Origin of the sequence: Micromonospora sp. NPDC005324 (genome assembly GCF_040607155.1) — a bacterium.
In the GTDB taxonomy this organism is placed as follows: domain Bacteria; phylum Actinomycetota; class Actinomycetes; order Mycobacteriales; family Micromonosporaceae; genus Micromonospora; species Micromonospora trifolii.
Map to the genome: position 1 here is coordinate 1 of NZ_JBEXGE010000050.1, position 41,342 is coordinate 41,342.

The window sequence follows — 41,342 nt, forward strand, 5'->3', positions numbered from 1 at the left end:
ACCGGTAAAGCCGAACGCGCCCGCGCCCTCGCGGCCAGCGCCACCGGTGACGAGCGCACCGTCCTCACGAACACGGCCGCACGCTACGAGGCGGTTGCCATGCGCCGGCGTGAGTTCCTCCGCGCCTCGCTGCGTGAGGCCCTGGGCGGAACCGTCATCGCCGAGCCGGACACCGAGCAGCCCGCCGCACTGTGGCGGCGGCGCTACGTCGAGGTCCGCGCCCGTACCGGCGACGGCTCCCGCGTCCGCGTGCGCTGCACCCCGACGCAAGCCGTCGCCCTCGGCACCGCCCTCATCGGCCTCGCGGCCCTGACCGACCAACTCGGCGGCGGCGTCCTCGGCGACACCATCGCCACCTTCCCACCCACCTCCCACTCCACCCCGGAGCCCGAGGCGGGCGACGAGAACGGGAAGCCGGCATGACGACCTCGATCGACCCCTCCGAGAACACCGACGGCATCGGCGACGGGCAACGCACGGTCAGCGCTGAGCAGATCGCCGGGGCGCTCGCTCTGCTCGGCGCGGTCGACCCGGTCTGCGTCGAGGTGCTGACCCGGCTCAACCTGCGGGTCTACCCGGGCGAGCCCGGCGACCGGACCGCCTAAGTCGTCCTCGACGTGCACGGCGTCTCCATCGGCGTCAAACGCCGCGCCGACGGCCTGTACCTGCACGCCGACACCACCGAGACCGACGACCGTCTCATCGCCTTCGAGGTCAACGGCTACGGCGAGACCGACCACACCACCAATCCCTTCCACCCCGGCCTCTGAACGGAGCACCGATGTACCGCTCCATGGAATACGGCGACACCGCCCGCGTCATCACCCCCTCCGATGCCACCGAGCACCGCCTCGGCACCGTCACCGACGTCTCCTACTCCACCCCGCACACCACCTACGCGCGCCGCTACACGCTGCGCTTTCCCGGTGGCATCGAGCGCACCTTCCCGGCCGATGACGTCGAGAGGTGCACCCGCGCCGACGATCACGCCGCCCTGGAGGTCGCCTTCACCGCCGCGTGCGTGGCCCTGCGCGACGCCTGCCGCATCGCCCACGATTACGACCCCGACCTGAGCGTCGGAACCGCGAGCCTGATCCGGCGATTGGCCGACCTCAGCCGGCTACGCCTCGGGCTAACCCTCAACCCGTCCGGCACCACTGGCGTGGCCAACACCGGCTCGCCGAACACCCGCAACCAGCACGGGAGTAACCAGTGATGCCGCACCGTCCGCAGACCAACCGGTCCGGGGAGCCAATTGAGCGAGCTGCGCTCGGCTCCACCTCGGCGCCGCTGCTGGAGTCGCCGTACTGCCGAAGCTGCCGACGCGGCGTCAGCATCCACATCAACGGCCTCGGCATGGTGACGTACCAGCACGCCAACAAGCGAAGCGACAACGGTGACCACGACCCCGAGCCAGTAGCCGTCACCGAGATCCCGGACCCGATCATCGAGTGCGACTTCTGCTCCGCGCCCGACGCGGCCTGGATCTACCGGTGCGCCAACCAATTTAGCGAGCACCGACAAGTCACCGCGCGAGTCGTCAGCGTCAGCGACTACCGGTCTCGGCACGCAGCGGCCCGGGTGCGCCGCACCGACACCGAGCACGCAGTCACCCAGGCGTGGGGGGAACGGTGGCCAACTTGCCGCGACTGCGCCGACCTCATCGAGGCCCGCGACCTTTACGGGCTGATCCGCCGCGTGGTCGACGCGCTACCCGCCAAGCTCACCCGAGGCAAACACCTCGCACGCGTTCGCGGGGAGCTGCACGCCACCTACTCCGAGGTATTCGACACCCTCACGCCCGGACGAGGCCGCATCATTCCCGGCCACCCCCTCGGCCTCTGGCCAGACGCGGAGACGACCTCATGACCGACACCTCACAGCACCAGCGGCCGGCGTTCACCCACGCGAAGGCCCGACGCCGCCTCGGCGCGGTGTGCGCAGCCGACGACGGACCGCTGACCCGCATCACCGACGACCCGCACCTCGTCACCTGCCCGGACTGCGAAGGACTGGTCGAGTTCGACGCGCTACCCGACGACGCCACCGCAGGCGATCCCCGTGTGATCGAGGTGCTGCGCGAAGTAACACGCGGCAACTGCCGCAAGATCGACGGGGTGTTGGTGGACATGACCACCGCCGCCGCGATCCTGACCGTCTACGACGCGCTGAAACCCGCCACGCGGGTGAAACTGGCCGCGCTGCGCATCGACCGGATGGCACAGGTGGCGTGGCGGCTACTGCGCCCGCACGTGTAGGCAGGGCGGGTCGGTGGCCGGCGGGCACACCCGAGGGTGTGTGCAGTTCCCGACCGGCCACCTCGCCCACCCGGGCCACCTGCGACCACACGACCGCCTTTACCTGGGCCGAGCGTGTCGCCGATCCTACGGCGAAGAGCGAACTCGCCTCGACCGCGCGGCGCCGCAGCGAGTTACTCCGGGGAGGATGGACGGCGTGGCACGACGCATGATCAGCGGACGAAGCGCCCTCGACCGGGCCGGCGTCGCCGCGCACATCGGGGCGGCGTACTCCACGGTCAACCACTGGCACCGCCACCGCGCCCGGTTCGGCTTCCCCGAAGGCTTCCAGCACGACGGGCGGGAGTGGTTCTGGCTCGACGACATCGAGGCATTCCGCGCGGCGCACCAGGTCGCGAAGCGCGCCGAGCTGACGAGGGTTGACCGCCGCGGCGACTCCGAAGACCTCATCGGCTCGGGCACGGCGGCGAGGGTCCTCGGCTACGGCTCGTACCGCAACCTGCCCCACACCCTGCTCGACCACCCCGACCGCGTCGAGGTGTTACCAGACGGGCGACTGCGCCGCCTGTGGTTCCGGCGCACCGTGTGGGCCGTGGCCGACGCGCGTACGGGCCGGCAGTCCACCGGCCGCACCCCCGGCACCACCGGTGCCCGCAAACCGCACCCGTACGCCGACGACCCCCGGCTTCCCGCCGCTATCGCGCTCCTGGCCGAGGCGGACCGCGCCGGGCGTGACCGGCGCGGCCTCGGTGTCGCGCTGGCACAGCAGCTCGGCATCACTGAGCGCACGGCGCAGCGGCTGCTTGCAGCCGCATACGCGGCAAGCGGTACCTCTTCGAGGCAAACGACCTGAGTACGACAGGTGCCGCCGAGGCCGGGCTGACCCGACTCGGCGGCACCTGTCGTACGAGCTGCTCAGTCTTCGCCGTCGTCCTCGGCAGCAGTCCGAGGCGTCGGCACCGCGATCAGGTAGCGCAGCGCGCCGTTGATGTCGGTGTCTCGGCTGACGGCGGTGCGCTCCAGCACGTCGAACACATCGACATCAACCTCTAGGGTGCGAGGCGCGAGTGGCCGGTCGGTCATGGTCAGTTCCTCCTGACAGGGCGTGGCAGGGTGCCCCGGTTAGGCATCCGGATCCATCCACGTCGACCTCGGTCGAGGGATCAAGCCTGCCGGTGGTCGCGACCTGGGGCCGGGACCGGCGGCTCTGCGTGAAGTCATCGCCAATGGTGGATGCGGTGGTGCACGTCATCGCCGGGTGTCGTTGCGGGTCGCGGCGTCAGCCGCGTGGGCGGCGCGCAGGAGAGCGGCGGCGAGGCTGCGCGCGTGATCTGGGCTGAGGCTGAGCTGGAGATCACCCCTCAGTGGGAACGCTGATCTCGACGTAGGGGCGTTCCAGGTCGGCCGGATCAGTGCCGATCCAGTCCCGGGGCCATGTCCGAGCGACCCGTACCTGTGCCTCGACCAGGAGGCACGCCTCGTCGTACAGGCGAATGATGTCGGCTCGACCCCGGTACATGCGGGCGCGCAGCGAGCCACGCAGTCGCGGCACGCGATGCACCAGGGCGGGCAGCGCTGCGAGGGCGCGGCGCTGGCCTGTCGGCGGGACTCGTTCACGTGCGGCCTCCTCGCGGGTGTGGTCGTGCGTGGTGAGCCGATGTCGGCGCGCTAGACCGCCCTAGTGGGTCGGGAGCCGTTGAGCGGACGCTCTTCCCGGCGCAGCGCGGCGAGCAGGGCGGACACACCGCTGTTGCGGATGGAGTGGCCGTTGCGGCGCAATCGCCGGGCGAGGGCGTCGCGGCTGACGGTCTGGCCTTCGCGGGTCAGCTCGGCGCGGGCTTCGCGGGCAGCGGGCAGCAGCGGCACCAAATCTGGTGCGAGGTCTCGGTCAGCGTCGTCGGGGTCATCCTCATCGTGCGGATCGCTGTCGGGGTCATGGTCGCCCTCGCTGACGTCGGACCGGAAGTCGTCCGCCGGATGCGCGGCTGCGTCGGGAACCTCGTCAGGGTGCGACGTGCCGGAGTCGATCTCGAAGGGCGGGCGCGCGCTCAGAGGACTGGGAACGGCCGGCACGGTATCGCTGGTGCTCGGCATGGGCTCCGCCGGTGCCGGTGCCGGTGCCGGTGCTGGGTGGGCGGTCGGCTGTGGCATGGGCGATGCCTCGGCCGGTGCTGGGTGTGGTGGGCGTTCGAGTTCGCGGCGGCGGGCGGCCAGTTCCACGAGCGAGACCGATGCGACGATGATCAGCCCGTCCACCGACACCGGCAGCAGGTACGGCACCGTGCCGGTCTCCCCATATCGAGCCACGACTCCGACCATATGGTGATAGCTGATCCAAGCGGCGATAGCGGCGATGGCCGAGGCAGCGAAGACCCGGATAACGCCGAGTGCGCGCCGGTGTACGGGTACGCGGGTGACCAGCTCGACGGTGATCAGCAGGGCCAGGGGCGGCCATGCTGCGATGGCCTGGGAGATCGGATTCGTTTGCGCGTGCAGGATGTTGGCGGTGACCGAGGCGGCCACGCCCAGGGTTAGCGTCGCCCGTACGGCCCATTGCATCCGCTGGAGCCGCGTCTCGGTCATCGTGACCCTCCGATGGCCGATGCGGTGGGGGTGAGTTGCCGTTCGGCGACGCGGCGGGTTGCCTGCGACGGTTCCGCGCCGGCGAGGTCGGCGAGGTGTTTCTCCAGCCTGCGGAGGGTTCGCCGGACGGCGTCGGGTCGTTGCTGCCGGCCGTGGATCCGCATAATCCGCTGGTAAAGCTCCTCGTTGATCGGGTCGAGGTTGGCGGCGCGTTCTAGAGCGGCAACCGCCTCGTTGGGGTGGTTGGTTTCGAGAATCTCGGCGATGCGCGCGTAGGCGGTGAGGATCTGGTGGCGGTAGCTGGTGGCGTAGTCGGTGACCCAGTGGTGGTCGTGGCCATCGGCAAAGTCACCTGCATACAGGTCGGTCGCGTGACGCAGCGCGGCCAGCCTCTCGGTGTCGTCGTCGGTGATGGTCGTGGCCTGGCGGATTGCGGTGAGCATCTGCCAGAGATCCACCGCGACCGTCTGAGGGTCCAGCAGGTATCGGCTGGTGGCAGAGTCGAAGATGATGAACATCGGTTCGTCGTGGCCGGTCGCGGTGCGTAAGACCCGCCGGGCGGAGGTGATGTCGGTGCGGACGCGTTTGATGGCGGTGGTCGGGTCGATGTCGGGGTGTAAGTCGGCGGTGAGCTGGTCGAGGGTGCGGCCGGTGGGGTGTGCGGCGAGCGCGGCGAGCACCGTGTAGGAGCCTGTGCGCATTCCGGTGGTCACCGGGCCGGTGTCGGTGGTGACGCTGACGGGGCCGAGCACTCTGAGGCGAACGAGGGTCGCTGTGTCGTCGGTCTGGGTAGGTACGGGCTCGGTTGCCTTGGTGGTTGCCACGGCCGGCGGGGTCTCGGTTGGTGGGTCGTCGATGTCGGTGCCGGGTTCGGGGCGTGCTTGGACGGTGGTGAGCATGGCGAGTACGGCGGCGAGGTGGTCCGCGCTGAGGGTGGACAGCCGCGCCAGCTGGCACGCCGTGTCGCTGGTGACGAAGCCTTCGATAGTGACTTCGACGGTGGGGATGCCGTCTTGGTGGCCCAGGACGACTGGGTGCAGGTCCAGGGCTGCGCGGTGGGTAGCGACGGCCTGGAGGCGGGCGGCGTGCCGGCGGGTGGACTCGATGAGCAGCACGTACGGCGGTTGCGCCTCGGCGTGGTCGGTGCGGGCGTTGAGAGCTGCGATGGTGGTGGTGGTGAAGGTGTCCAGTAGCCGCCGCCGGCCGATCATCTCTTCCTCGGCGTGAGTGATGGCTGCGGCGGCGTCGGCGAGGACGATGAGTTGGTCGCCGTCGTAGGCGGTGCCGTCGGGGTCCAGCCCTATCAGCGGGGCACCCGGGGGGAGAAGTCGGGCGAGTAGGTCTGCTGTGGTGACGACTACCGGGCGGGCGGTGGCGCTGTCGGTGACGTCGGTGGTCAGGACAGCGGCGAGAACGGCGCGGGCTGCCGGGATGGCCTCGTCTCCCTCCACGGCAAGGCCAGGACCGGGCAGGTGGAACAGGCTCACCTCGTTGCCTTTCAGGTCGACGCCGACCGGAGCCGGTACGGCTGGGCTGGCACGGCGGTGGTCACCGACGGCGGTGCTGAGGTCGCGGCTGCCGATGGTCTCGACGTCAGTGAGCCACGGCGGTGCCGGGGTGGGTCGCGGCCCAACGCTGACCGGCGCCGGGAAGATCAGCCGGGCGTGGCGGCGTCGGTGGAGACGGAGCAGGACGGCCACGGCGGCGATGGCGGCGGCCAAGCCGAGGCTGATCCAGCCCTGTGTCGGCAGTGCGATCCCAGCCTCTGCGCCTGGCTGATCGGTGGGCGATTCGGAGGCGGACACCGCGCCGTCGGCAGGGACGCTCGGCGTGGTCGGTGCGGGGGTGCGCGGCCTCGGCGTACTCGCTGTCGGGGTGTCGGGGGCCGGTATGGCGCTGGCTGGTGCCGGCGGTGCGGTGGGCGCGGTGTCGGTGGCCCCGGGTGTCGCGACGTCAGGGCTGCCAGTGGTGGGAGCGGTGGGATCAGGTAAGGCAGGTGCTGGCGTGATTTCACGGGCGGGGAGCGCGAGTGTCCATCCGACGTGGATCTCGTCGGGGTCGGTGAGGGCATAGCCGTTGGCCTGCTTGTGCCCCCGGTTGAGTGTGTAGATCTCCCGCCAGCGTTTCGGGTCACCGAGATGCTTCGCGGCGAGATCCCACAAGGTGTCTGCGGCGATGACTCGGCACGTCCCACCCGGGGCGGAACGAACCACGTTGGCGCCGGCTTCCTGGCGAAGGTCCGGCGGCGGGGCGGACCGGACGGAGAAGGCCAGGGCCGGCGGCGTTTCCAGGGTTTCCCCGCGTGGCACTCGTGATGCGGGTGCCGGCGGGGCATCCAGGGTGTCGAGGGTTAGTCGCCTCTCGCCTACCGGCGCTGGGGCGTCTGGTGGCGGCTCGGCGTCCATCGCGGTGGTGTTGTCGGCGGCAGCGGGCAAAGCGGCAACCGTGGTCACGACAGTGGTGCCGAGCAACACCGCCGCGAGCGTTTGCAGTGGCCGGGGTAAGTGCAGCACGACGTGCCAGCGCAGGCGATCGGTGAGGTATTGGTGGGTGTGTTCCGCGATAGCAACGGCAAGGAGCAGCCACAGCAGCCAGGCTCCGATTTGCCCCAGCAAGGCGAGGAAATCGGCGCTCAGTGGCTGGCTCAGCCACACGCGCAACTGGTCTGCCGACACCACCCCGGGGCTGATCCAGCCGGTCCGGTAGAGCAGCACCGGCGGTGCCAGCGCGAGCAAGCAGGTACCGGCGCGTACGAGCACCGCTGAGGATCGTCTCGCCATAGCGTGTCTCCCTCCCGAGGTGCGCAAGGGGCGGTGAGACAGACCGTAGGAGCTGGATGGGCTGCTGATACCGATGCCGGTGCTAACAACACCTCACACGGCCTTACACGGCCTTACACCCGCAGGTCACGGCCTTGCCGTACCTCCGTGCCTCGCGACGTGGGGAAGTGAGGCGACGATGCGGATTCGTTGCTGTTTCCTCCTCTCTTCACAAACACGCTCTTCGATGGACATGATCGCTGTAGACGATTGCCGTCTACCCGATGTCGAGGAGGCCGCTATGCGGATACGACTCTCTGCCCGCTTCCCCCGCGCTGTGCATGCCGTCGCGGTTGCCACCACCGCCGTAGTCATCGCGAGCGCTGGCCTCTTGGGCGTCAGCGCGCAGCCGGCGTCCGCCACGCCCCCGGGCATCCCATCGAAGGCGACGGCGCAAGCGCAGCTCAACGCGTTGACCGTGGCCACAGAAGGCTCGACCAGCGGCTACTCCCGGGACCTGTTCCCGCACTGGATCACCATTAGCGGCAGCTGCAACACCCGGGAGCAGGTCCTCAAGCGCGATGGCACCTCGGTCGTCGTCGACAGCTCCTGCGCTGCCACCTCAGGTCGTTGGTACAGCCCGTACGACGGAGCGACCTGGTCGGCTGCCTCCGACGTTGACATCGACCACGTCGTGCCCCTGGCGGAGGCGTGGCGCTCCGGCGCCAACTCCTGGACGACCAGCCGCCGGCAGAGCTTCGCCAACGATCTGAGCCGCCCGCAGCTGATCGCGGTCACGGACAACGTCAACCAGTCCAAGGGCGACCAGGACCCGTCCACGTGGCAGCCGTCCCTGTCGTCGTACCGATGCACGTACAGCAAGATGTGGATCACCGTGAAGTACAACTGGGGCCTGAGACTGCAGTCGTCGGAGAAGTCCGCGCTACAGACCATGCTCAACACCTGCAGCTCCTGACCACAACTCCGGCCGGCGGCGCTATCCACAGGATGCCGCCGCTGGCCGGGTAAGTCGTCAGGCTCGTCTCCGACTTTCCGGCCGTGCTGCTCTCGAAGTTTTCTGACCTGTTGATCCGCGTAGCGAGCATGTCCGCGATGTGCTCGGTTCGGGGTTGGCTCGCTTACCCCGGAAGCGACCAGAGTGTCTTATAGGCGCGAATCTTGTGGGATCGGGGCTAGGTTGCTTGGTGATCACTGACCGCCGCCGCACGGCACCAATGTCGAGTCCAGGAGCTCAAAGTGATCCCGCACGGTCCAGGCATGGCATGGGACGCTTGCGCGATGGAGCAGTCCGAGGGTGGCGACGCCGACCGGCTCGGCAACGTGGACGCAGCAGTCCGCCCCCAGATCTTGCTGGCCGAGTACGCGGCGCTCCGGACCGAAATCGAGCGGCGCGCGACCACGCAATGGAGCGTTTTCGCCCTCCAGTTGGCGTCTGCAGGCGCGATTGCCAGCGTCGCGATCTCAGCAACGTCGAACCTTGCGCTGTTGTTGCTCGTACCGCTGTCGTCCTACCTCCTGGGCAGCCGGTACATCCTGCACGACTTCCATATCAAGCTGATCCGTCGCTATCTGCGGGAATCGCTGGCGGACCGGCTGGCAGGCCACATCCAGTGGGAGTCCTGGCGAACCGCGGCGCTCGCCGCTCCCACCACGCGCGGCTGGTTCAGCGTCACCGGCTGGAACGTCGTGCACTCCACCCGGCTGGCGTTCGAGGGTGTCGGATTCCTCGCACTCGCCGCCGCCGGGCTGTCAGCGAGCTATCACTGGTGGCAGACGCCGCCGCCGTGGCCGCTGACCGCCGGTTTCGCCGCGAGCTGGCTGCTCGGCGCGGCCATCACGGTCCTACTGCATCGCGCCTTCCAACGCGCGTCGGACCTGTGACTACTCGAACAGAGCCAGTGGTAGCCGGACAGCTTCGTCGAGCAGGGCAAGCCGAATTGATCAACAACACCAACGGCGCGCGCGACAACCTTGAACAACGGCCACCCCGAACCGCCGAAGCCGCGAAGTAGGTCCGAACAACCCACCGCCCTGCCCCCGACCACTTGTGCGGACGTCGAGATCACGCGAGCCAGGTTACCGTCGGCGGGCACCGGTCGCGGTGCTGGTGTTGTTCGAGCGACGATCGGGGGCATCGCCGTCGAGCCCAGCGTGCAACAGGAGACGCAGGTAGCGGTCGTGCAGTTCCGTGGCCGCCTCGTGGTCACCGCGGGCGGTGAGGGCGCTGCGGGCGCGGGCGTGTAGGTCTGCGTTGTACGGGTCGATGCGGAGGCCCGCCTGCAAAACGGCAAGGCCGCGCTGCGGGTCAGGTTCGGCGTCGGCGAGGGCGGCGCAGGCGTCGATGACATGCCGGCGGGTCGTTTCGCGGATGGGGTCGAGCCATGGCCAGGTGCGTCCGGCGGCGAGGTCAGCGGGACAGGCGTCAACGACGGCCTGCCAGGCAGCGGTGGTGTTGGTGACGGCGCTGGCCGCGTGGTGAATGGCGGCTTGCAGCTGCCACAGGTCGACGTCCACGTGTGCCGGGTTGAGGCGATAGCGGTCGTCGGTGTGTTCGATGACGTGCATCCCGCTGGCATCCCGGATGACAGTGCGGAGTTCGCTGAGGGTGGTGTAGAGCCGTCCGGTGAGGGACCGGCGGGGGACACCCGGCCAAATGGCATCGGCTAGCTGTGAGGTGTTAGCGCCGGTGGGGTGGTTGGTGGCTAGGAAGACGAGGATCTGGAGGGCGGCGCTGCGGCGGATGGTGAGGGGTTCGCCATCGACGAGGAGGGTGGGCTCGCCCAAGACGCGTAGGCGAAGCTGCCGAGTGGAAGCATCGGGCCGGCTGCGGGGCTCGGCTCGGGTCGCTTGCCGCGGCAGCCGGGTCTTCGGTGGCACCACGTGCGGAAGGGGAGGAGGGCCCGGGGTCGCTGGGGCTGGCGGCGCCGGGTCGGGGTGGACGATGACGGCGAGCAGGTCAGTTGCTGCCACCTGGTCCAGGACACACAGTCGAGGTCCATGTTCTTCGGGGCGCAAGGGGTCGTGCACATGGCCTGTCGGGGCGGCCTGCCAGGTTGGGCCCGCTGGCCATCCGCCCAGCACAACGACTCGGCCACCGGCCGTGGCCGCCATATCAGCGAGGTGTCTCACGTCGTAGCCGTCGCACTCCTCCTCCAACAGGAGGACGATCCTCGGTGAGGGGGCGGACTCGACGAGCCGCGTTGCGTCGTGGATGGTCTCCACGGCATTGAGCTGTGGTAAACGCCGGTCGAACGCCTCCGCGTCGCCGCCCAGGAGGCTGGTCAGCGTTGCCCAGGTGGTGACCAGCGTTGGGTTGCGGAGGTGGTGCCCGGCCAGCAGGGCGGTGATCAGCAGTCCTCGGCCGATCGATAGCGTGCCGGGTCCGCTGATGCCCAAACCACTGACCGGGAAGACACCGACCAGGGCGGCGAAGCTGCCCGACGGCTCCGACGCAACCGACGAGGCAGGAGCGTCGGCGAGGGCTGCCTGTACGGCCGCGACGGTCGGAGGCAGTCCTACGGCGTCGAGTTCCTCGCGGCGGTGTAGGTCGGGTGGGCGGGGCTGGTAGTCGCGGCGGCGGCGCAGCCAGACGAGGGCTGCGGCAGCAGCGACCTGCCCGGCGACCTCATCAGGAAGCCACCCGCCGGCCAGGTGAGTCCCGCCATCGCTCGCCGCCGTGTCCTTATGAATGGGGCTGACCCCGTCGGAATCCTCGGGCATCCCTGCTGCGAGCGGAGGCGATGGTTGCGGCGGGGCGATGGTGACCGTGTTGGTGGCGACGCCGAAGACTGCGGCTCCCACCATTCCGCTGGCCGTCGCCTGCAGCGGCGTCGGCAGCGGGAGCCGGCGCAGCCATCCCACCGTGGTACGCAGACGGGTTAAGGCCCGTACGGCGACGGTGTAGGCGAGCAGCAGCCACAGCAGCCATGCACCGATCGTTAACGCGGCGGTGAGTGTCTGCTCGGTCAAGGGCTGCTGCACCCACGCCCGTACCTGCTCGGTGCTCGGCCACCCGCGTATGGGTGGGCCGATCAGGAGTAGCAGCACCATCGGTGGGCCGGCCAGGAGTGCGAGGACGACCAGCAGCGACATCAGCTGGCGCGGCCACCGCACCTCACCCACCCCCACCCGGCGGGCCGGCAACCGCTGATCGCTGTGCGCCGACGGGGCTTGTGGTGGCGGGGCGGATGATGCGGGTCCATAGCCGGGCCGCCCACCACATCGCTACGGCCACGGCGTAGCTGACGCCGAGGATGCCGGCGGCCTGCTTGCTGACGATCGCGGCGCTGATCACCGCGACGGGGGCACTGAGGATGAGGCGGAACATCAGCGGCGCCACCAGCGCCATGACCAGCCCGACGCCGAGGAGAAGCCCACCGACGCGCCCGGAGATGTCGATGAACAACAGCCGATCGGGCCACCTGTCGGCCGTCAGCGAGTACTGGATCAACCCCATACCGAGCGCTGCGGTGAGGATCGAGCCGGTCGGTGCGGCCAGCAGCGCCGACCAGCCGCCGTGCGGGGCACGCCGCTGCCGGGCGGCGACCACCGCCATCGCCACGGCCATCACCACGATCGGCGTGATCGGCCACAACGCCCATTTCAGGAACGGGCCCACGGGTTCGCCGAAGTACTGGCTGGTGACGACCGCGTAGAGGCCGGCGATCGCCGCGCCGAGGCTGACGGCGGCGAGGATGCCGATACTGACCTTCCCGCCCTCGGTGCGGGTACTCGGCGTGGGGCTGCGCGCGGCGATCAGGGAACCGAGGACGGTCCCTGCAGCGAGGCAGGCCAGCAGGGCGAACACGGCGGCCATCGTGAACTCGCCCCAGTTCAAACTCACCGAGCGGTAGACGTTCATCAGATTGTGCTGTTCGGCGGTCAGGAGGACCTGCCAGATCAGCGCTAGGGACGCGAAGCCCGGTACCGCGATGGCCACGGCCCGTCGCACCGGCGGTATCGGCACCTCCACCGCGACCGCCGTCCCCGGGTTCGAGGCGCCGGCGTCCGCGGCACCCCGGGCGGCCACGAGCTGAGGCTCGGGAACAACCGTGGTGGTGATGCCTGTGTGCTCGGCGACGACTGTGTCCAGGTGCGGCAGGTGGGCGCTGCCGCCGACGCAATAGATCCCCACCAGGTCGCTGGGGGAGAGTTCGGCGGCGGCGATGGTCTGCCCGACCAGCTCCGCCACGCGTCGAATAACTGGCAGGGCGGCTTCGACGAGCATGGTGGTGTTCGCGATGACCGGTGCCTGCCCGGCGAGCGGCACCGTGACGGCAGGGTGCGCGCCCAACGTCTCCTTCGCAGCGCGGATGCTCTGCGCTGTCGCCCAATCGCCCATGCCGTCGCCGGGCGCGTCCCGGCCGCCTGTCAGAGCGGCAGTCATGGCCAGGTCGACGGCGGTGCCACCGGCGGCAGGGTCAGCGAGGGTCGAGAGGACCTCGAACCCAGCCGGGCCGCGGCGAAGCACCGTCACCTCCGCACCCGCGCCGACGTCGCACACGACGATGAATGCTCCGACCGGTAATTGCAGACCGGTCGCCAGCAGGTACTCGGCGACGGCTGCTGGGGCCTCGACGAGTCGCGGCTGCGCCAGACCGGCCCGATGCGCGGCCTGCCTCATCCAGGTCCGCCGTCGCGGTCCCCAACCTGCCGGTATCACCAGTCGCACATCTCGCACCGGCCCGCCGGCAACCCGCTCGGCTTCGGCCGCGACCGTGCGCAGCGGCGCCGCCGCCAGCACGAGTGCCTCCACCGGCGTGTTGTCGACCATGACGTTGTCATCGACGGCGCGGCGAGGGCTCGGTATGAAACTGCTCGGTTGCTCTGCGGCGGCCTGCCACGCCCGCTGTCCTGTCCGTACCTCCCCGTCGGGGCCTACGTGCACAGCGCTGGGCAGATACGGTAACCCGTCAAACGAGAGCGCAGACGCGCTGCCGTCAGCCCAGGCAAGAACAGCCACGGTGCTGGCGTCACCACAATCGATCGACAGCCGCGCTTCCCCCGCCTGCATGCACACAGTCAAACATGAAGATCTCATTCACGTCATCTGTTGATCACACAGAGGTAGCTCGGTGCCGCCCAGGCTGTCCGGTGATGCCGCTACCAGGCGAGTGGTCGTCGCTGGAAGTAGAGTCCCCCGGTCGGGCCATCTGACGGCAGTGTGGCAAGCCATACGAAGGTGTCCGCCGCTTCGTCGGGCGTGGAGTTCGCCTTCCCGTAGGCAAGGCGGGTGTCGACCTTGCCCGGGGACGCCGCGTTCACCAAGATGCCGTCGTCCATGAGTTCAGCTGCGAGGATGCAGGTTAGGGCGTTCACCCCAGCTTTCGACACGCGGTAGGAGACGCTGCCGGTTCCCATTTCGCCGAATGTTCCCATGTGGCTGGTGACGTTGACGACCCTGCCGTACCCGTTCTTTCTCATCTCGGGGATGGCTGCGGTGCAGCAGCGCCAGGTCCCCACGATGTTGGTGTCCAGGGTGGCTCGCACCTTCTCGATGTCGGCGCTGGCCGCTTCCTGGCCTCGGTCGATGGCGATGCCGGCGTTGTTGACGAGGATGTCGAGCCGCCCGTACTGGTATCCCACGTCCGCCATGGCGCGAGCGACGCTGGCCGGATCGGCGATGTCTAGCTGCTGGCCGGATGCAGCAAGTCCATCCGCGAGTAGCTCGTCGGCGGCCCGATTGGCGGCCTCCTCGGTGCGGGCTGTGACGACCACGTGAGCGCCGGTCTCGGCTAAGCCGCGGGCGATGGCTTTGCCGAGGCCGCGGTTGGAGCCGGTGACAACTGCGACCCTATTGGCCTCACTCATGTCAGCAGACTACGCACGCACTCGTCCAACTCTCCTGCGGCGGGGTGTCGATGCGCCACGAGGCGACCATGGATGTCGAGCAAGCGGCGGTGGTTGCGCACGGATCGGGTGGCGACGACATCTGGGGCAGCCTGGGCGACGAGGCTGCACGCCTGCTCGACATCTCCAAGATTGAGTACGGAGTCAGCGCGCCAGATCAGATAGGTTGCGCGGTCGCGGCTGCGCTCGGCCGGTTGGAGTGCGAGGGTCTGCTGAAGCCAATAGTCGCTGGCTTGGTGGCGCTGCAGGAGCAGGTAGCAGGCCGCAACTTGGGCGGAGTACTCCGCCTGATCAAAGTAGCTGGCCCAGGCCGGGCTTGCTTCATCGTCGGCGCGTGACATCTCGGTGTCGGCCTCTGCGAGTCGGCGCTCGCACGCTACCGATTCACCAAGCACTGCATGTGTGCGAGCCAAACGCGTAGTGAGCATCGCTCGTACGCGGGCGGGCGCATCCTTCGCCCCAGCCCGCGCAGCGTCGGCCAGACGGAGGGCCTCGGTGGGACGTTCAGTGTCGACCCGCTGAAGGCTCATGCACTTCAGGATGTTCGCGCCTGCCGCGCGGTCGGCTGCGGAGTGGGCAGCGTGGAGGGCGGCGAACCAGTAACGCTCGGCTGCCGCGTGGAATCCTGCATCGAAACTGGCCCAGCCAGCGATTCGCCCCAACTCGGCGGCGACAACCAGCAGGCGATTGCCGGCAAGCTCCGAGTAGCTGCTGTGGCGCAGGAGATCCGTTACCAGCCGAAGCTCGGCGTCAACCAGCGACCGCACGCTCCCGCCGCCGAGGCTGGCGTCCATGCGGCGCAGGGCGGGCAGCCGCTGTTCAAAGCAATCTAGGAGATCTGCATCGACGCGGCCTCCCTCAAGCGCTGCGTTGATCTTCGGCGGCTCGGTGGCGAGCCACCGTTCGGCTATCGCGGCAGCTAACCCGGCCTGCATGATCAGAAACCCTCGGCGATCTAGCACTGCTGGTCCTGCAGTGTCGTCAAGCAAGGCCACTGCTCCCTTGACGGTCCAAGGTGCTGACGCGCTGATCGCGGGACCGGTAGGGAGCCAGTAAGGCCACCCGAGCGCCTTAACTGTTTGCTTATCAACGCCGAGTTCGTCGGCCAATGCGACCTGTGAATCCTCATCCGGCACCACGCCCCATCGCTCCCAGCGCCAAGCCTTCTCGCGCCGGGCGGCAGTGTTTAGACGGCGCGCGATGACATCGACGAGATCTTGCTGCGTCCAGCTTCGCTGTTCTCGAACGTAGCTCAACGGATGCACCAAGAGCTGACTCCGTGGCGATGGTGTCCGCGTCATCCTGCCTCCCCGATCGTCGCCGTCACTCTAGTCCGATTCGGGCAAAGAAACGTGCTCTCAGCTGCGGAAACTGTTCGGATCCGTCATGAGACAACAGCGAGACAACAAGCCAAGCGTCGATTTGCTCTGGTCGTTCGGCTTTCCTGAATGGGCCAATCCGTTTCGGTGTCGACCGGTCGCTGTCGGTGATTGGACCGCGCAGAACGCAGGTCGCCCGGCTCGGCGGTGAGCAGGGGTGGTCCGCCCTAGAGGCACTGGCGAGCCTCCTGCACGGAGTTGCGAAGTCGGGGCCGAGAGAAGGGGTGGCATAGAGATGCGCCGGAGGAAGTGGTTTGTTCCGGCCGACGATCGGTCGTTCGACCCCGTCGGTAGCAACGTGACGCGGCAGGTGCGGGTAGAGACGTGCGCCGAGGTTTCGAAGCCCAGTCGGACACTGCTCAGCGCTCATGGTGTCGGCGTGCCCAGGACGAGCCGGCGCGATGGCTGACCTGGGACTCTCGCTGGCGGTCGCCCTCGCCTCGCCCGGCCGAGCTGCCGATCACTTTTGGTCGTTCATGGAGGACCGCAGCGTGCGGCTAGTTCCGCACCAGTTCGCGGCGGTGTTCTTCTCGACGCTTGGGCAGTTGGTCGCGGGTCGGGGTGATCCGGCTGGTCGGCGTGCGGCGTTGGCGGTGTTGGGTCGGATGTACCGGCGTTTCGATCTTCAGCCGTATCACGGGACGGCCGTCGCGGCTGCGTTGGTCGATACGGTGCGCCGGTTCGCGGGCGATGGTTGGGAGCCCGAGCTGGCGGGTCAGTGGGAGGTGGGGTGTCGTCGGGCGCTTCGGCTCGCCGAGCGGGCGGCGGGGGCGCTGGGTGATGGTCCGCATGTGACCTTCGGCGTGGTGGAGGCATCTGAGGCGGCCTCTGATGGTGTGGCGGTGTTGACTGTCCGGCCGATGCGGAGGCTTCGGTATCTGCCTGGTCAGGCGATGCCGGTGTGTACGCCTCGGCTGCCGGGGCTGTGGCGGTGGTATTCGCCGGCGAGCGTTTCGCGCCCGGACGGGCGGGTGGAGTTCCACGTTCGTGCCGTACGGGAGGGTGTGATTTCGCCTGTTCTGGTCGAGCGGGTCGCGCCGGGGGAGGTGCTGTGGCTGGGGCCGGCTTCCGATGTCGGGTTGTCGCTGGAGGCCGCTGGTGACGCCGATCTGCTGTTGGCGGCCGGCGGTACTGGCCTTGCGCCGCTGCGGGCGCTGGTCGAGCAAGTTGCCGCGTCGCCGGGCGGTCGGCGGGTGACGTTGGTGGTGGGCGTGCGGACGCTTCTGGACCTTTACGACGCGGTCGCGTTGGACAAGCTTGAGCAGGCGCATGGTGACTGGCTCACGGTCGTGTTGGCGTTCTCAAACGACCGTGATGTGGAGCCCGCAGCGCAGGGCGATCTGCTCAGCTTGGCCCTGTATCACCATCAGCCGGGGCAGGCGTTCTATGTCTGCGGCTCACCGCGGTTGATCGAGGCGGCGCGGAACCGGCTGCCAGCCGCAGGGGTCGCTGCGGAAAGCCTGCATCTCGCTGCGACTTTCCATCGCGCGCTCGATTCGGCGCTGTGGGTGTCTCGGCAACGCTCAGCGCATGCTGCCCACCTGGGGACCGTGCTGGAGGCGGCCGGCGACGGTAGCTCGCTCGGCCAATCCCGGGGGGATGCGCCATGAGCTTGATGGAGACAGCGGTCCGTCGCGCGACCGACGAAGACGCTGATGCGTTGTCCTCGGTCATGGCTGACGCGCTGATGACCCAGCCCCTGGGTGTTTGGCTGGTCCCTGATGTCGCCAAGCGCGCAGTGGTTCTGCGTCGCTGGGCACGGCTTGTGCTGTTGCAAGGGCTAGAGCGCGGTCGAGTCGATACGACCGACGATCGCGCGGCGGTGGCGGTGTGGTACGCGCGGTTGGAGCCACCCCCGCCGGCTGCCGCATGGGTGTACGACCTGCACAGGTTCCTCGGCCCGCACGCGGCCCGGTTCGCCCTGCTGCACGCCTGCGTCGATGGGCTGCGTCCCCACCGGCCGCATCACCAGCTCGCTCACGTCGCGGTCCGTCCCGGGCACGTGCAGGCGTTGCTGGCCGCCCATCACCAGACCCTGGACCTCGCGGGGTTGCCGTCGTGTGCGGAGTACAGCGGTGACCGGCCCGGAGACGGACTGCTCGCGGAGGTCGGTTATCAGCCGCGCTCGCCGATCCTGCTCGCGCCAGGAGGTCCCGCTCTGTGGCGGATGTGGCGCCCTCAACCATGCGACGAGCAGCCCTGCCGATCGGCTGGCGGTGGGCTGCCGCGACGAGTCCGCCTGGACCGCACCGCGACTCCCTTTCTTGGCCGCGTCATCCCGGCGGCACCGCCGCGTTCTCCCTGACCACCCCGTAAGGCACCAACTTCTTTACCTGCTGGCGGTGACGTCTCGGCCAGCGGGCCAGGTCATCACACCCTCATACCGAAGGAAGGCACCCCTCATGCTGACCCGAGTCACTCAGCCCACCACCGCACTGCTTCCACGCAGTCCCGCCTTGCGGCGTTGGTGGAGGTTGCCAGCACGGATCGCGACTGCCGGCACCGGTACCGACCTCACGCTCGTAGGCGACGTGGCGTCGACGGAGTACGCGTGGGGGTATCCGATCCGGCGCGATTGGCCAGACGGGGCTCACGACCTGTTCGGATTCACGCCCGATGCCGATACCGCGATTCGCTGGCTCAACCGCGACCGGAGCTTCTGGCGCGGCGGTCCGGTACGGCCGACGGCGGTTTACCTCGTGCCTGCGAACGCCGCTGCTGTGGGTGCGCATCCTGTAGGTGGCTGCCGTAGGTCGGGGTGTCCGGACTCGCCGCAGCGGGGGCAGCGGGGGCAGCGGTGAAGGCGGCGCAGGTGCAGGTGGGGCTCGCACGGCGGACGCTGACGCCGTTTGGGTTGTGGGTGTTTGGAGCGGCGGCGTCGGCGCCCATGGTGGTGCTCAGCGGAGGCGTCGTCGGCACCTATGCGACGACGCAGGTCACGGCGCTGCCGCTGACTTTCGTGGTCGTGGCGGGCACGGTTGCGCTGTTGGCGGTCGGGTACGCGGCGATGGCCCGCCAGCTCGGGCATCCGGCGGCGTATTACGGCATTCTCGCCCACGGGCTGGGCCGTGGCTGGGGTGTCTCCGGTGGGGTGGTCGCGGTGGTGGCCTACAACGCGATCCAGATCAGCCAGTATGGGCTGTTCGGGGCGGCGATGGCTGCCCATGTCGGCGGCACGTGGTGGGTGTGGGCGGGCGTCGCCCTGGTCGTCGTCGGGGTGCTGGGTGTGCGGGCGATCGTGTTGTCGACCCGTTTCCTGGCCGTCGTTCTGGCGTTGTCGTTGCTGATCGTCGCGGTGTTCGTCGTTGCCGGGCTGGGGCAGCCGGCGGACGGTGCGGTGTCGTGGGACGGCTTCCACGCCTCGGGTCTGGTGGTCAGTGGCATCGGAGGTGCGGTCGCCTTTTGTACGGCCGGGCTGGCGGGGAGTTTCGACACGCCGGGGTCGTTCGTCGAGGAGGCCGTCGACCGGCGGTCGGTTGGCCGGGCCACTATCGGCGGGGTACTCGTCCTCGGTGGGGTGTATGCCGTTGCCGCCTTCGCGATGGGGGTGGCGGTCGGCCCTGACGTCGTCGGCGCGGTGTCCGCTGATCCGGCGTCCGGGTTGCCGTTCTCGGTCTTGGCGCGTCTTGGCGGCTGGTGGACGGCCCTCGCGAACGTGGTGCTGATCTTCGCGATCGTCACCTCGATGCTGGCGTTTCACTCGGTGATCGCCCGGTACGTGTTCGCCATGGCCCGGGAGAGGGTGCTGCCGGCGGGTCTTGCCCGGAGCAGTAGCGCGACCCGGGTCAGTGCGCCGCGTGGTGGGTCGTTGATGCAGACGGCCGTCGCGGCGGTGGTGGTGGGCGTGTTCGCGGTCAGCGGCGCTGACCCCATGGCGGTGATGTTCACCTGGCTGTCGGCGTTGGGGGCGATGGGCCTGTTGTGTCTGCTGCTGGCCGCGTCGGTGGCCGCGATGACGGCACCAGCCAGCGTGCGCGGCCCCCGGGCCGGCGCGTGGGAGTGGCGGCTCGCACCCGCCCTGGGCGTGCTCGGCGGGTCGGTGGTGCTGGCCCTGATGGTCGGCAACGCCGGGTCTCTCCTCGGTGCCGCGCCCGGATCGCTGTATCCGTTCCTGCTGCCCGTGATCCTCCTTGCCGTCGCCGTTGGGGGCGGGTTGTGGGCCGGGCATCTGCGGCAGGTCCGCCCGGAGGTCTACGCCGGCATCGGCCGTGGCACACCAAAGAGGCATGCCGTTCCCGACGCCATGAACCTCTCGATCTGAGGAGGGCGATGATGAGGACCCACGCGGCTGCGTCACCTGGCGGGCACTACGGCGTCGATCCCCTGGACCCGCGCTGGCGATCGGGCTACCCGCCCGCAGCACCACCCGTCAGCCACCCCGAGCCTGCGGTCACTGTGCCGCCGCCCGGCTACGGCGCGGCACCTGTCCCCACCAGTTACCAGCGGCCACCCGACGCCGCCGTTTGCCCCAGCCCGCCCCCGGGCCCGGCCGGCTATGACCAGCACTCGGCCGACGGCGACGTGCCGGTTGACCCGCGCTGGGCGGACCTGCGCCGACAGGTCGTCTACCGGTCCAAGCGGCTGAACACCGGCCACCTCATTGAAGCCGATCAGGCGTTCGGGGGACGCGGCGCGGTCTGCCCGCACGCGCTGATGCTGTTCTTCGCTTCCGACGCGCCCAACGAGCCGCACGGCTACCGGTTGCACACCGCCCACCGCACGTGGCCGCAGTCGCCGGACTCCGATGTCTTGCCGCAACTGCTCGCGGAGATGGCTGAGGTCGCCGCGGACAACATCGCCTCCATCGGACGCGACTGGAGTCCCCTCGGTCCCGAGGGTTCCATGGTCAACGGCGGGGACATGACCCTGCCTCCAGGTGCGTGGTACGTCGGCGTGGGTGTCAGCACCCTCGACTCCGACCAGGGCCGCTGGTACCAAGTCGCCCGGACACTGCGCGAAGCCGCCGCCGCCGGCCGATACATGTCAACGTTCAACCTCAAAGGTCAGTGCTACGTCCTGTTGACCGACGGCACCGCCCTGCACATCGACCGTGACCCGCAGGCCCGCCTCGGCGACGACGGCGTGCGCTGCAACAAAACCCTCAACGCGGACCGAATCAGCTACCACAACCCGTACGAGAACCTCACCGAGCAGGGCGACGACGAGACCCGCGACATCTGGGGGCAGCTCACCGCGCTGCACCACACCCTCACCACGCACCTGCTCGCGGGGCGGTGGGCGTGACCGGCCAGCAGAGCCTCAGCCTCGCCGACGCCGCGGACCTCAGCCGCGCGCCGATCGACGTCACGGCCGTGCTCGACCACCTGATCCAGGAGGCCGGCGCCGCCGCCGCGACGAGCATCGGGTTTCCCGGCGCCGTGGACCTCGACTACAGCGAGGTCGTGACCCGCCTCGGCAACCGGCTGTGGAACAACATCGGTGACCCCGCGGACCTGGGCGGAGTCGCTCATACCCGTGTGCTGGAACGGGCCGTCATCGCCTGGGTCGCCGACACCCTCGCCATGCCGCGAGACGACCGGTGGGGCTACGTCACCACCGGCGGCACCGAAGGCAACCTGTCCGCCCTGCACACCGCCCACCATCGCTACCCCACCGCCCGCATCTACTACTCGACCGCTGCCCACTACTCGATAGCCAAGATCGTTCGGATGCTTGGGGCGCGGGGTGTATTGGTCAACGCCGACGCGGGCGGGGAGATGGACTACGCACACCTCGCCGCGCAGGTCGGCCGCCGCCGCCGCTGGCCCGCGATCGTGGTGGCCACCGCTGGCACGACCCTGACCGAAGCCGTCGACGACACCGCCTCCATCCGCGCCGTCCTCGATGAGCACCAGGTCAATGGACACCTGCACGTCGACGCGGCCCTGTCCGGCATCCCCCTCGCACTCGACGGCCGGCTACGCCTCGATGACGCCAGCGGCATCAGCAGCATCGCCATCAGCGGCCACAAATTCCTGGGTGTGCCAACGCCCTGCGGAGTCGTCCTCATCCGCGACAGCGCCCGCCACGAGTCCAGCCACATCGCCTACACCGCCGCCCTCGACACCACCATCACCGGCTCCCGCTGCGGCCTGGCCGCCGCCCTGCTCTGGCACGCCATCGCCACCCACGGCCGCGAAGGGCACCGCTGGCGGGCCACCGCAGCCCGCCGTCTCGCCGCCTACACCGTCGACCAGCTCACCGCCGCCGGATGGCCTGCCTGGCGCCACCCGCACGCCTTCACCGTCGTCATACCTACCCCACCCGAGCAGGTGCGCAAGAAGTGGCTACTCGCCACTGACGGAGCCACCAGCCACCTCATCTGCATGCCCGGAATCACCCACGGCCAGATCGACGCCTTCGTCGCCGACCTCACTGCCATCGCGCCACCGAGGCTGATCCCGCGCCCTCGGCACCGACCGCACCACCACACCACAACGCACGAATCGTGTTAGGAGCACCGCAATGACGACCACCCACAGCGGTCAACTGCGCCCCGCCCGGCTGCGTGACCTGCTCGACCCGATCATCCGACATCAGCTGGACCGGCTCGACATTCAGCCCGGCCAGCGCGTCCTGGAGATCGGCGCGGGCGGCGGCGAGGTCACCGCCGACCTGGCCCGCCTCGTCGGCCCCCACGGCAGGGTCACCGCGGTCGACAAGGACACCACCTACCTCAACCCAACAGGTGTCATCGACGTCTATCAACGGGACCTGAACGGTGACGACCTTCCCGGCGAGCCCGACAGCTTCGATGTCGTCGTCGCCCGATGGCTGCACGGCGCACTGCCACACCCCGCCGAGGCGCTGGAGCAGATGATCGCCCGGCTGCGTCCCGGCGGCTGGCTCGTCCTGGCCGACGTCACCGACACCCCGCCACGAGTCTTCTGGGCAACCGAAGACGACACCCGGCTGATCCACACCGTCATGCGACGCGTCTACCGCGCCATCGCCGGACTCGACGGTGCCGGCACCTGGACGGCCGACACCCCCGCCCTGCTCGTCGTCAACGGCATGCCGCAGGTCTGTACCCACACGTCCACCGAGACCTGGACCGGAGGCGGTCCCGGATGCCAGCTACTCGCCAACGTGGTCGACGACCTCCGTTCCGTCCTGACCACACCCGAGGTCACCGATGCCGACCTCGACCGTTTCGTCACGCTCATGGCTGACCCAAACGTGCTCCTGGGCTCCTACGAGCGCAGGGCTATACACGCCCGCAAGGCGACCGCATGACATGCGCCGCGCGGGACGCGGGCAGGGGTGCCATCCGTCCGGCTGAGTCTGTGGCAGATACGACGGAATCGACGCGATCTCCTACGTCAAGAACTTCGGCCACCGGCAGGCCGCCACCTACTACCAGCTATCTCCGACCGGGTAGTCGCCGTGCGACGACTACCCGACCGGCCGCCGCTCATCGAGATGGGCACGGGGCCGGTCCCGGCCGGCGGCAGGGGTGCCCCCGTTCCCCTGCCGCCCCCGGCCTGACGCTCCGCGAAGTCCGTGCCGGTAGCTGCGGGGGCTACCTGCCCACCCATCATCCCAACTCCCAAGGAGGAACCATGAACGACCTGCTCGCCGTCAGCGACGACCCGTTCCAGCTGGACGTCCGGATCGTCACCGAGGGTCCCGTCGCCGCCGCACTGTTGGCCGACACGGACGACGGCTGCGACACCCAGAAGAACGGCGACTGCTAGTCGCTTGTCCTCGCCGGTTCCGGTGAGCGACCCGAACGTTCACCGGAACCGGCGACCCCCTGCAACCAAGCAAGTTCTTGTGTGAGGAGGAGATCGTGGTGGCGAGAAGCAGTCTGTACCGGCAGGTTGATGCCGCCACGATCCGTATCGCCGCGCACTCGTGGCGAAGCGGCGGCCTGCCGTGGCCGCAGCGGGGCGATGACACGGGCATTGACTGCTGGCTGCGGGAGACGTGGAAGCTCCCCGGCGCGGCCGAAGCCGTGTGGATTGCGAGTCCTGAGTTCGCTTCCCGGGTCGAGGCGGTGTGCGCTGGCGGGACACTCGATGCCGGCCGCGGATGGCGGATGGCTCTGGCACTGGCGCGGTACCTGGTGCGTGCTCAGCGGCGGGCAACGCCCTTCGGGTTGTTCTCGGGGGTCGCCGCACTGCGCTTCGACCTAGCTGCCTCGGTCGTACCGTCAGGGCGCTCGACCATCCGGGTACGGCCGGACGCGGGCTGGCTCGCGTCTCTGATCGCGCGGCTCGAAGCCGACCCGCATGTGCGCCGCAACCTGCGGGTGCAGGCAAACAACCTGGCGGTGGGACAAGGACTTCGGCTGGCGGTAGGGCGCCGGCCACACGCCTCGCTACCAGCAGACGGCACCTCTTCGGTGAGGAACACGGCAGCCGTGCGGCTGGCCATGTCGCTAGCCGCCGCGCCGGTCTCGTGGACGGAGTTGGTCGACAAGGTGGCCGCCGCGTTCCCACGAACTCCGCGTGGGTCCGCGGACGCGCTGGTTGCCGATCTGGTCGACCACGGCGTGCTGATCTCCAGCCTCCGGCCGCCGTCAACCTGCACCGACCCGCTGCGACACATCCTGAACCAGCTCGACACCGTGCAGGATGACCACCTCAACGAACAACAGCCCGTCGCGGCTGCACTAGGGTCGTTGCACGTCGACCTGGGTGGCACCGCAGCCGGTACGACACAGCTTCGTGAGCTGGCTGACCGGATGCGTCGGGTGGCAGCGGATCCACAGCCGATCGCAGTGGATCTTCGGCTTGCGGACCAGGTCACCCTGCCGATCCAGGTCGCTGCCGAGATCGCGACTGCTGCGGGCGTGCTGCGACGCTTGACGCCACATCCGGGCGGTCGGCCGGAGTGGCGCACGTACCGCGCCCGGTTCGTCGACCGATACGGCATGACGGCGATAGTGCCGCTGGCTGAGGTGCTCGATCCCCTGACTGGGCTGGGCTACCCGGAGCACTTCACCCGCGCGGCCGAAGCGCCCCCAGCCTCGTTGTCCAGCCGTGACGAGCGGCTCTTGGCACTGGCCCAGCAGGCAGTGATCGACGGTGTCCACGAGGTGAAGCTCGATGACGCTGCCGTGAAGATTCTGGCCAGCTCCGCGCCCGATGAGGGCCACATCAGTCCTCACGGCGATGTCACGGCAGAGATTCGTGCGGCTTCGCTGGACGCACTGGCGAAAGGGCGTTTCACGATCGCGCTGACCGGCATGGGCCGCTCGGCGATGGCGACGAGCGGACGCTTCCTCGACGTGCTGCCCGCTCCCGAGCGGGAGCGAATGTGCAACGAGTTTGCGCGGCTGCCCGTCGCGGTGGACGGGGCCATGCAGGCGCAATTGAGCTTCCCACCACACCGTCTGCATGCGCAGAACGTCCTGAATGCCCCGCTGGTCCTTCCGTGGCTGATCTCCTTGGCTGAACATCGTCCAGCAACCGGGGATGTCATCGACGTTGGTGATCTTGGCGTGGCTGCCGGTCGGGGGCGACTGGTGTTGGTGTCGATGTCGCGGGGGAGGGTTGTCGAGCCGACGGTGGCGCATGCCGGCGCCCTGCACACGATGCCGCTGCTCGGTCGGTTTCTCGTGGAGTTGCCACGAGCTATGGACGCCCGGTTGAAACCATTCGACTGGGGCGCGGCTTCCTGCCTGCCCTTTCGGCCCGCGCTGCGCTACGGGCGGATTCTGCTCACGGCTGCCCGGTGGCGCATCGACCGGGCCTGCCTGCCCGCTGCGGACGCGAGCGACAGCGAATGGTTCGCAGCCTGGGACGTAATGCGTTCGAGGCTGCGGCTACCCGGATGGGTGCAGGTCGGCAGCAGCGACCAGAGGCTCCGGCTCAACCTCGATCAAGCCATGGACCGGTCCCTGTTGCGTGCCCACCTAGACGCCAGCACCGAACCGATCACCGTGGTCGAGGCAGCGAGCCCGGAGGACTTCGGGTGGCTGTCCGGGCGCGCTCACGAGATCGTCGTACCGGTCGCCTCCACGGCCGAGCCCGCAGCGGCGCCGGCCGTCGTCTCCGCACGAGGCTCGTGGCCACCGCCCGCTCCCACCCCGCCGATCACGCCCGGAACAGGCGGCATCGTGTCCGCGGCGCTGACCGTCGAGCCGCCAATGATGGAGCTGCTCTTACTCCGAGGGCTGCCAGCGCTGCTCGCCGACTGGCCAGAGCAGCCGCTGCGATGGTTCGTCCGCCTCCGACGTCCCACGCCGCACCTGCGACTGCGGTTGCACACCGACGACTACGGCGACGCGGCCGTACGGATCGGCCGGTGGGCCACCGCCCTTCGACGGCAGGGCCTTGCCGGAGACCTGAGCCTGGACACCTACCATCCCGAGTCAGGCCGGTACGGAGACGGCCAGGCCCTGGTCGCTGCGCACGAGTTGTTCGCCGCCGACTCCACCGCAGCCTTGACGCAGCTCAGCGCGCACCCCGAGCGTCAGGTCAACCGGCACGTCCTTACCGCCGCAAGCATGATCGACCTGGCATGCGCGGTGCTCGGCAGCCGCAACGACGCATGTGAGTGGCTGGTCGCCCACCCGGAGCAGGCCGGGCCGACACCCATCGACCGGTATCTGCTGCGCCAGGCGGTCACCCTTGACCCGACCATCCTGCCGGAACAGGTCCAGCAGGCATGGCAGGAGCGATCGCGGACCGCAGCCCGCTACGCCGACACACTGTCCGCCTCTCACGGCCCACTGACCCCTACCTCCGTGCTCACCTCGCTGCTACACCTGCACTTCGTTCGCGCTCACGGTCCCGACGAACGTGCCGAGCAGGTCACGCATCGGCTCGCCCGCCACATCGCACTGGCGACCGTACGCCGCCGCGTCCGCGCCACAGGAGGGCCCAGATGACTGCCGTGCCCCTCGCGAGTCCACTGCTACGGGCAGCCGAAACGATGGCCTCGTGCATCACCGACACGCTCACCCAGACACCCCCTCCAGACTTAACGGCGGACGACTACGGGCCACGAAGTACCCGCTGGCACGCCCAATCCCTATCGCGAGGTGCCGCCGGGGTAGCGATCCTGCACGGCGTGCGCGCCCAGACTGGGCACGGAGGATGGGAACCGGCCTACGAATGGCTGCGACACGCGACCGCTGACACCCTGAACAACGGCAGCGGAGCAGGACTGTGGTTCGGTGCGCCGGCAGTCACCCACGCGCTGACCACGGCCGCGCCGCACGCCCACCCGGCATCCCTCGACGCGCTCGATCACGCCGTCGCGGATCTGACCAGACGGCGGCTGGCCGCCGCGGAGGCGCGCGTCGCAGCATGCGCCCGGCCCCCGCTGTCGGAGTTCGACCTCGTACGCGGGCTGACCGGCCTCGGCGCCCACCTGCTACGCCGCGAACCAGACGGACAACTGCTCCGGCAGGTGCTGACGTACCTGGTGCGGCTCACCGATCCGATCGACATCGACGACGAGGCCGGACGGCTCGCGCCAGGCTGGTGGAGCGCCGACCCGCCCGATCCCGACAGCTTTGCGTCGGGTGGGCAGGCCAACTTCGGCATAGCGCACGGAATCACCGGCCCCTTGGCGCTCCTGGCGCTCGCCATGCGCCACAACATCCTGTTGCCGGGACAGGCCGGAGCAATCGGCCGGATCAACACCTGGCTGGACGCCTGGCGGCAGACCAGCCCAACCGGACCATGGTGGCCAGAGAGGATCACGGCAGCCGAACTGCACGCCGGCAAGCCTGCGACACGCGGACCGGCTCGGCCGTCCTGGTGTTACGGCACCCCCGGCATAGCCCGCGCGCAACAGCTCGCCGGGATTGCCCTGCCCGATCCCGCCAGGCAGCAGACAGCGGAAGACGCCCTGTCCCGCTGCCTGGCCGACCCCGTTCAACTCAACCGACTCGTCGACCCATCGCTGTGCCACGGCTGGGCAGGACTCGCCGCAACGGTTTGGTACGCCGCCGCCGACGCCCACACCACCAGTCTGCACACCCACATACCCCACGTGATGCGCCTGCTGATCCACCACGCCACCGACGCCACCCCGGCGCGATCCGGCCTAATCGCCGGCCACGCCGGAGTCGCTCTCACCCTGCACACCATGGCCACCGGTACCGACATCCGCTGGGCAACCAGCCTGCTACTCCACTAGACGAGGAGACCACCCATGGACCTCGACCTCGCCTCTGACATCGCCCCACCCATCCAGGCGGTTTCGGTAAGCCGGTGGCGTCAGGTCAACCTGACCTTCGACGACTGGCAAACCGCTGAGAAGTACGGCGCAACCCGGCTTGCACCCGCACTAACCAGCGCCGAGGACAGCGGTGTGATCACCGCCTTCTGGTTCATCCGCAAAACCGAGACATGGCGGATGCGGCTCCTGCCCGGCGACCGGCAAGCCAGGGTCTACGCCCTCCTCGCTGACCTCACCAACGACGACCGCATCCGCGGCGTCACCGAGCCCATTTACCGGCCCGAGGCATACGCGTTCGGCGGCGACCAAGCGATGACCGTCGCCCACACCCTCTTCCACGCCGACAGCCGCCACATCCTCAGCCATCTCGCTGCCAGCGGCGCCCACCGACGCGAACTCGGTGTCGTACTCGCCACCCGCCTCATGCGTGCCGCCGGACTGGAGTTCGCCGAGCAAGGCGACGTCTGGCGACACCTCGCTAACCGCCGCAACCAATCCAACACGCCAGGACCAAGCCCTCAGCTGATCGCCGCCGTGCAGCGGCTGCTCATCGCCGCCGACGACGCGCCGGGTAGCCCGCTGGCAGCCACCCCCCAATGGCCGCAAGCCCACGAGCGGGCGGGCTCAGATCTCGGCTTCCTCGACCGGCACGGCGCACTCACCCGCGACCTGCGCGGGGTGCTAACCCATCACCTGCTGTTCCTCTTCAATCGGCTCGGCATCTCGGCCGCCGACGCCTGGCTCCTCGCGACGGCAGCCACGGACGTCACCTTCCACCACTCGTCCACCCACGCCTACGACAAACGTCAACTCGCCCCAACAACAGAGAGAAGCACACCCATGGTCCACTCGCCTGACGCCGAACCTGAAGCTCCCAGCGCAGCCATGCTTCGCAAACAGCTCGTCACCGCCTTAAAAGCGCGCGGCCACGTCCGCTCGGCTTCCGTAGAGCAGGCATTTCGCAGAGTGCCCCGCGAGCAGTTCCTCCCTGGTGTCGATGTGGAGACCGTCTACACCCGCCGCCAGATCGTCACGAAGCGCGACCCCAGCGGTGCCGCGCTGTCCTCGGCGTCGAGCCCCAGCCTCGTCGCGGACATGCTCGAACAACTCGATCCGCACCCCGGACATTGCGTCCTGGAGATCGGCGCGGCCACCGGCATCAACGCAGCCCTGCTCGCCGAGCTAACCACCCCCAGCGGCAGGGTCGTCACCATCGAACTCGACCAAGACCTCGCCGACGGCGCCCGCGCCAGCCTCGCCCGCGCCGGCTACGACACCGTCGACGTGATCCACGGCGACGGAGCCCTCGGCCACCCCGACACCGCGCCCTACGACCGAATCATCGTCACCGCTGGAGCATGGGACATCTCCACCGCCTGGTGGGACCAACTCGCCAACCACGGCCGCATCGTCGTACCCCTGCGCATACACGAGAGCGGCCTGACCCGATGCTTTGCCTTCGACCGCACCGACACCCACCAACTCACCAGCACCACGACACCGCTGGTCTGCGGATTCGTCCCCATGCGCGGCACCGCAGAACACACCGACCACCACGTACGCCTCGACACCGACGTCGCCCTCAAACTCGACGCCTCCGACCACCCCGACCGACAGGCGCTCAGCCGCGCCCTGAGCCACCCCCGGCGCGAACGCTGGACCGGCATCGAAGTCGCCGACGCGGACCCCATCGGCCATCTCGACCTATGGCTACTCGTGCACACCAGCACACCGTTCGGCCGCCTCGGCGTCGGCGACACCGCCCGCACCAGCCGACTGATCACCCCCGCCTACCGATGGGCCGGAGCTGCCATCTACCACGGCGGCACTATCGCCTACCTCGCCTTCCAACCAACCAGCGAAGGCCACCACGAAATCGGCGCCACCGCACACGGACCAGACGCCGACAAGCTCGCCGCCGAACTCACCAACCTGCTTGACCAATGGGACGAGGCGGGCCGCCCCAACCAACCCACCGTCACCGCCCAGCCAGCAGGAATGCGACCTGCAGAGCCCGGCGACATTCAGCGGCCCGACACCACCTTCACCATCTCCTTTTGACGGCACACGCCGGGGCGGTGCCCAACCCCGCTCCGGCCACCCCAGGCACAAGCACCGTCAACCACCACGCACCACCAAACAGACCTCGATGCCATTCGCGAGCCTCCGCCGTACGTGAGGACACCATGCCCCTGCCCCTCGCATCCACCATCGCCGCCCGTTTCCCCCTCGTCCCCCGCAAACGACCACCAGCCAAACCACTCGACGCACGAGTGAACCGACTCGCTGCACTCGCCGAGACAGCCCACCGCGAACACGACCCGGAAAAGGCATCCATGGTTTTCAACGGAGCCGCCCTCGTCGCCTCCGACTGCGGAGACGCGGAACTCGCCCGCACCTGGTGCCACCAACACGCGAACCTCTACCTCAGCCAAACCCCGCTCACCGGGCACACCGCCCGCTTCGCCCTCGAACCCGTCATCAACCTCGCCCGCCTACGCATCCGAGACGGCGACGGCGACGGCGCACACCGCCTGCTCACCGACCTACACACGGCGATCGCCAGCGGCAGGCACGCCGTCATTGACGAACTGGAGATACATCCCCAGCAGCTCACTGCTGATCCCGGCGAACTCCAACAAATCATCAATTGGCTACGCGGCATCCTGCTCTCCGATGGAACCCGCGCCCTCACCCTGTCCGGCCGCTGGGCCGACGCACTGGCTCACGTGCACCACTACGACGGAATCAGCCCCACCCTGCTCGACGGGCGACAGGTCACGATCGTCGCCCACCTCATGCAGGGCGACGGCATCGAAGCCGCCGACCTGCTCAGCCGAACAAAGATCGAACAGCCATGGGAGCGAACGGTGCACGACCTCCTCCAGAGTTGGCACGCAACGACGATCAGAGGCACCCCCACAACTGATTACGCTGGCCTGATTGACCGAGCGTCGGCCGCCGCGGCAAGCAGAGGACTTCCGGTGTTCCGCGTGCGCCTCAGTCTCACGGCTTTGGACCTTGCCGCCGGCGTATCGCCGTACGTTGCAGATGAACTCATCAAGCTGCTGACGGCAGACGTCATCGGTGACGAGGACGCCAACGCAGCCCGCGACCTCCTCAACCACCCAGCCGTCGGTCCCGAACACCGCCAACCACTGAGCAAATTGATCGAGGCGAGCGGATTAGACCGAGGGAGCGTGCCAGATATGGCACAAGAGTCACTGTCGATAGCCCTCGCTCTAGCCGGATCCGTTATCGGCAGCGCGCCGAATCCCGCGTAACCGTCGACTTCGTAGGTCCGGCCGTGTCGCACCGAGCCCGAGACGGCGCGGGAACAAGGCGTTCGACTGCAGCTCAGTGTCGGACCCTCCCTCTAGCCTCTAACGCGTGACCGATACGTTGCTCCGTTCCCTGCGTGAGCGCCTGCTCGATGAGTCGGAGCCGCTCGCCGGGCTGCTCCGTAAGTGCCTGCTGCTCGGGGCCGAGACCGGCTCAGAGGCGCTGCGAGACTGGGCGCGCAAGGAACTCAACGGGTACGGCGTCGGAGACCAGGTTCCGAAGTACCGCAAGGTCCAGAGCCCACCCATCTCCATGACATCGATGAGCGGGTACACGCTGGCCCAGAACCAGATCATCGCCCGACATCAATTGCCGCGCGCGGCCTGGGAGTACGTACCGGACGAGTTCTCGTTCAACCAGCCGATCGAGGAACTGGAGCAGCTCGCCGGGCAGAAGCAGGTGGCCTTCGCGTCGCACGGTCTGGCCTACGCCCAGAACATCTGGAATGACGAGCTCGATGAGTTCCAAAGCATCATCAACCTGCACTACGTCATGGGTGGCTCGACGCTTACGGGCGTCCTCGGCCAGATCCGCACGAAGCTCGTGGAGCTCATCGCAGACCTCACCGCCAACACGCCTTTGTCCGAGCTGCCCAGGAAGGAGCAGGTCGACGCCGCTGTGAGCCACCGCATCGGAGACACCTACAACACAACCATCCAGGCAACCAACGGACCCGTCGCCATCGGCGCCCAGGCGACGGCCAGCACGGAGGGCTTGACTGTCGAGGATGCCCTTCGGCTGCTCGAAAAGGTGCAGCAGGCGGCAGCGGATGTCGCGGACACCCAGCGCGCCGAGCTACTCGATGCGCTGGCCGAGCTCCGCGCCGCCGTAGAAAGCGACAGTCCGGACACCGGCGATGTAGTGAAGAAGGTCGGCAAGCTGAGGGCCATTGCCGGCAAGCTCGGTGATGCCTCGGTGTCCGCCGCCGCTAGCGGGGCGGCTCAAGCGTTTGCCGAATTGGCTTTCAACGGCGCGTTCGGCTGACCTTGCATGCCTGGCACCATGAACCGGTCGTCCACGAAAGCGCGCCCGTCCGCGTGCACGCCTCGCGCAGTCGCCCTGCTCGAAACCGAACGTGCCGAGGGCACCAGGACCAGGAGGCTCAGCGCAGCACTGGCCTTCTGGTTCATCGCCGCCGGGAGTACCTCGGCGGCTCCTCGTCACCGCATGTGAGGTGCGCGAATAGCCATGAGACCGATCTGCCATGAACCCGCAGGCTGAACGCGACGAACCCTCCTCCCGATGAAGACCTGATCGGCCCGTCTGACTGGTACCGTATGCTCCGCACTCCTGACAGCGACGTCTGGCAAACTCTGGTCATGCTGACCATCAACGTTGTGCAGACCGCGCTAATTGGCTGCGACGAAACCGCATGAGCCAGCATCTCAACGGCGATGGCATGAAGCCTCCCGCTGATGGTCTGACCGCAACTGGCCGTCGGCAAGCGCCTAGGCACCAAGCCAACCCGTCTGTTGACGAGCGCCTGATCCGGAAACTTGCCTCGTGGTGTCGGGCGAACCGCTGCGAGCCTATGGCGGAAGCTGCCGTTCCCGGGCCGACGGAGAACGAACGAGGTTTGCTGGCCGCACTTGGCGGGGTTGCGGGCGCACTATTGGATGGCGTCGACGGTCAGCGGGCCGTGGATTTGCCGCCGGCCGTTGCTGCCTGGGTCGACGCTGCCCCACGCTTACCCTCGGACCTGGTCGATGAGCTGCATGACGGCCTACAGCGAAGAGCCGACCCTCTGGCGCAGGTATATGAGCGCCTTGTTGCCGCTCCAAGACGTCGGCCGCTCGGGACCTTCTTCACTCCGCCATCTATATCCGCCTACATGACCACTCTCGTCACGTCTCGCGTTTCCGACTTGGCCACAGTCGCCGACCCTGGTGCAGGAGTCGGAGCCTTCACCCGATCTGCCCTCGAAAGCTGGCCGTGTGCCCACGTCCATGCGGTCGACGTCAACGTCGCGACGCTTGGGCTTCTTGCGGCGACGCCAGCCATCGCGGGTGCCATGCCGACGCGTGCGTCGCTCCACCACGTCGACTACCTCGACTGGCTCTCGACGACCTGGCCAGAAGCGCCAGGTCCGCGTCTCATCTGGGGGAACCCACCCTACACACGGCATCAGGGCTTGCCAGCAGAGACGAAGACGCGAGCGCGCCAAGCCTCGCGGGAGTTGGCACCAGGAGGCCGTTCTGGGCTTTCGACCTACTTCCTGGCTGCCTCCCTCGCAAACCTAAAACCCCAGGACAGCCTTTGCCTACTTCTACCCTCCAATTGGCTTGAGGCTGAGTACGCCCGGTCTGTCAGGGAGCACTTGTGGCAGGCGACGTCTCGGCTAACCGAACTCCACATCTTCCCTCATTCGTTAAGACTATTCCCAGTTGCCTCTGTTGCAGCGATGGTTGTATGGGTAGGACCGCAGACTGAGCGAGAGCAGCCCCTTGTCGTTCATCGATTGGATGGCGACTTGGCCACCGGATTTGCGTCAGTGCGAACGGAATCTCATCCACGAATTGGCGTGGCCCCGGCAAACTTCATGTCCTTCAAGAAGGCCAAGGCCCCTGAGCGCAGGAGTGAGGATTACGTTCAACTAGCGTCGCTCGCACGCATACGTCGCGGTGTAGCAACAGGAGCGAATCATTTCTTCCTTCTAACCGACGCCCAGGTCGAAGGGCTTCCCGCAGGCACGTATGTCCCGGCTGCTACTCGCCTGCGCGAAATGCCTGGCGACACGTTAGATAAAGAGGCCCATGATGCTCTGGGAGCCAAAGGTGAGCGCCGGTGGCTGCTTTGGCTCGCAGCGGGCGACATAAACGACCCGGTCGTTAATCAGCTTATTGACCGCGGGAAGTTTGAAAGGGTTCATGAAGCACACCTCTGTGAAGTTCGGACTCCCTGGTATGCGGTAGAGCGCATTCCAGTGCCGGACTTACTCTTCGGCCCAATGACCAAAGGGCGATTTCGGCTAATCCGAAACGAAGTCGGTGCTATTCCAACGAACACCTTCTACGGCATAACGCTACGACGGCGGGCGGTGGCAGTAGATTCGGTCGAGAGCCTCCTGAGCTGGATTAGGAGTCCTAGCGGCCAGAGCGCTCTCGTTGAGGTTGCCAGGCAGCATGGCAGCGGGACGCTGAAGATCGAGCCGAGAGATCTGGCGCAGCTTAGGATTCCAGCCAAGATCGCACGGAGTCTAGACCGAGGGTAGCGGTGACGATACGCTGTCGAACACGGGAGGGAGCGTCCGTTGGCACAAGATGAGACCCGGGAGGCGTTCGGGTTCTCGGTGGACACCCATCTCTTCCGGGAGCTGGGCGAACTTCTCGTGGGCCGCGACAGCACGGCCTTGATCGAGCTGATCAAGAACGCGTACGACGCCGACGCATCTCAGGTAGTTGTCCGAGGCGAGAGGCTTCGCTATGGCGACGGCGTCATCGTTGTCACCGACAACGGCATCGGCATGACGCCGGAGATCTTTCAGGGCGCCTTCCTCCGCATCGCTGGGCGTTATAAGGAGAAAGGTAGCCGCCGGAGTCCGCTCTACAGCCGTCAGTATACGGGTGCTAAGGGTGTTGGGCGGCTCAGCGCACACAAGCTCGCGCAACGGTTGGTCATCAATTCCGTGCCTCAAAGGGTCGTCACTCGGGACTCGGAACGCCGAGGCGTCCGGGCGGTGATTGACTGGGAGCGTGTGGAGAACGACTATGAGACCGTCGAGGACGCGAAAAAGGGCCTTGATGTCCGGAGCTTCATAGCCGAGTCAGGGCAGGAACCAGGAACCGAACTTCGACTTGAAAAGATGCGTAGACGGTGGACGTCGCAAGCGCTCTCCAACTTCGTGGCCCAAGTTGCATCGTGCCGACCACCTCGTGAGTTGGTCGATGAGCCTCCCCGAAACATATTCGCGCCAGACGCATTATCGAACAATCTGGTGGTATCGTCTCAGGCGGCCGAGGATCCGGGCTTTCAGATCAAGTTCGAAGGCGATCTCAATGCGGGGGACGACCTATGGCCTCAGCTCCTGGAGCAGGCTGATTGGCTCGTCGAGATTTTCGCCCGCCCAGAGGGTGTTCGGTTCAATATTCAGCCTTCACGGGCTCAACGGGCTGATCGTGATGATCTTCGCGACTACCAACTCCGCCGTGACCATCCCGACCCGGAAAAAGGGCCGTTCTTCTCCGCAAGGATCTACGCTCGGGTCGGTCCACTTAGGGGTGGGATTGGGGAGCGAGCAGCATCCCTGCAGACGTTTGCTCGCCGGTCCCGCGGGATTCGTGTATATGTTGAAGGTTTCCGCGTCCTTCCTTATGGCGACGGTGGCGACGATTGGCTGTACCTCGACCGCGACTACTCCCGCCGAGAAAGAACCTTCGACATTAAGCTTGACTCGGAGTCCAGTCAGATTCTAGAGCCAATTGACAGAGAAAGCTTTTTGATCCAAGGCAACGATCAGTACGCGGGAGCCGTCTTCATGACCGGCGAAGGAGCGGCGGCGTTGCGTCCGGTAGTGAATCGAGAGGGCTTCGTTCAGGACGCTGCGTTCGACATATTCCGAGAACTGGTCCGTAATGGTGTCGATCTGCTCACCCGAGTCCGTGCATCTCACAAGATCGAATCAAAGCAGCAACGGCAGTCTGTTAGAAGGCAAGAGCTGAAGAACCAAATCCCGGCCCGTTCAGATGAGCTGCCGACGGCAGATGCTGAGCTTCACCCAGCCGGTAACCAACAAGCCGCAGTGGACATGGACGGGGATGAAGATCTCAGCCTGCCAATTTCGGTAACCCGTAACGAGCTTCGTAGTCTTCAAGACGAGCTTGGTCCGGATTCTGGCGCAGGTCCGCGGCTTGAGCGTATCGAGAAAGCGATAGACTATATCGAAGAGGCGCAGCGGGGGGACGAGGGCCGAGCCACTCTGCAGATCCTGGCGGGCGTTGGACTCCAGCTTGCCGCTTTTGTTCATGACATTAATGGCATTCTTGGGCTGGCGCAGTCGATACGATCCCTTACCGAAGCCGCTCGACGCGAGGAGGACTCCGCGCGGCGAAAGTCTCTTCTTAAAGATCTCGAAACCGCGGCCGACGAACTCGTCCAGTCCCTCACACGGCAGAGCAGCTACTTGGTTCAAGTCGTAGGTCCAGATGCGCGCAGAAGGCGGCGGCGCCTGCCCTACCCGCAAGCCATTGAACCGAGCCTTCGCCTCCTGGCCACGTCGATTTCGGAACGCCGAATCGAAGTGGTGCAGCGTGTGGATCCGGGTGCTAGGACGCCTCCGATGTTCCCGGCCGAGATCACCATCGTTATGACTAATGTGCTCACAAATGCAATCAAAGCTGCAGGCGATAAGGGCAGGATTCTCGTTTGGGCCGAGCAAGGCAACGACGGAGGGCTGCTGTTCCGTATTGAAAATACAGGCACACGAGTTGACCTTGTGACATCCGAGCGCTGGTTCCGCCCTTTCGAGTCGACGACTACAGATGTCGACACCATTTTGGGCCAAGGAATGGGTATGGGTCTGCCGATTGTGCGGAGACTTCTTACCGAATATAACGGCAGCGCACGTTTCGTTGAGCCCTCGCCAGAGTACGACACCGCAGTTGAAATTCGAGTGCCGGGTCGGAGGATAGGTCAGTGAGCGCGAGCACCCCTCGTATTCTCGTAATCGATGATGAAGTGCAAAAAGAGGAATCGGTAGCAGCCGGCCTGCGGGCATCCAACCTGGAAGTCAACGTACGTCCACCTCAAAGCGTTACACGAGACGATCTCAGGTCAGCGGACGTCATTGCTATAGATCACCGCTTTGACTGGTCGGTCTTGCCGCACCCCGGGGAATGCCTATATTGGCCGCAGGACGGTCTCGCAATTTCGGCGGTAGTGACCGGGCACCTTCGGACTATGGACCACCACGCGGCGGTAGTCCTACGCACCGGTGAGTTGGCAACACTTGCGGAGCCGCTGCCGCCTGCAATCAGAAGGCCTGTTATTGCCGCTCAATACGGTCTGGATTGGGTCCTTACGAAAGGGGATCCAAAGATGGCTGCTCAGCTACATGGCATCGCGGAAGCCGTCGAAGGCCTCAAGCCGCTGATCGCTAACCCGATGAAGTGGAACGAGGGTGGCGGGTGGCTCAATCTGCCAGATCTAAAGTGGTCCGAGGGCGCATTGGCTGATGTTCAGGTGTGCAATCCGCCTGAAAACACGGTTGCCGCCTATACTGCTGGAAGTGCTTGGCTCCGGTGGTTCGCACACAGGATCCTTCCGTTCCCCTCATTCTTGCTTCCTGCTCAGTGGGCGGCAACCCTTTTGAGACTTGACCTCGCCACGTTCGAGTCAGTCTGCCGTAGTGACTCCCTCTTGTCGAATGCAATTAGTGAATGCGTGTACACTGGCCATCTCGCGTCGCTTAGCGAGATTCGATGGTGGCGCGCTGGCCTCGATGCGTTGGTAGATTCCCTCCTGTTGGAAGCGTCGCCTCATCTTCCCGAGGCCGAAGCGCTCGCAGAACAGATGACTGCAATGCATGGGCAAACGGTATATACGCTCGAGATGGACGCCCCAGTCATGACAATCGATAGCGATTATGCGCCGACGGGCGTCGCGGACGCCGCTGATTGTGTTCGCTTAGCACCCGACTTCTGGCCTGTCTTTGCGCAAGAACCGTGGGCTCAGTTCAGTGAACTCTATGACGATCCCGGTCTGTATAAAATGGTCGCGCGCGGCGACAGGCGGCGAGCGGTAGGGGGAGGCGAGGATGCCTGACGAAGAATCGGTCCCAGCTACCCTCCTTGCCTTTGATACTGGACCGCTCCTATGTTTTGGGTGTATGCCTGGGGGAGTTAGGTTCATCCGTAGTAGGTATCATCAGCGGATGCGGTGGACAGAAGCTGTTGTGGCTGAGATTGCTCATCATGCGCAGCGGCGGCCGTCTAGCGCCCGGAACAGGGAGTTGGCGAACGCCGCGAGCAAGTGGCGCGGAACTGACAGAACCGCGCTGGGTGAACCCCACGTCTGCACCGACCGAGCTCAAGTGGATAAGATGCGTGAGCTCGTCCGAGCCGCGTCAGCGCGGCCGGCGGACGGTGACACCGACCTGGGCGAATCTGAGACCTTGTTGTTCGCGCAGGAAACCGCATCTGTGGCGCTTATCGATGAGTCTCCCGGACGCAAAGTTGCCGCAGATTTGGGTATCCGCGCTCATAGCACTGTGGATGTGCTGGTTGCTGCGCTGCAGGACCTTAGCCTTCCTCGTGATCGAGCGCGGAGTATGTGGGAGCAACTGAACGCGGCAGGTCTAGCTGGCGGCTTGGTTCTGCCCCTCGACAAGGCCCAGCTGAAGCGCTGGCCAACGCCCGCGCCCCAGTAAGGGCAGCGGTTGATCGTTGGGACCCTAGGCTGGCTGTCATAAATAGGGCGATTTTAAATCGTCGATTGCGGCTCGGTGATGGGCGGCTGCTGACCGGTGCTCCTCGAGGCCGGCGATCGGTGCGGGTCGGTTAGCGTCTACGACCAGAGTCTCGTTAGGACGAGGTCGCTGCCGCAGCCGCCGTACCCCATATCAGGTGGAAACTGTCGGACCAACTGGATACCTTTGCGGTATGCATCGGTCGCTGTGGCGGGCTACCCCGCCCGTCTTGTTGGTGGGCGATACCTGCGCGCTCATGAACGACGTCGTACAGGGCACCCGTAACGGCCGGCTGACAAGCCTCATTGTGGCGCTTGATCGCGACACCTACCGGCTATTCATCTCTCGACATGTGCTTACCGAGGTCGAGCGTGACCTGCCCGGCCACGCCGCAGACCGAGGAGTTGACGCCGTAGAGGCTGTGCGCCGGTGGCGGCGCTACTACCTCCAGCACGTCCGGATCGTGGACGTTCCAGATGAGTGGGGCGCTACCCACCCGCAGGTTGCCGAGGTTGAGCAACGTCACCCCACCGACGCGCCGACGGCGCGGCTGGCCGCTGCCTTGGCGCCATGCTGCGTCCTGACCGAGGATGGCGACCTGACCGACTACGGGTTCGGCTCTTACAACTGGCTGCCGCTTGCTCACGCTGGCGCCAATCACGCCGAGTTCGAGATGGCCGTCACCGCCGTCGGCCTGCCGACGGCGGCAACCTCCGTCGCGATCTGGGAGGTGGGCCGAAGACTCGCCCGGGCTCCACGCGCCGTGCAGGCAACAACGCTGCTGCTGGCAGCCTCGGCTGCCTACTGGTGGCAGAAGGACGGCCGGGCCGAGCGCCATGTTCACCAGCTGAAGGCTACCGGCCAGCGGATGTGGAATGCTGCTAGCCCGTTCGCGTTCGAGTTGCTGACGACGTACAGCACGGCCGTCGAGACCCAAACTGGGCTTGCAGTTAAACCGGCCGACGTGACTGCATTGAGCGAGCGTGTCGCTCGAATCCTCGCACACGGGACGGATGGGGGCATGCTTGCGCGCGAGATCGCCGACGCCTTGGGCATGAGGGTGTCAGCGGATTACGCAGCGAAGAAGGTCCGCTCGGCACTTCGCTCCACTACCGCGTTCGTCGAGATCAGCCGCGGACGTTGGCAGCTCGGATGTCGCGTTACAACCGAACCGCTGCCACTGCCGTACGACGAGCAGCAGGAATGGATGGGGCGTGCTATCAAGTACCTGTTGAAGCAGGTTGCGGCGCGCGCTGCGCTTAACAATGAGACCAGTCCGGCAGGGTCAGCGTAACGGAACCTGGTGAGGCCGCGCGGACGTCCCGGCAACAGTCAATGGGCCCCCGTTTACCCCCCGAAAATCCCTGCCAAGTTTCCAATGTCAGTGGCAAGCGTTGGCAAGCCAGCGACCGGATCTACCCAGGCCAACGACGGGTTTTGACGATCAACGACATACTACAGACCGTGACGTTCGGTAACCGCGGGTTCGGGGTTCGAGTCCCTGGCGGCGCACCAGCAATTAAGGCTCTGGTCAGGTGGTTTCCACCTGACCAGAGCCTTTCTCGTGTACGCATGCGGTGGCGTGCCCACCCCGCGCTCACACAAGTTGAGGACACATGCGCACCACCACGATCGGCGACGTGAAGGTCCTGCTGCCGGACCTCGAACCGGACGACCTCGACACCACGACAGACCTGGCCGGCGGCCTCACCGAGGCCCTCGTCGAGGGCGCAGCGTGGCACGGCTCGCACCTTGAAGACGCCCGTATCCGCAGCAGTCTGATCACTGGCGTGGACCTGAGCGAGAGCACCTGGGAAGCCGGGATCCTCTACGGCTGTGAGATCACCCGCACCGACTTCTCCGGCGCGACCCTGACCGGCATGACCATCGAACGCTGCGCCATCACCGGCTCCCGGTTCACCGGCACCAGGCTCACCGACGTGCGCCTCAAGGACGTATTGTTCGACGGCTGCCGCTTCGATTACGCCACCTTCCACCGCGTCACCGCCGCCGGCTCGGTCGCCTTCACCGACTGCACTTTCACCAACGGCGCGTGGTCCTCCTGCCGACTACCTCGCATCGCACTACGGTCATGTGACCTCACGGGACTGGAGTTGGACTCCTGCCACCTCGACAGTGCCGACCTGCGGGGCAGCCGGCTCCAGGGCCTCAAGACGCCGCTGGACAACCTGCGCGGCGTCATCCTCAGCGACGACCAACTTCCTGACATCACCCAGTTGACCGTCGCCGTCCTCGACCTCACCGTCCGTAACGACTGAAGCCGAGGAGGCATCGTGCTAGCTGACCCCGTTGGCAGCCCGGACACGATCCTCGTCTGCATCCGGGGCAACTCCGGCTCCGGCAAGAGCAGCATCGCCCGCGAGCTACGACGCCGGCACGGCCGGGGCTGCGCCCTGGTCGAGCAGGACTACCTGCGCCGCATCCTGCTGCGCGAACGCGACAAACCCGGCGGGGCGGCACCGACGTTGATCGGGCAGACCGTCCGGCTTGCGCTTCCTGTTAACTGAACTAACGAGAATGTTCTTGCAGGTCAAGGGACATGCCCTTGTTTGCTGGCTAGGGTGCTCGACCATGATCGATGAGAGTG

Annotated in this window: 32 protein-coding genes and 2 pseudogenes; 26 read left to right on the forward strand and 8 right to left on the reverse strand. The window is 67.2% G+C overall.

From position 1 onward, the window contains the following. The 6 genes and pseudogenes from ABZS40_RS32770 to ABZS40_RS32795 form a co-directional block, all read left to right on the forward strand. A partial coding sequence (locus tag ABZS40_RS32770; protein ID WP_354948037.1) for a hypothetical protein occupies window positions 1-423 on the forward strand: 423 nt, incomplete at its 5' end. Next, a pseudogene (locus ABZS40_RS32775) lies at window positions 420-770 on the forward strand (hypothetical protein). The gene ABZS40_RS32770 and the pseudogene ABZS40_RS32775, both read left to right, overlap by 4 nt. Before the next feature lie 11 nt (window positions 771-781). Further along, window positions 782-1,216: a hypothetical protein gene (locus tag ABZS40_RS32780; protein WP_354948039.1), complete on the forward strand. Its 435-nt coding sequence runs from the start codon at window positions 782-784 to the stop codon at window positions 1,214-1,216. Next, entirely contained in the window at window positions 1,216-1,869 is a 654-nt protein-coding gene (locus ABZS40_RS32785; RefSeq protein ID WP_354948041.1) for a hypothetical protein, read from the forward strand. The genes ABZS40_RS32780 and ABZS40_RS32785 overlap by 1 nt, the downstream gene beginning before the upstream one ends. Next, complete coding sequence (locus tag ABZS40_RS32790) at window positions 1,866-2,258, forward strand: hypothetical protein (protein ID WP_354948043.1); 393 nt, start codon at window positions 1,866-1,868, stop codon at window positions 2,256-2,258. The genes ABZS40_RS32785 and ABZS40_RS32790 overlap by 4 nt, the downstream gene beginning before the upstream one ends. 187 nt (window positions 2,259-2,445) lie before the next feature. Further along, complete coding sequence (locus tag ABZS40_RS32795) at window positions 2,446-3,111, forward strand: hypothetical protein (RefSeq protein ID WP_354948045.1); 666 nt, start codon at window positions 2,446-2,448, stop codon at window positions 3,109-3,111. A gap of 62 nt (window positions 3,112-3,173) precedes the next feature. On the opposite strand, the gene ABZS40_RS32800 is transcribed toward ABZS40_RS32795, so the two are convergent. From ABZS40_RS32800 to ABZS40_RS32815, 4 genes are all read right to left on the reverse strand, one after another. Next, window positions 3,174-3,341, reverse strand: a complete 168-nt coding sequence (locus ABZS40_RS32800; RefSeq protein WP_354948047.1) for a hypothetical protein — start codon at window positions 3,339-3,341, stop codon at window positions 3,174-3,176. Between the two features lie 271 nt (window positions 3,342-3,612). Then, window positions 3,613-3,810, reverse strand: coding sequence for a hypothetical protein (locus tag ABZS40_RS32805; RefSeq protein ID WP_354948049.1), 198 nt, complete (start codon window positions 3,808-3,810; stop codon window positions 3,613-3,615). A gap of 116 nt (window positions 3,811-3,926) precedes the next feature. Next, complete coding sequence (locus ABZS40_RS32810) at window positions 3,927-4,841, reverse strand: DUF2637 domain-containing protein (RefSeq protein ID WP_354948051.1); 915 nt, start codon at window positions 4,839-4,841, stop codon at window positions 3,927-3,929. Continuing rightward, the gene (locus tag ABZS40_RS32815) at window positions 4,838-7,621 is read right to left on the reverse strand and encodes a BTAD domain-containing putative transcriptional regulator (protein ID WP_354948053.1); all 2,784 of its coding nucleotides are present in this window, start codon (window positions 7,619-7,621) and stop codon (window positions 4,838-4,840) included. Before ABZS40_RS32815 ends, ABZS40_RS32810 begins: the two co-directional genes overlap by 4 nt. A 280-nt stretch (window positions 7,622-7,901) precedes the next feature. Between ABZS40_RS32815 and ABZS40_RS32820 the strand changes: the two genes are divergently transcribed. Continuing rightward, on the forward strand, window positions 7,902-8,576 hold the full coding sequence (locus tag ABZS40_RS32820) for a DUF1524 domain-containing protein (protein ID WP_354948054.1): 675 nt from the start codon (window positions 7,902-7,904) through the stop codon (window positions 8,574-8,576). 323 nt (window positions 8,577-8,899) lie between these two features. Next, a complete protein-coding gene (locus ABZS40_RS32825; RefSeq protein ID WP_354948056.1) occupies window positions 8,900-9,502 on the forward strand; it encodes a hypothetical protein in 603 nt (200 codons plus the stop codon). Between the two features lie 195 nt (window positions 9,503-9,697). Here the strand turns inward: ABZS40_RS32825 and ABZS40_RS32830 are convergent, their stop codons facing one another. From ABZS40_RS32830 to ABZS40_RS32845, 4 genes are all read right to left on the reverse strand, one after another. Continuing rightward, window positions 9,698-11,734 (reverse strand): hypothetical protein, encoded by a 2,037-nt coding sequence (locus ABZS40_RS32830; protein WP_354948058.1) that lies wholly within the window; start codon window positions 11,732-11,734, stop codon window positions 9,698-9,700. A gap of 1 nt (window position 11,735) precedes the next feature. Then, window positions 11,736-13,394, reverse strand: a complete 1,659-nt coding sequence (locus ABZS40_RS32835; RefSeq protein ID WP_354948060.1) for an Hsp70 family protein — start codon at window positions 13,392-13,394, stop codon at window positions 11,736-11,738. A gap of 329 nt (window positions 13,395-13,723) precedes the next feature. Then, the gene (locus ABZS40_RS32840) at window positions 13,724-14,431 is read right to left on the reverse strand and encodes an SDR family oxidoreductase (protein WP_354948062.1); all 708 of its coding nucleotides are present in this window, start codon (window positions 14,429-14,431) and stop codon (window positions 13,724-13,726) included. Continuing rightward, window positions 14,428-15,735, reverse strand: a complete 1,308-nt coding sequence (locus tag ABZS40_RS32845) for a transcriptional regulator (RefSeq protein ID WP_354948091.1) — start codon at window positions 15,733-15,735, stop codon at window positions 14,428-14,430. Before ABZS40_RS32845 ends, ABZS40_RS32840 begins: the two co-directional genes overlap by 4 nt. Before the next feature lie 515 nt (window positions 15,736-16,250). Here ABZS40_RS32845 and ABZS40_RS32850 point away from each other — a divergent pair. The 18 genes and pseudogenes from ABZS40_RS32850 to ABZS40_RS32935 form a co-directional block, all read left to right on the forward strand. Then, on the forward strand, window positions 16,251-17,459 hold the full coding sequence (locus ABZS40_RS32850; protein WP_354948064.1) for an FAD-binding oxidoreductase: 1,209 nt from the start codon (window positions 16,251-16,253) through the stop codon (window positions 17,457-17,459). Next, window positions 17,456-18,154 carry an N-acetyltransferase gene (locus ABZS40_RS32855; protein WP_354948066.1) on the forward strand — a complete coding sequence of 233 codons (699 nt, stop codon included), beginning with the start codon at window positions 17,456-17,458 and terminating at the stop codon, window positions 18,152-18,154. The genes ABZS40_RS32850 and ABZS40_RS32855 overlap by 4 nt, the downstream gene beginning before the upstream one ends. A 507-nt stretch (window positions 18,155-18,661) precedes the next feature. Beyond that, on the forward strand, window positions 18,662-20,110 hold the full coding sequence (locus tag ABZS40_RS32860) for an amino acid permease (RefSeq protein WP_354948093.1): 1,449 nt from the start codon (window positions 18,662-18,664) through the stop codon (window positions 20,108-20,110). Between the two features lie 11 nt (window positions 20,111-20,121). Then, window positions 20,122-21,093, forward strand: a complete 972-nt coding sequence (locus ABZS40_RS32865) for a hypothetical protein (RefSeq protein WP_354948068.1) — start codon at window positions 20,122-20,124, stop codon at window positions 21,091-21,093. Further along, window positions 21,090-22,304: a histidine decarboxylase gene (locus ABZS40_RS32870; protein ID WP_354948070.1), complete on the forward strand. Its 1,215-nt coding sequence runs from the start codon at window positions 21,090-21,092 to the stop codon at window positions 22,302-22,304. The genes ABZS40_RS32865 and ABZS40_RS32870 overlap by 4 nt, the downstream gene beginning before the upstream one ends. A 10-nt stretch (window positions 22,305-22,314) precedes the next feature. Then, window positions 22,315-23,085: a methyltransferase domain-containing protein gene (locus ABZS40_RS32875; RefSeq protein WP_354948072.1), complete on the forward strand. Its 771-nt coding sequence runs from the start codon at window positions 22,315-22,317 to the stop codon at window positions 23,083-23,085. A gap of 326 nt (window positions 23,086-23,411) precedes the next feature. Beyond that, window positions 23,412-23,546 carry an FxLD family lanthipeptide gene (locus ABZS40_RS32880; RefSeq protein ID WP_354948074.1) on the forward strand — a complete coding sequence of 45 codons (135 nt, stop codon included), beginning with the start codon at window positions 23,412-23,414 and terminating at the stop codon, window positions 23,544-23,546. A gap of 98 nt (window positions 23,547-23,644) precedes the next feature. Next, window positions 23,645-26,689, forward strand: coding sequence for a lantibiotic dehydratase (locus ABZS40_RS32885; protein ID WP_354948076.1), 3,045 nt, complete (start codon window positions 23,645-23,647; stop codon window positions 26,687-26,689). Between the two features lie 44 nt (window positions 26,690-26,733). Then, window positions 26,734-27,948: a lanthionine synthetase C family protein gene (locus ABZS40_RS32890; protein ID WP_354948095.1), complete on the forward strand. Its 1,215-nt coding sequence runs from the start codon at window positions 26,734-26,736 to the stop codon at window positions 27,946-27,948. Between the two features lie 15 nt (window positions 27,949-27,963). After that, window positions 27,964-30,051 carry a methyltransferase, FxLD system gene (gene fxlM, locus ABZS40_RS32895; RefSeq protein WP_354948078.1) on the forward strand — a complete coding sequence of 696 codons (2,088 nt, stop codon included), beginning with the start codon at window positions 27,964-27,966 and terminating at the stop codon, window positions 30,049-30,051. Window positions 30,052-30,176: 125 nt separating this feature from the next. Next, window positions 30,177-31,274, forward strand: a complete 1,098-nt coding sequence (locus ABZS40_RS32900; RefSeq protein WP_354948080.1) for a hypothetical protein — start codon at window positions 30,177-30,179, stop codon at window positions 31,272-31,274. A gap of 106 nt (window positions 31,275-31,380) precedes the next feature. Next, window positions 31,381-32,316, forward strand: a complete 936-nt coding sequence (locus ABZS40_RS32905; protein ID WP_354948082.1) for a hypothetical protein — start codon at window positions 31,381-31,383, stop codon at window positions 32,314-32,316. Between the two features lie 1,027 nt (window positions 32,317-33,343). Next, a complete protein-coding gene (locus ABZS40_RS32910; RefSeq protein ID WP_354948097.1) occupies window positions 33,344-34,543 on the forward strand; it encodes an Eco57I restriction-modification methylase domain-containing protein in 1,200 nt (399 codons plus the stop codon). A gap of 39 nt (window positions 34,544-34,582) precedes the next feature. Beyond that, the gene (locus ABZS40_RS32915; RefSeq protein WP_354948084.1) at window positions 34,583-36,967 is read left to right on the forward strand and encodes an ATP-binding protein; all 2,385 of its coding nucleotides are present in this window, start codon (window positions 34,583-34,585) and stop codon (window positions 36,965-36,967) included. Then, window positions 36,964-38,091, forward strand: a complete 1,128-nt coding sequence (locus ABZS40_RS32920; RefSeq protein ID WP_354948085.1) for a hypothetical protein — start codon at window positions 36,964-36,966, stop codon at window positions 38,089-38,091. The genes ABZS40_RS32915 and ABZS40_RS32920 overlap by 4 nt, the downstream gene beginning before the upstream one ends. A gap of 836 nt (window positions 38,092-38,927) precedes the next feature. Next, window positions 38,928-40,028 carry a hypothetical protein gene (locus ABZS40_RS32925; RefSeq protein ID WP_354948087.1) on the forward strand — a complete coding sequence of 367 codons (1,101 nt, stop codon included), beginning with the start codon at window positions 38,928-38,930 and terminating at the stop codon, window positions 40,026-40,028. Window positions 40,029-40,350: 322 nt separating this feature from the next. Continuing rightward, the gene (locus ABZS40_RS32930; RefSeq protein WP_354948089.1) at window positions 40,351-41,013 is read left to right on the forward strand and encodes a pentapeptide repeat-containing protein; all 663 of its coding nucleotides are present in this window, start codon (window positions 40,351-40,353) and stop codon (window positions 41,011-41,013) included. A gap of 15 nt (window positions 41,014-41,028) precedes the next feature. Continuing rightward, window positions 41,029-41,250, forward strand: a pseudogene (locus ABZS40_RS32935) (kinase); the annotation flags it as partial. Window positions 41,251-41,342: the final 92 nt, after the last annotated feature.

Excerpts from the sequence above, each read along its gene's own strand:
- ABZS40_RS32780 (WP_354948039.1), top strand. The coding sequence starts at position 782 with ATGTACCGCTCCATGGAATACGGCGACACCGCCCGCGTCATCACCCCC.
- ABZS40_RS32785 (WP_354948041.1), top strand. The coding sequence starts at position 1,216 with ATGCCGCACCGTCCGCAGACCAACCGGTCCGGGGAGCCAATTGAGCGA.
- ABZS40_RS32790 (WP_354948043.1), top strand. The coding sequence starts at position 1,866 with ATGACCGACACCTCACAGCACCAGCGGCCGGCGTTCACCCACGCGAAG.
- ABZS40_RS32795 (WP_354948045.1), top strand. The coding sequence starts at position 2,446 with ATGGACGGCGTGGCACGACGCATGATCAGCGGACGAAGCGCCCTCGAC.
- ABZS40_RS32800 (WP_354948047.1), bottom strand. The coding sequence starts at position 3,341 with ATGACCGACCGGCCACTCGCGCCTCGCACCCTAGAGGTTGATGTCGAT.
- ABZS40_RS32810 (WP_354948051.1), bottom strand. The coding sequence starts at position 4,841 with ATGACCGAGACGCGGCTCCAGCGGATGCAATGGGCCGTACGGGCGACG.
- ABZS40_RS32815 (WP_354948053.1), bottom strand. The coding sequence starts at position 7,621 with ATGGCGAGACGATCCTCAGCGGTGCTCGTACGCGCCGGTACCTGCTTG.
- ABZS40_RS32820 (WP_354948054.1), top strand. The coding sequence starts at position 7,902 with ATGCGGATACGACTCTCTGCCCGCTTCCCCCGCGCTGTGCATGCCGTC.
- ABZS40_RS32825 (WP_354948056.1), top strand. The coding sequence starts at position 8,900 with ATGGAGCAGTCCGAGGGTGGCGACGCCGACCGGCTCGGCAACGTGGAC.
- ABZS40_RS32835 (WP_354948060.1), bottom strand. The coding sequence starts at position 13,394 with ATGGTCGACAACACGCCGGTGGAGGCACTCGTGCTGGCGGCGGCGCCG.
- ABZS40_RS32840 (WP_354948062.1), bottom strand. The coding sequence starts at position 14,431 with ATGAGTGAGGCCAATAGGGTCGCAGTTGTCACCGGCTCCAACCGCGGC.
- ABZS40_RS32850 (WP_354948064.1), top strand. The coding sequence starts at position 16,251 with ATGGCTGACCTGGGACTCTCGCTGGCGGTCGCCCTCGCCTCGCCCGGC.
- ABZS40_RS32855 (WP_354948066.1), top strand. The coding sequence starts at position 17,456 with ATGAGCTTGATGGAGACAGCGGTCCGTCGCGCGACCGACGAAGACGCT.
- ABZS40_RS32865 (WP_354948068.1), top strand. The coding sequence starts at position 20,122 with ATGAGGACCCACGCGGCTGCGTCACCTGGCGGGCACTACGGCGTCGAT.
- ABZS40_RS32875 (WP_354948072.1), top strand. The coding sequence starts at position 22,315 with ATGACGACCACCCACAGCGGTCAACTGCGCCCCGCCCGGCTGCGTGAC.
- ABZS40_RS32880 (WP_354948074.1), top strand. The coding sequence starts at position 23,412 with ATGAACGACCTGCTCGCCGTCAGCGACGACCCGTTCCAGCTGGACGTC.
- ABZS40_RS32890 (WP_354948095.1), top strand. The coding sequence starts at position 26,734 with ATGGCCTCGTGCATCACCGACACGCTCACCCAGACACCCCCTCCAGAC.
- fxlM (WP_354948078.1), top strand. The coding sequence starts at position 27,964 with ATGGACCTCGACCTCGCCTCTGACATCGCCCCACCCATCCAGGCGGTT.
- ABZS40_RS32900 (WP_354948080.1), top strand. The coding sequence starts at position 30,177 with ATGCCCCTGCCCCTCGCATCCACCATCGCCGCCCGTTTCCCCCTCGTC.
- ABZS40_RS32910 (WP_354948097.1), top strand. The coding sequence starts at position 33,344 with ATGCCGACGCGTGCGTCGCTCCACCACGTCGACTACCTCGACTGGCTC.
- ABZS40_RS32925 (WP_354948087.1), top strand. The coding sequence starts at position 38,928 with ATGCATCGGTCGCTGTGGCGGGCTACCCCGCCCGTCTTGTTGGTGGGC.
- ABZS40_RS32930 (WP_354948089.1), top strand. The coding sequence starts at position 40,351 with ATGCGCACCACCACGATCGGCGACGTGAAGGTCCTGCTGCCGGACCTC.